Origin of the sequence: Nocardiopsis sp. ATB16-24, assembly GCF_030271535.1 — a bacterium.
Taxonomy (GTDB): Bacteria; Actinomycetota; Actinomycetes; order Streptosporangiales; family Streptosporangiaceae; genus Nocardiopsis.
The window spans coordinates 1-57,066 of the sequence record NZ_JASCXJ010000025.1; the positions used below are offsets into that span (position 1 = coordinate 1).

At 68.4% G+C, this 57,066-nt stretch carries 53 protein-coding genes and 3 tRNA genes (1 of these 56 only partly in view); 34 read left to right on the forward strand and 22 right to left on the reverse strand.

Features of this window, described 5'->3' with window-relative positions; translation table 11 throughout:
- A partial coding sequence (locus PFX91_RS21105; RefSeq protein WP_285734531.1) for a transposase occupies positions 1-347 on the forward strand: 347 nt, incomplete at its 5' end.
- A 77-nt stretch (positions 348-424) separates the two neighbouring features.
- Here PFX91_RS21105 and PFX91_RS21110 read toward each other — a convergent pair.
- A complete protein-coding gene (locus tag PFX91_RS21110) occupies positions 425-880 on the reverse strand; it encodes a GatB/YqeY domain-containing protein (protein WP_285734533.1) in 456 nt (151 codons plus the stop codon).
- 97 nt (positions 881-977) lie between these two features.
- Between PFX91_RS21110 and PFX91_RS21115 the strand changes: the two genes are divergently transcribed.
- Together PFX91_RS21115 and PFX91_RS21120 are read left to right on the forward strand one after the other, a co-directional pair.
- The gene (locus PFX91_RS21115; protein ID WP_285734535.1) at positions 978-1,898 is read left to right on the forward strand and encodes a metallophosphoesterase; all 921 of its coding nucleotides are present in this window, start codon (positions 978-980) and stop codon (positions 1,896-1,898) included.
- Between the two features lie 51 nt (positions 1,899-1,949).
- Positions 1,950-2,026, forward strand: a tRNA-Pro gene (locus PFX91_RS21120).
- 326 nt (positions 2,027-2,352) lie between these two features.
- Here PFX91_RS21120 and PFX91_RS21125 read toward each other — a convergent pair.
- Positions 2,353-2,784, reverse strand: coding sequence for a hypothetical protein (locus tag PFX91_RS21125; protein WP_285734537.1), 432 nt, complete (start codon positions 2,782-2,784; stop codon positions 2,353-2,355).
- Positions 2,781-3,023 carry a hypothetical protein gene (locus tag PFX91_RS21130; RefSeq protein ID WP_285734539.1) on the reverse strand — a complete coding sequence of 81 codons (243 nt, stop codon included), beginning with the start codon at positions 3,021-3,023 and terminating at the stop codon, positions 2,781-2,783. The genes PFX91_RS21125 and PFX91_RS21130 overlap by 4 nt, the downstream gene beginning before the upstream one ends.
- A 494-nt stretch (positions 3,024-3,517) precedes the next feature.
- Between PFX91_RS21130 and PFX91_RS21135 the strand changes: the two genes are divergently transcribed.
- The 7 genes from PFX91_RS21135 to PFX91_RS21165 all read left to right on the forward strand — a co-directional run bounded on the left by PFX91_RS21135 (position 3,518) and on the right by PFX91_RS21165 (position 12,476).
- Positions 3,518-4,933, forward strand: coding sequence for a helix-turn-helix domain-containing protein (locus PFX91_RS21135; RefSeq protein ID WP_285734540.1), 1,416 nt, complete (start codon positions 3,518-3,520; stop codon positions 4,931-4,933).
- Entirely contained in the window at positions 4,926-5,474 is a 549-nt protein-coding gene (locus PFX91_RS21140) for a flavoprotein (protein ID WP_285734542.1), read from the forward strand. Before PFX91_RS21135 ends, PFX91_RS21140 begins: the two co-directional genes overlap by 8 nt.
- Positions 5,475-5,506: 32 nt before the next feature.
- Complete coding sequence (locus PFX91_RS21145) at positions 5,507-5,962, forward strand: NUDIX hydrolase (RefSeq protein WP_285734544.1); 456 nt, start codon at positions 5,507-5,509, stop codon at positions 5,960-5,962.
- 49 nt (positions 5,963-6,011) lie between these two features.
- The gene (locus tag PFX91_RS21150; RefSeq protein WP_285734546.1) at positions 6,012-6,323 is read left to right on the forward strand and encodes a flavoprotein; all 312 of its coding nucleotides are present in this window, start codon (positions 6,012-6,014) and stop codon (positions 6,321-6,323) included.
- A 314-nt stretch (positions 6,324-6,637) separates the two neighbouring features.
- Complete coding sequence (locus PFX91_RS21155) at positions 6,638-7,897, forward strand: HEPN domain-containing protein (RefSeq protein WP_285734547.1); 1,260 nt, start codon at positions 6,638-6,640, stop codon at positions 7,895-7,897.
- Between the two features lie 1,576 nt (positions 7,898-9,473).
- On the forward strand, positions 9,474-10,829 hold the full coding sequence (locus PFX91_RS21160) for a DNA cytosine methyltransferase (RefSeq protein WP_285734549.1): 1,356 nt from the start codon (positions 9,474-9,476) through the stop codon (positions 10,827-10,829).
- A gap of 348 nt (positions 10,830-11,177) precedes the next feature.
- On the forward strand, positions 11,178-12,476 hold the full coding sequence (locus tag PFX91_RS21165; protein WP_285734551.1) for an ABC transporter substrate-binding protein: 1,299 nt from the start codon (positions 11,178-11,180) through the stop codon (positions 12,474-12,476).
- Positions 12,477-12,727: 251 nt separating this feature from the next.
- On the opposite strand, the gene PFX91_RS21170 is transcribed toward PFX91_RS21165, so the two are convergent.
- Positions 12,728-13,246 (reverse strand): lytic polysaccharide monooxygenase auxiliary activity family 9 protein, encoded by a 519-nt coding sequence (locus tag PFX91_RS21170; protein WP_285734553.1) that lies wholly within the window; start codon positions 13,244-13,246, stop codon positions 12,728-12,730.
- Positions 13,247-13,703: 457 nt separating this feature from the next.
- Here PFX91_RS21170 and PFX91_RS21175 point away from each other — a divergent pair, with 457 nt between their 5' ends.
- Together PFX91_RS21175 and PFX91_RS21180 are read left to right on the forward strand one after the other, a co-directional pair.
- Entirely contained in the window at positions 13,704-14,030 is a 327-nt protein-coding gene (locus tag PFX91_RS21175; RefSeq protein WP_285734555.1) for a hypothetical protein, read from the forward strand.
- Complete coding sequence (locus PFX91_RS21180) at positions 14,011-14,844, forward strand: oxygenase MpaB family protein (protein WP_285734557.1); 834 nt, start codon at positions 14,011-14,013, stop codon at positions 14,842-14,844. Before PFX91_RS21175 ends, PFX91_RS21180 begins: the two co-directional genes overlap by 20 nt.
- On the opposite strand, the gene PFX91_RS21185 is transcribed toward PFX91_RS21180, so the two are convergent.
- Together PFX91_RS21185 and PFX91_RS21190 are read right to left on the reverse strand one after the other, a co-directional pair.
- Positions 14,837-17,821: an AfsR/SARP family transcriptional regulator gene (locus PFX91_RS21185; protein WP_285734559.1), complete on the reverse strand. Its 2,985-nt coding sequence runs from the start codon at positions 17,819-17,821 to the stop codon at positions 14,837-14,839. The two genes, PFX91_RS21180 and PFX91_RS21185, sit on opposite strands and share 8 nt — an antisense overlap.
- 126 nt (positions 17,822-17,947) lie before the next feature.
- Positions 17,948-18,127 (reverse strand): hypothetical protein, encoded by a 180-nt coding sequence (locus tag PFX91_RS21190; protein ID WP_285734561.1) that lies wholly within the window; start codon positions 18,125-18,127, stop codon positions 17,948-17,950.
- 637 nt (positions 18,128-18,764) lie between these two features.
- Here PFX91_RS21190 and PFX91_RS21195 point away from each other — a divergent pair.
- The 3 genes from PFX91_RS21195 to PFX91_RS21205 all read left to right on the forward strand — a co-directional run bounded on the left by PFX91_RS21195 (position 18,765) and on the right by PFX91_RS21205 (position 20,808).
- Positions 18,765-19,268, forward strand: coding sequence for an NUDIX hydrolase (locus tag PFX91_RS21195; protein ID WP_285734633.1), 504 nt, complete (start codon positions 18,765-18,767; stop codon positions 19,266-19,268).
- A 226-nt stretch (positions 19,269-19,494) separates the two neighbouring features.
- Entirely contained in the window at positions 19,495-19,914 is a 420-nt protein-coding gene (locus PFX91_RS21200; RefSeq protein WP_285734563.1) for a hypothetical protein, read from the forward strand.
- 87 nt (positions 19,915-20,001) lie between these two features.
- Positions 20,002-20,808 carry a DUF2786 domain-containing protein gene (locus PFX91_RS21205; protein WP_285734635.1) on the forward strand — a complete coding sequence of 269 codons (807 nt, stop codon included), beginning with the start codon at positions 20,002-20,004 and terminating at the stop codon, positions 20,806-20,808.
- 221 nt (positions 20,809-21,029) lie between these two features.
- Here the strand turns inward: PFX91_RS21205 and dnaN are convergent, their stop codons facing one another.
- Complete coding sequence (dnaN, locus tag PFX91_RS21210; protein WP_285734565.1) at positions 21,030-22,184, reverse strand: DNA polymerase III subunit beta; 1,155 nt, start codon at positions 22,182-22,184, stop codon at positions 21,030-21,032.
- 193 nt (positions 22,185-22,377) lie between these two features.
- Between dnaN and PFX91_RS21215 the strand changes: the two genes are divergently transcribed.
- Positions 22,378-22,466, forward strand: a tRNA-Ser gene (locus tag PFX91_RS21215).
- A 307-nt stretch (positions 22,467-22,773) separates the two neighbouring features.
- Here PFX91_RS21215 and PFX91_RS21220 read toward each other — a convergent pair.
- The 3 genes from PFX91_RS21220 to PFX91_RS21230 form a co-directional block, all read right to left on the reverse strand.
- On the reverse strand, positions 22,774-24,015 hold the full coding sequence (locus PFX91_RS21220; RefSeq protein WP_285734567.1) for an alpha/beta fold hydrolase: 1,242 nt from the start codon (positions 24,013-24,015) through the stop codon (positions 22,774-22,776).
- A gap of 303 nt (positions 24,016-24,318) precedes the next feature.
- Positions 24,319-24,540: a hypothetical protein gene (locus tag PFX91_RS21225; RefSeq protein WP_285734568.1), complete on the reverse strand. Its 222-nt coding sequence runs from the start codon at positions 24,538-24,540 to the stop codon at positions 24,319-24,321.
- Positions 24,537-24,869 carry a hypothetical protein gene (locus PFX91_RS21230; protein ID WP_285734571.1) on the reverse strand — a complete coding sequence of 111 codons (333 nt, stop codon included), beginning with the start codon at positions 24,867-24,869 and terminating at the stop codon, positions 24,537-24,539. The genes PFX91_RS21225 and PFX91_RS21230 overlap by 4 nt, the downstream gene beginning before the upstream one ends.
- A gap of 163 nt (positions 24,870-25,032) precedes the next feature.
- Here PFX91_RS21230 and PFX91_RS21235 point away from each other — a divergent pair, with 163 nt between their 5' ends.
- On the forward strand, positions 25,033-25,260 hold the full coding sequence (locus tag PFX91_RS21235) for a GntR family transcriptional regulator (RefSeq protein WP_285734573.1): 228 nt from the start codon (positions 25,033-25,035) through the stop codon (positions 25,258-25,260).
- Between the two features lie 518 nt (positions 25,261-25,778).
- Here the strand turns inward: PFX91_RS21235 and PFX91_RS21240 are convergent.
- The 3 genes from PFX91_RS21240 to PFX91_RS21250 form a co-directional block, all read right to left on the reverse strand.
- Positions 25,779-26,711, reverse strand: a complete 933-nt coding sequence (locus PFX91_RS21240) for a universal stress protein (protein WP_285734575.1) — start codon at positions 26,709-26,711, stop codon at positions 25,779-25,781.
- Between the two features lie 20 nt (positions 26,712-26,731).
- Complete coding sequence (locus tag PFX91_RS21245) at positions 26,732-27,640, reverse strand: universal stress protein (RefSeq protein ID WP_285734577.1); 909 nt, start codon at positions 27,638-27,640, stop codon at positions 26,732-26,734.
- A gap of 83 nt (positions 27,641-27,723) precedes the next feature.
- Complete coding sequence (locus PFX91_RS21250; RefSeq protein WP_285734578.1) at positions 27,724-29,568, reverse strand: nucleotide-binding protein; 1,845 nt, start codon at positions 29,566-29,568, stop codon at positions 27,724-27,726.
- 175 nt (positions 29,569-29,743) lie between these two features.
- Here PFX91_RS21250 and PFX91_RS21255 point away from each other — a divergent pair, with 175 nt between their 5' ends.
- Positions 29,744-30,718 (forward strand): NAD(P)H-quinone oxidoreductase, encoded by a 975-nt coding sequence (locus PFX91_RS21255; protein ID WP_285734579.1) that lies wholly within the window; start codon positions 29,744-29,746, stop codon positions 30,716-30,718.
- A gap of 33 nt (positions 30,719-30,751) precedes the next feature.
- Positions 30,752-31,297: a bacterial proteasome activator family protein gene (locus PFX91_RS21260; protein ID WP_285734580.1), complete on the forward strand. Its 546-nt coding sequence runs from the start codon at positions 30,752-30,754 to the stop codon at positions 31,295-31,297.
- Positions 31,298-31,363: 66 nt separating this feature from the next.
- Here the strand turns inward: PFX91_RS21260 and serS are convergent, their stop codons facing one another.
- The 8 genes from serS to PFX91_RS21300 all read right to left on the reverse strand — a co-directional run bounded on the left by serS (position 31,364) and on the right by PFX91_RS21300 (position 38,994).
- The gene (serS, locus tag PFX91_RS21265) at positions 31,364-32,629 is read right to left on the reverse strand and encodes a serine--tRNA ligase (protein WP_285734581.1); all 1,266 of its coding nucleotides are present in this window, start codon (positions 32,627-32,629) and stop codon (positions 31,364-31,366) included.
- Between the two features lie 112 nt (positions 32,630-32,741).
- On the reverse strand, positions 32,742-33,689 hold the full coding sequence (gene pheA / locus PFX91_RS21270; RefSeq protein ID WP_285734582.1) for a prephenate dehydratase: 948 nt from the start codon (positions 33,687-33,689) through the stop codon (positions 32,742-32,744).
- Between the two features lie 45 nt (positions 33,690-33,734).
- Positions 33,735-34,442, reverse strand: a complete 708-nt coding sequence (locus PFX91_RS21275; RefSeq protein ID WP_285734583.1) for a DUF4446 family protein — start codon at positions 34,440-34,442, stop codon at positions 33,735-33,737.
- Between the two features lie 36 nt (positions 34,443-34,478).
- Complete coding sequence (locus tag PFX91_RS21280; protein ID WP_285734584.1) at positions 34,479-35,321, reverse strand: glycosyltransferase; 843 nt, start codon at positions 35,319-35,321, stop codon at positions 34,479-34,481.
- A gap of 12 nt (positions 35,322-35,333) precedes the next feature.
- Positions 35,334-35,690: an STAS domain-containing protein gene (locus PFX91_RS21285; RefSeq protein WP_285734586.1), complete on the reverse strand. Its 357-nt coding sequence runs from the start codon at positions 35,688-35,690 to the stop codon at positions 35,334-35,336.
- 120 nt (positions 35,691-35,810) lie between these two features.
- The gene (locus PFX91_RS21290; RefSeq protein ID WP_285734587.1) at positions 35,811-36,401 is read right to left on the reverse strand and encodes an ATP-binding protein; all 591 of its coding nucleotides are present in this window, start codon (positions 36,399-36,401) and stop codon (positions 35,811-35,813) included.
- A gap of 124 nt (positions 36,402-36,525) precedes the next feature.
- Entirely contained in the window at positions 36,526-38,523 is a 1,998-nt protein-coding gene (locus PFX91_RS21295) for a PAS domain S-box protein (protein WP_285734590.1), read from the reverse strand.
- 138 nt (positions 38,524-38,661) lie between these two features.
- Positions 38,662-38,994: a rhodanese-like domain-containing protein gene (locus tag PFX91_RS21300; protein ID WP_285734592.1), complete on the reverse strand. Its 333-nt coding sequence runs from the start codon at positions 38,992-38,994 to the stop codon at positions 38,662-38,664.
- A 77-nt stretch (positions 38,995-39,071) separates the two neighbouring features.
- Here PFX91_RS21300 and PFX91_RS21305 point away from each other — a divergent pair, with 77 nt between their 5' ends.
- From PFX91_RS21305 to PFX91_RS21350, 10 genes are all read left to right on the forward strand, one after another.
- Entirely contained in the window at positions 39,072-39,602 is a 531-nt protein-coding gene (locus tag PFX91_RS21305; protein ID WP_285734594.1) for an SSI family serine proteinase inhibitor, read from the forward strand.
- A gap of 409 nt (positions 39,603-40,011) precedes the next feature.
- A complete protein-coding gene (locus PFX91_RS21310) occupies positions 40,012-42,414 on the forward strand; it encodes a beta-xylosidase/alpha-l-arabinosidase (protein ID WP_285734596.1) in 2,403 nt (800 codons plus the stop codon).
- Positions 42,415-42,600: 186 nt separating this feature from the next.
- Positions 42,601-43,713: a Gfo/Idh/MocA family protein gene (locus PFX91_RS21315; protein WP_285734598.1), complete on the forward strand. Its 1,113-nt coding sequence runs from the start codon at positions 42,601-42,603 to the stop codon at positions 43,711-43,713.
- Positions 43,714-43,783: 70 nt separating this feature from the next.
- Complete coding sequence (locus PFX91_RS21320) at positions 43,784-44,785, forward strand: ABC transporter permease (protein ID WP_285734600.1); 1,002 nt, start codon at positions 43,784-43,786, stop codon at positions 44,783-44,785.
- Positions 44,786-44,787: 2 nt separating this feature from the next.
- On the forward strand, positions 44,788-46,005 hold the full coding sequence (locus tag PFX91_RS21325) for an ABC transporter permease (RefSeq protein WP_285734638.1): 1,218 nt from the start codon (positions 44,788-44,790) through the stop codon (positions 46,003-46,005).
- On the forward strand, positions 45,983-47,062 hold the full coding sequence (locus tag PFX91_RS21330) for an ABC transporter ATP-binding protein (protein ID WP_285734601.1): 1,080 nt from the start codon (positions 45,983-45,985) through the stop codon (positions 47,060-47,062). The genes PFX91_RS21325 and PFX91_RS21330 overlap by 23 nt, the downstream gene beginning before the upstream one ends.
- Positions 47,052-48,236: an ABC transporter ATP-binding protein gene (locus tag PFX91_RS21335; RefSeq protein WP_285734602.1), complete on the forward strand. Its 1,185-nt coding sequence runs from the start codon at positions 47,052-47,054 to the stop codon at positions 48,234-48,236. The genes PFX91_RS21330 and PFX91_RS21335 overlap by 11 nt, the downstream gene beginning before the upstream one ends.
- Before the next feature lie 65 nt (positions 48,237-48,301).
- Positions 48,302-50,188, forward strand: a complete 1,887-nt coding sequence (locus PFX91_RS21340; RefSeq protein WP_285734639.1) for an ABC transporter substrate-binding protein — start codon at positions 48,302-48,304, stop codon at positions 50,186-50,188.
- A gap of 147 nt (positions 50,189-50,335) precedes the next feature.
- Positions 50,336-51,337: a DUF6807 domain-containing protein gene (locus PFX91_RS21345; protein WP_285734604.1), complete on the forward strand. Its 1,002-nt coding sequence runs from the start codon at positions 50,336-50,338 to the stop codon at positions 51,335-51,337.
- A complete protein-coding gene (locus PFX91_RS21350) occupies positions 51,334-52,077 on the forward strand; it encodes a cupin domain-containing protein (RefSeq protein ID WP_285734606.1) in 744 nt (247 codons plus the stop codon). Before PFX91_RS21345 ends, PFX91_RS21350 begins: the two co-directional genes overlap by 4 nt.
- Positions 52,078-52,323: 246 nt before the next feature.
- On the opposite strand, the gene PFX91_RS21355 is transcribed toward PFX91_RS21350, so the two are convergent.
- Positions 52,324-52,406, reverse strand: a tRNA-Leu gene (locus PFX91_RS21355).
- A gap of 229 nt (positions 52,407-52,635) precedes the next feature.
- Here PFX91_RS21355 and PFX91_RS21360 point away from each other — a divergent pair.
- The 5 genes from PFX91_RS21360 to PFX91_RS21380 all read left to right on the forward strand — a co-directional run.
- Complete coding sequence (locus PFX91_RS21360; protein ID WP_502888350.1) at positions 52,636-53,403, forward strand: FHA domain-containing protein; 768 nt, start codon at positions 52,636-52,638, stop codon at positions 53,401-53,403.
- A 288-nt stretch (positions 53,404-53,691) separates the two neighbouring features.
- On the forward strand, positions 53,692-54,195 hold the full coding sequence (locus tag PFX91_RS21365) for an FHA domain-containing protein FhaB/FipA (RefSeq protein ID WP_285734608.1): 504 nt from the start codon (positions 53,692-53,694) through the stop codon (positions 54,193-54,195).
- Entirely contained in the window at positions 54,192-55,541 is a 1,350-nt protein-coding gene (locus PFX91_RS21370; protein WP_285734610.1) for a Stp1/IreP family PP2C-type Ser/Thr phosphatase, read from the forward strand. Before PFX91_RS21365 ends, PFX91_RS21370 begins: the two co-directional genes overlap by 4 nt.
- 6 nt (positions 55,542-55,547) lie before the next feature.
- Complete coding sequence (locus PFX91_RS21375) at positions 55,548-56,957, forward strand: FtsW/RodA/SpoVE family cell cycle protein (RefSeq protein WP_285734612.1); 1,410 nt, start codon at positions 55,548-55,550, stop codon at positions 56,955-56,957.
- Positions 56,954-57,066: the 5' end (the start) of a peptidoglycan D,D-transpeptidase FtsI family protein gene (locus PFX91_RS21380; protein ID WP_285734614.1), read on the forward strand. It continues 1,339 nt past the right edge of the window; the window shows 113 of its 1,452 coding nt (coding positions 1-113); the start codon lies at positions 56,954-56,956; its stop codon lies off the right edge, out of view. The genes PFX91_RS21375 and PFX91_RS21380 overlap by 4 nt, the downstream gene beginning before the upstream one ends.

The following is a 57,066-nucleotide window of genomic DNA, read 5'->3' on the forward strand; positions in this document are numbered from 1 at the left end:
TCGGGGTACTCGAGCAGCTCAAGGCCTTCTACCAGGGTGAGAAGGTGGTGTTGGTCTGGGACGGGTTGAGCGCGCACTGGAGCCGGGACATGCGCGCCTGGGTCGATGAGCAGGACTGGCTCACCCTAGAGCGGCTGCCTGCTTATGCCCCCGAGCTCAACCCCGTGGAGCTGCTGTGGTCAGCGATCAAGACACGGGAGTTGGCCAACGTGGCCGGGGAGCACCTGGCCGACGTCGCCGACGCCGCAGAACGAGGGATCAACCGGGTCTGTCAAGACGGCCGACTCCCCTGGTCCTTCCTGGCTCACACCGGGTTGGAGATCCATCCTTCAACCCCACACAACTAACGAAAAAATCAGTAGCCTTTGGACCCGGCCCGTCGCACCGGCGACGGGCCGGGTCCTCCCCGTGGGGCCACCGGGGGTCAGCCGGTGAGCTGACGCTTGACCTCGGCCGCCACACGGGACCCCTCGGCCCGACCGGCGACCCGGGGGTTGACGGTCTTCATGACCTGGCCCATGCCTTTGGGGCCCTCGGCTCCGGTCTCCTTGATCGCCTCGGCCACCAGCCCGGAGAGCTCCTCGTCGGTGAGCTGCTCGGGCAGGTAGTCGGAGATGATCTCGCTCTCGGCCCGCTCGGCCTCGGCCTGTTCGGGCCGTCCGCCCTGGTCGAACGCCTCGGCCGCCTCACGACGCTTCTTGGCCTCACGGGTGAGCAACCGGGTGATCTCCTGGTCGTCGAGGGTACGCCGGGTGGAACCGGCGGCCTCCTCGGTGGAGATCGCAGCCAGGACCATGCGCAGGGTGCCGGCGCGTACCTTGTCACGCGCCTTGATGGCGGTGGTCAGGTCGTTCTTGAGGCGGTCTTTGAGTTCGGACATGGACCGATCCTACGGCGGCCGAGGTCAGGGCCACCAACGGTTTACGCGCGGTCCCCCGGGGATCTGCGACGATCATCTGCGACGACGAAGGAGGACGATGGGCGCCGACAACAGAAGACTTCTGCGCCGGGCGGGGCGAGCCGCTGCGGTCACGGGGGCGGTCGGAGCGGCGGGACTGTTCTACGCCTCGGTCATCGAGCGCAACTGGTTCCGGCTGCGGCGCTACGAACTTCCGCTGCTGCCGCCCGGCAGCCCACGGCTGCGGATCCTGCACCTGTCCGACGCGCATCTGACGCCGGGCCGCAGGATGCTCATCGACTGGATCCGGGGGTTGGAGGCCTACGAGCCGGACCTGGTGATCAACACCGGCGACTCCCTGGGACACCCCGACGCGGTTGGGCCCTTCATCGAGGCGTTGGGGCCGCTGCTGGACCGGCCCGGCGCGTTCGTGTACGGGTCCAACGACCTGTTCTCCCCCCAACCGAAGAACCCGGCCCGCTACCTGTGGCGGACCAGCAAGGACGACTACAAGAAGCGTCGGGTGCCGGACCTGCCCTGGCGTGAGCTGGGCGCGGCCATGTCCGCGTCGGGATGGCTCGACCTGAACAACCGCAAGGGTTCCCTGAAGGCCGGCGGGCTGGACGTGGCCCTGGCCGGTGTGCACGACTCGCACATCAAGCTGGACCGGTACGACGAGGTGGCCGGCCCCGCGGACCCGTCGGCGGACGTGCGCCTGGGCGTGCTGCACTCGCCGGAACCGTCCAACCTGGACCGGTTCGCCGCCGACGGCTACCAGCTGCTGATGGCGGGGCACACGCACGGCGGCCAGCTGTGCCTGCCGTTCTACGGGACGCTGGTGACCAACTGCGGCATCGACCGCAGGCGCGCGTGGGGGCTGCACGAGTACGAGAACGCGTGGCTGCACGTGTCGGGCGGCCTGGGTACCTCGCCGTACGCGCCGGTGCGCTTCTGCTGCCGTCCGGAGGCGTCCCTGTTGGACCTCGTCGCGCCCTCCTGAAGGCGGGGCCCGAGCACTCCCCGGTGTCCGTTAGACTTGTTCTCGTTGCTTCGGGGTGTGGCGCAGCTTGGCAGCGCGCTTCGTTCGGGACGAAGAGGTCGTGGGTTCAAATCCCGCCACCCCGACCAGACAGAACGCCGGTCCTTCGGGACCGGCGTTTTTGCGTTGGGGGTCGAATAGGGGGCCAGCGTGTGGTCGAGTGACCACGAGCAGGTGGAGAGGGCTCCCTCACTTTCGCCCTCTCGGTGATGACCGGCCAGGGTCCCTTCTCCTGGAGGCCGGTGGTGCGCGTATCGCTGTGGCCGACACTCACCGTTCCGTTCAGACCCGGTGTTCCTCGGGCCATGGGCCGGCTTCCACCACAGGTCTCTTCCCGGCCTCTACGGAGTGGGAAGGGTCCCGCGTGCCCTGGTCCCCGTGGTCTCGAAAAGACGTCAGGGCACGCGGGAGTCTTTCAGTACGGCCGCCAGTCCTGGGCGCGCTGCACGGTGTACACAGCCAAGTTGTGCACCGTCGCCCCACACACCGCCCGACGTTCGGCCTCCACCAGCGCGGCGGCCACCAAGGTGACGTCGTGGCGGGCGGCTTCATCAGCGGCAGAAAGCACCGGGGGCACGACGCGGCGGACATGGTTGCAGACCGCCCCGCCGGCGTCATGGCACAAGCCGACCACGTAGGTCAGCCGCAGACGCCGCAGCGCCAGGGCCGGAGGCAGCACGCACCGATACCGCCGCACCACCGCGGTTCCGTTGGGTCCGGGGGTGGTGGCTTCGTAGGTGATGGACTCCCAGTCCTCACCAGCCACCCGCACCCGCACGCCGTGTTCCCGTGCCCAGGCGGTCAGAGTCTCCCGGTCGACTATCGGGTGGGAGGGGTCGGTGGTCATCGCCGCACCGCCCCGACCGCGATGGCCGTGCGTACCAGGTCACGCAGCTCGGCCATGTCATCGAAGGCGGGGGTGGAGCGGGCGATCTGCACCAGCAGGTCGATCCCCCGCCGGTCCTGTTCGGCCCGCTGCGCCCGGCGTCGTCGTTCCAGGTGCAGGTAGGGGCCGCGGTGGAGGTTGTAGGCGCAGCGGTCGGTGCCGTCCATCACGATGGGTGCCGGTGTGGGCCACAGCTCCACCCGCGCAGGTGGGGGCAGGTGGCACGGCCGAGGGCCGGTGCGGTGGTGCCTGCCGTGTGGTTTCGGTCGGATCAGCCTTACCCAAGCCCGGATCAGGGCGATAAGGTCGCTCACGTCAGCCTGCTTTCCTCAGGTTGGCCGCGCCCCCGGACGCCTTCGACCGCGTCGCGGGGGTCTGTCATGTCATGGATCAGCAGGCGAGTCCGCTGCCAGGTGCCGGAGCCATCGCAGCGGGGATTTTCCCGTGCCCTTGCAGAAGGAGCACACAACCTGGCGCACCACCGGTTCCTTGTCCGTCGAGACCCGGACGACGACCAGACGGCGAGGGCGCACAGACTCCCGTCCCCGACCCCGATATGACCTGCACGTAGTTCCGCTGCTGCTGTCCATGGGCCAAGAATCCCGGTTCAGTTTTTCGAAACCCATTCCTGATCGGGATGACGAAGGGGGATACTGTCGGCTACCCCCTCCACTCGCAGCGCCGAGGAGTCACGATGCCGGGACACGCGCCGGGCCGGATCACCATCCCTGCATGGGCATGGGAACGTGAGCGCACGGCGGAGTTCCTGAGAAGGCGCGATGTCCAAGAGCTCTTCCAGTTCGTGCAGCAGTACGCGGGCGCAAGCCAGATGGCTATCTCCGGAGCCACCGGCATCTCACAGGGACGCGTGAGCGAGGTGTTGAACGGCCGCAAGACCATCACCGCGTTCGAGGTGTACGAGCGGATCGCCGACGGATTCGGGATGCCGGACACCGCGAGAATGCTGTTCGGCCTTGCACCGAAGAACCCGGACACGTTCACTGGGACCACAAGCTCGGCATCCGCCATCCCCGAGAAGCGGCCCGCGCCGAGGAGGAACCCACGTCCCGGGGAGGGCTCGAACGTGCGTCGCCGCGAATTCGTCGGACTGGCAGGAACAGCCCTGGTCCAGGTCAGCACTGGCTCCCTGTTCGACATGGACGAGATCGCCGCAGCCCTGACCCGGTACACCGGGGGCGGCCAAGAGGCAGTCCACCAGGTAACGAGCCTGCGTGAACTTGCCCGGAGGACCCACACGGCCAAGGCCGGATATCAGGCATGCCAGTACACAACGGTGGCGAAGCGGCTTCCCGGGTTGCTGCGGGGTTTGGACGACGCCGTGAGCAGTGTGGAAGGAGACGAAGTCGCACAGGTTCACGCTCTGCGAGCGGAGGCGTACCACGTGGCGGCGAGTCTGCTGCTGAAGTGCGAGGAGCGCGGACTTTCTTATCTCGCGGCAGACCGGAGCATGCGGGCAGCGGAGGCTAGCGAACGGCCAGCAGTCGTAGGTGCCAGCGCTCGGGCCTTCACTCGGGCGTTGATGCGCGAGCGCCACTACAAGGCAGCAACGGAACTGGCGACGAGTACCGCCGAACGGGTGGACAGTGCCATGGACGAGCCCACTCCGGAATCTCTGTCGGTGTATGGATCTCTGTTGTTGAGCGGAGCGGTTTCGGCCGCCAAGAGCGAGGATCGGGGCCAGGCTCTCAGCCTCCTAGACGAGGCCGGGGATGCGGGCGAACGGCTCGGCGGAGATTTCAACTACCAGTGGACGGCTTTCGGCCCCACGAACGTGTTGCTACACCGGGTAAGCGCGGCGGTCGAGATGGGGGACGCGGGGAGCGCAATCGACTGTGCCCGTCAAGTGCGGTTGGAAAATATCGAGGTCATGGAACGACGGGTGACCCTGTTCATCGACGCGGCCCGCGCCTATCAGCAGTGGGGGAAGACCGAACAGGCATACCAGGCCCTCCGCAACGTCGAAGACATAGCGAGTGAGGAACTGAGCGCGAGGCCCGTGGTGCACCAGCTGATCAACGACATACGGAGCCGGGCAAGCGGACATCTCTACGGGAACGTCAGCGAACTCGCGGAAAGGGTCGGTGCCTGATCAGGTGGGAGAGCAGAAGACGCTCTACGTGGTGGTGTGCGCAGCGGGACCGGCCTCGGAGGTCGGCACGCTGGTGGGGTTGGCCCAGGAGCGTGGATGGTCCGTTCAGGTCATAGCCACACCAGCGGCGGTGAGCTTCATCGACGTCGAGGCGTTGGAAAAGCAGACCGGCCGACCGGTGCGGAGTCAGCACCGTGCACCAGGAGACCCTCGCTCTCCCAAGGCGGACGCCATCATCATTGCCTCGGCTACCTTCAACACCATCAACAAACTGGCCAACGGGATCGCCGATAACTACGCCTTGGACGTAGTGAACGAGGCGATCGGACTCGGAGTGCCGACCGTCATCCTTCCGTTCGTGAACTCGGCCTACGCCAGCAGAGCCCCGTTCCGAGAGAGTGTCAGGAAGCTCCGGGCCGAAGAGGTATCCGTGTTGATCGGAACAGAGGCGTTCGTCCCTCACGAAGCTGGAAGCGGAACGAGCGCGTTCGATACCTTCCCATGGCGGCTTGCTCTAGACCAGGCGGAGAACTCCCTCTAGAGCAGTAGAACTAGAACTCAGGTCTGCGACATATGAACCGCGACAGCGACGGACGCTCATCAACCCCGTTGCACTCCGTTTCCGTGGCGGGAGCCGTCATCCGCGAGGACGGACGGATGCTGGTGATCAAGCGCAGGGACAACGGAAACTGGGAGCCACCGGGCGGCGTGCTGGAGTTGGACGAGACCCCCGAAGAGGGGGTTGTCCGTGAGGTTTTGGAGGAGACCGGAATCCAAGTAGAGGTGGAGCGCCTCACCGGCGTCTATAAGAACATGACCCGCGGAATCGTCGCCCTAGTCTTTCGCTGTAAACCCTCCGTCGGCAAGGAGCATCCCACGAGCGAGGCCACCGCCGTCGAGTGGCTCACGACCGACGGGATCAAAGAGCACATGCGCGAGGTCTACGCTGTCCGCATGCTGGACGCCCTAGACCCGAGCAATCCCCATGTCCGCACCCACGATGGAAGGCAGCTGTCCTCAAGCAAGTAAGTACTGACTCGACTGCGATCTAAGACAGAGCTTCTCACAGAAAGGGCCGATGCCTGAGGCCATAATTGACCAGAAGACGCTCTATGCAGTGGTGTGCGCGGCCAAATCGGCATTGGAAGTCGGCAAGATGGTCGACTTGACCCAAGACCGAGGCTGGCCCGTTCAAGTCGTGGCCGCCCAAGCCACTGTCAGTTTCATCGACATCGAGGCCTTGGAGAAGCAGGTCAGGCGTCTGGTACGCAGTGAGCACCGCAAGCCAGACAAGCCCCGCTCTCCGAGGTCTGACGCCATTATTATCACTCCGGTCACGTTCAATGCAATCAACAAAATGCTTATGGGATCGCCGACAAATAGTTTTTAGACGCAGCGAACGAAGCTATTGACATCGGAGCACCGACCACATTTCTGCCGTTCTCAAACTCTGCCTACGCCAACCGTGGGCCATTTAAAGCAAGATCGACAAAATGCGAAGAGAAAGACTGATTTCTCAAATGAAGCAGATGAGTTCAGATCACACCAAGCCGGGGGCGGATCAAACACCTTAGATGAATTTTCACGGAAATGATATCTAATATAATACTCATCTAGAAAATGACACCGTATAGATAAATTCCAGCATCATATCTACTAATTACCCTTGAACAAAAATTTTTCCCAGCATAGATTGCAGGCACCGTGAATTACACATGGGTTAGCGAAGGTGAACTCCTATCCTTGCCTAAAGGAGCCAAGGATGACTTCCTTCAAATGCTCACTGAAGAAGTAGCTTCAAGAATTGGAAAAGGCGGTGCGGGAGCATCTTCTAACCATTCCTCTCCTTTTATCGAAATCCAGGGAAATGCAAACGGAAAACTAACCGACCTTCGGATCATAGTGGCAGCCCCCGCACACAAAGAGAACGAAGTATACATAGCATATGCCGCCGTGAAAGAAGCGCCGAACGAATCGACTTTAGATCAGTATGAAAGCGCCGTCGCAGCGGCACGAAGTAGAATCGAAAGAAACGCTCCATCGATTTCATGGTCTGCCATCATAGGACAAGTTCCAAGTTCTTTGGATAAAAAATCATTTCGCCTAACCGAAGGTGCAAGAATTGAAAATATGGTCCTATCAAGCGATGCAGGATTGATGATTGAGGCAGTACAATCAAGACCCCTTTCATTGACTCGATTCGCAATGGCAGAGACATATCCAATTAAAGTCAAAGGCAAGAGCGTTGGCTACACATGGGAAGGGGCTTCAATAAACGCGGCCAAAGACCTTAACCTCCTCACCTCACTTCTTTCAACGATATGGTGCCAGTTGGTAGATGTGCGAGAAGTCCCCGAAATGATAGCCCACGGCGAGCGCTCCACGCCCCGACATCCAGCCTGGTCAGGTAGTGCCCTATTCGACAGAGAAGAGTGGCCCTGGGAGGTGGACGAGAGGGGAATTAGAGAAGTGACCTTACCTGATTATGCGAGTGCAGCATGGAAGAAACTGAAAAAAGAGAAAAAATTGCCGCTCGCACTCGATTCATTCAAGGAGGGATTGCGTTGCGAATCCACGAGTCCAAGTTTGGCTCTGATTTGTTTTATTGCAAGCATCGAGTCCATATCTCAAAAAATATTCAAAACAAATAAATGCAAGACATGCGAGGGGCGCAGATTCATATCATCTAAATTCAAGAGAACGCTTGATCTTGTCGTCAAAGACGAAAGAACAAAGAATCTTCTCGGCAGTGCATATAATTTGAGGTCAAGGACAGTCCACGATGGTAAGCTTCATGGAATTGAGACGACGCCATTAAACCCAAGATCTAGCTTTTTTGAGTCAAACTCAGAGCTAGCATTTCAATGGCAGACCGTAAGTCAAATGAAACTCGCAGCACAAAAACTTCTGGTGCTTGCTCTGAATAGTGAACTGCCTCCCAGGAGGACTTTTTCTCCTGAATGAAAGGGCCGCCAAATTAGGCTGTGTGGAACCAAGGCTACGGCGCGAGCGCCGTAGCAGCGGCCTTCGGCCCCCGCTCGGGCTGCGTGCTGACGCCCAATCCCGAGCACGGCCGACGGCCGTACTACATAGCATCATGACGCAGTCCGCAGACAAATGGTTGCCGTTCGAAAGAAATCGGCTGATGACGTGCGCAGACTCCGAGGTACCTGGTAGCGGAATGCGACCGTCATGGGTGACCGTCACCAGCACTACCAGGCACCCCGGCCCGAAACCGTGGTTACTGCATAAGGTACATCCCCACCAGAGCTACGTGCCTCGGGTCAGGAGCTCCAGCCAGATGGTTTCCCTTACAAGCCGCCGCATCCGATGACCACCGACCCAGCCCGCACCCAGCGGCCCCAGCCACCTCTGGTCAGGTCGTTGACATGTGCCCGAAGGCGGCTGCCGTCCTTGACGAGATCATCGCACTCAGCGCAGAAACTGGGTCCGATTCCACTCCTTACGGGCCTGCCACCACCCGGAGTGCACCGCAGCGGCCCAGGGACCTGTCGTTCGACCTGCACGCACAAGTCGATGCCCTGACGGGCACCCCGGCAGTCCAGCCTTACCTTCACGTGTCTCGGGGACATAGTCCCTCCCCTTCCGAGCGCGGGCCGAAGCAACGCGGCTGCGGCTCGTAGACCACTGCTCAGTACTTCTGACACAGGATCAACTGCTCTGCCCAGGACCGTACGAAGCAGGTGTGACAATTTGTGCCTTGTTCACATAACAGGAACAGATCTGTGCCACACAGTGCGGGCAGCAGGGGGAAACCACAGGGAATCACGGGGAGACGGACCGCGTCAGCGCATGTAGGAAAGTCGCGAGGCCACTTGCCTGAGGCGTTCTCGGTTTCCCAAGCTGAAGCTTTGCGCGCCTCCGTCAGGAGTAGGAACCGCCAACCGTTTCGATGCACATTCAGTGCACATGGCTCCAAGCAAGCCCCGGAAGCGGTGGGAAGCATCTGGGGAGAACGCCGAGTTCAGGGGCGATTTCGGGGAGCCAGCCACCGGTCACCGCAGGCCCCCGGCACTGGAAAAGGTTGTGGATTCACATCTCGTCACCCTGACGAAACAGGACTCCGGTCCCACAGGACCGGTGTTCCTGCGTTGGGGACCGCATAGGGGGCCAGTGGGAACCTCCCGGACCACACAGGTTCCGCCATGAGATGTCAAAGACCCCCGTGGACGAACAGCCTGCGGGCATGCGCATGGCCGAAGACCTTCCCCATGAGCGGCCCTTGTGACTCGGACCCATCCCCGAGAGTGGGACTCTCGGCGAAACCATCCAGCGCGGCGGACACCCACATCGAACGCGCGTCGCGGTCCGCCTGCTTACGGCGACACGGGCTGGCCCCGGCCATCAAGCAACGACGTAGGACGAGACCCACCGGACCCAAGGCCCCCCCGAAGTCCCTCCCACATCCGGACGACGGATGTCGCGGCCTTGGACACCACAACCCCCTCACCTCCTCGATGACCAGCACTCTCCTCCACTCTCCTCGCTGGTCCCCCACCCACCGATACACTTCGACCTCATGGAGAGTCCAGGAGAACCAGCGCACCCCTTCCACGGAGTCCGTGCCCTGGACCTCTTCGCCGGCCCCGGTGGACTCGATGTGGCGGCGCACTTCCTGGGACTCAGGAGCCTGGGCATCGAGTGGGACCGGAACGCGTGCGAGACGCGCTACGCGGCCGGTCTGCCGACCATCCACGCCGACGTGAGCGTCATGCGGGAGAGCCGCTTCGACGAGATCCCCACCTCGGTCGACGTCCTCATGGGCGGCCCTCCCTGCCAGTCCTTCTCCATCGCGGGGAGCGGCGCGGGGAGGCGGACCCTGAACAAGGTGCGGGAGTTCATGCACCGCCTCGTGAAGGGGGACGACGAGGCCGAGATCGACCGCGACCTGCGTTCCTTCGACGAGGATCCGCGCACCGCCCTGGTGCTGGAACCACTGCGATGGCTCCTCAAGGCGATCGAGACCAGGGGGCGTGACCCGTACAAGGTGATCGTCCTGGAGCAGGTGCCTTCGGTCCTGCCGCTCTGGCAGGCCTACGCCGAGCTGCTGCGCAGTGGGGAGGGGCGGCTCCAGGGCGTCAAGTACGAAGCCGAGTGCTGGATGCTGAAGACCGAGCAGTTCGGGGTACCGCAGACACGCAGGCGTGCCGTGCTCGTCGCCCGACGCGTGGGCCTGGGAGCCGTCAGTCCTCCCGAGCCGACCCATCTCCCCTTCGCCCTGCATGGGCGGAGGAACGACGCCGCCCGGATCGGCGTGGCCGCCGACGAGCCCACCGACGAGCCCACCGCCGAATCCACCGACGAGCCCCCGACACCAGGCACCAAGCCCTCCTGGGTCTCCATGGCGGACGCCCTGGAGGCGGCGAGCGCCCCAGAGGACTCCCCCGTGGACGGATCCCGGTTCCGTACCGGCGACCGGATGCGGTTCTTCGTGGTCTCGAACTACGGCTCGGGAGGAGATCCGAAGAACCGCGGCCGTCGTCTGTCCTCGGAGCCCGCCTTCACGGTCACGGGGAAGATCTCCCGGAACAAGGTGTACCGGGACGACGCCGAGTACCGGCGTGGCGCGTCCGACCGCTTCACCATTCCCGAGGCCGGTGTGCTCCAGACCTTTCCGTACAACTTCCCCTGGTCGGGGAAGGACCAGGCCCAGCAGGTGGGCAACGCGGTGCCTCCCCGCCTGGGCATGCACGTGCTCGGAACGGCTCTGCGTGGAACGCCTCCGACGGAGGAGGAGTTGGCCGCCGCGACCACCTGGCCGACCGTGTCCCCCGCGACCGTCGAGGAGTTGCGCGCCCTCGGGTGCGGTGACGGAAGCCAGTGCCCTCCCCCTTCGCACAAGGTCGTGCGTCCTCCCCGAAGCACCGCTCCTTGACCTGAGGCGGGAGGGGTCGTGCTCCACACCTCCCTTCCGCCCGGTGCGATCGCGCCGATCACGGCCGGGAGACCGCTCCCCACGCCCGCGCGCCCTCGGTGACGGCGGTCGCACCCCTGCGGAAGAGGGCTCCCCGACCTCAGCGGCACCACCGCTTTCCCTCTCCACGCCGCATTCCGCCCGTCCTCGCGTTCTCCTTCCCGAAACTTTCGGTAGCACCACTCGCGATCATCCATGGTGAGAGCCACCCTTGACGGAACCCCTCCGGAGACCTAGCGTCTTCCTTCACGAAAGCTTCCGTTCTTTTTCGATAACTTTCGGTTCCCCCAGCGAAAGAACGATCGAGCAATGACAAGCACCTCCCAGGCGCGTGCGATCGGCGCTGCCTTCCTGACCCTGATCGTGCTCCTGGCCACGGCCTGTACGTCGGCCTCCTCCGATGACGAGGTCGACGGCCTCCGGGTGTGGGCCCTGGAGGACGGCGCGGTGAACACCGTCCTGGAAGAGAGCATCGAGTCCTACAACGCCTCTCACGAGGTCCCCGCCGAGCTCGTCACCTACGTCAACGACTCCTACAAGGAGACGCTCCAGTTCGCGCTCAGCTCGCCCAGCGGCCCCGACGTGTTCTTCAACTGGGGCGGTGGCAACCTCGCCGAGTACGCGCGGGAGGGGTGGGCCGTCAACCTGTCCGAGACCCTGGAGAGCCGCCCCGAGTTCCGTGACGCCTTCCTGACCACCGTGCTCGACGTCGCCAAGATCGACGAGTCCTACTACGGCGTGCCGATGCTCGGCGTCCAACCCGTCGTCCTCTACTACAACAAGGCGGTCTTCGCGGAGGCCGGCCTCGAACCGCCCCGTACCTATGACGAACTGTTGGAGGCCGTCGACGTCTTTCAGGAGCGGGGGATCACGCCCGTCACCCTCCCCGGCGCCCAGGGGTGGACCCAGTTGATGTGGCTGTCCTACCTCGTGGAACGGCTGGCGGGCCCCGAGGCGTTCCAGGCCGTGGTCGACGGCGAGGACGGAGCCTGGCGTTCCCCGGCGATGCTCCAGGCCATGCGGATGTGCCAGGACCTGGTCGAACGCGGCGCCTTCGGCGACGACTTCGCCTCCCTGGACTACGACAACGGCAGCGCCTCGGCCATGCTCGCCCACCGCGAGTCCGCCATGTTCCTCATGGGCAGTTGGGACGTCTCCCGACACAAGCAGGACAACCCCGAGTTCCTGGCCGGTGGCGACCTCGGGTACGTCTCTTTCCCCGTCGTGGAGGGAGGGGAGGGGGAGCCCGGCGCGGTCGTCGGCAACCCCAGCAACTACTTCTCCGTGAACGCGAGCAGCCCCCGCGCCGACGCCGCGATCGACTTCCTGGTGGAGACCGTCACCTCCGACGAGTACGTGGACGGGCTCATCGCCGCCGGGCAGGTACCCCCGATCCGGGGTATCGAGGACCGGCTCCAGGAGAGCGAGCACGCCGATTTCGCCGTCTTCACCCACGAGATGGTCTCTGAGGCACCGAGCTTCACCCAGTCGTGGGACCAGGCCATACCCTCCACCGCCGCCCAGGTCCTGCTGACCAACCTGCAATTGCTCTTCCTCGGCGAGATCTCCCCCGAAGACTTCGCCCGGGACATGGAGAGCTTCCTGTGACCGTCTTCCTGGGACCGTCCTTCCGGTGACGGGGCCGCCGCTGACGCGCGCACCGGGGAGGAACCGTCCTGCGAAGGCCCGTCCGGGGAGGGTCGTCCGGCCAGGGACCCCCGGTGGCCCTCCGCGGATCCGCGGGTCGTGGAGCGGTCGGCCCGTGGGAGGTCCTGACGCCGCCGCGAGCGGCTTCGAGCGGAAAAGGCCGTGTCCCCGGCCGGGGAACGAGGAACCGGGCCGGGGACACGGGGCACCCGTCAGCGGATGTTGACGTCCACACAGGCGTAGAAGGCGTTGGCGGTGTCGGCGACGTTCCACCGGGCCAGGATCTTGTGGTGGCCCCTGTAGCCGGACAGGTCGACCGTGTGCTGGAAGGTCGACGGCGGCTGTGCGCCGTGGTCCTCGAAGTTGGCGATGCGGTGGCCGCCGATGAAGTACTCCCAGTTGGCGGTCGAGTGCCTGGCGGTGATGGTCCAGGTGAAGGTCAGCGAGGTGCCGACGTCGGTCACCCGCCAGCCGTAGCCGTCGTCGTCGAGTTCGGAGAACCGGCCGTTGCCCCCGGAGCAGCTCATCAGACCCTTGGGACCCTCGACGCTCTGCGGCTCCCACCGGATACCGCCGCACTCGACGATGCCCGCCGCGCACTGTGCCTGGCGGCTCATGGGGGCGGAGATGTAGCCGTGCGCGTTGGCCACGCCGGCGGGCATGAGGGTGAAGGTGAGCGCGGTGGCGGCGGCCACTGCCGCCAGGGAGCGGATTCTGCTGCGGATGTTCATGGGAGGGGGCCCTTCTTTCGGGTCACGGATCCCGGGTGGGGATGCGTAGCGGGGTGACCCGGACCGTTTCCGGCCCAGGCGGGCGGAGGACGTTCGCCGGGGGTCGGATATCTCCTCTGCGAACGTCGGACGGCATTGTCCTGGGAATTCCGGTGCTCCCGGATTTCCTTCCGCCGGTTGTCAAAAACGTAAAGACCCGGTCACTACACGTCAAGGCCCCTGTTCCGTGAGGAGAGGCGCTGTCGGGCCGTTCAGACCGAAACCCGCAAAACCGCTTCACGCACTGGTACTGCCGTGGTCTCACCCGCCATTCCCACCTTCAACTGGAAAGACTCCTTTCAGTTAGGTGCCGTGGTCTGCCCGGCCCGGTGTCGAGAACGGCACGGAAAAAGCCGCATCTATCCCCCGAGATAGATTTCCCTTACCTGAGTTCGGCCGGACGCCCAACGAAAAATCCATGGTCCCCGCCGAGGCGTCCTCCCTGCTCGCGACATGGCAGAACCGGACCGGTCTGGCCACCTCCCTGGACCCCGGCCCCCGACCCTTCCACGACCGCCCCTGGCCGGTACTGGACGCGGACCGGTTCGCCCGGGCCCTGCTGGAACGGATCGAGGACCCTGGCCTGGTCGGACGCGCGCCGGTGGGGACCGTCGACCAGTTCGTCGACAACACCGACGCCCTGACCCGACCGGAGGTGTTCGGTGCCCTGGTCCCGCAGGCGTGCCCTCCCAGATCACCACGGAAGGTGACATACGATCCCCGGCATGGGCCGATCCTCCGATGACTCACCCCTGCGCCGCATCAGTGCGGAGGCCTGCCTCCTGGGCGGCGCGGGTTACGCCGTCCTGCTCCAGATCGCCCACCCGAGCGTCGCTCAGGGTGTGTACGAGCACAGCGACTTCGCCTCCCGACCGTTCGACCGCCTGCTGGGCACCCTCTACTTCGTGTACGGAACCGTCTACGGCACCCCCGAGGAACGGGAGCGGCTGCACGCCATCGTGCGCGCGCTGCACCGCAAGGTGAACGGCCCGGGCTACCGGGCGCTCGACGACGACCTGCTGCTGTGGGTGGCCGCGACCCTGTTCCAGGCGAACTCGCGCGTGCACGCGATGGTGTTCGGCGAACTCGACAAGGAGGAGTACGCCCGGTACCTGAGCGAGGCGTCCGTGCTCGCCACCGCCCTGGGCCTGCCCGAGGAGAAGTGGCCCGCCACCCCCGAGGAGTTCGCCGACTACTGGGAGTCCAGTGTGGAGGGGCTGCGGGTGGGCGAGGAGGCGCGCGACATCACCGGCCGACTGTTCCGTCCCGCGAGCCCGGCGCTGCGACCGCTCATGCGGTTGCAGTCGCTCCTGACCGGAGGGCTGCTGCCACCGGACCTTCGCGAGCGGCTCGCCATTCCCTGGTCACAGAGCCGCCAGCGCCGGTTCGATCGGGTCGTGGGGGTGACCCGTGCGGTCTACCCGTGGCTTCCCCGCCCGGTACGGACGCTGCCCACCACCCTGTGTCTGTGGTCCATGCGGCGCGGGGCGCTGGGGCCGCGGTGGCTGGCCCCGCCCCGACGGCCCCGGTCGCGCGATCGCGGCGGCGTCGTCAGGTGAGGGGAGGGGGCAGGTTCACCAGGGCCTTCCCGGCCCGCTCCGCCTCGGCCAGCCCCAGTGCGGTGAAGGTCTCCTCCGCCTCCCGTAGAAGCTCGCGCGCCCGGCCCACCGCCATCGTCGGGGCGGGGAGTGTGCCCAGGGCGAGCGCGGCGCAGGCGGCCGTGTGACGCTCACCGCGCTCGACCGCGAGGGCGCGGGCCCTCTCCAGTTCGACCGCCGCCTCCGGGTGCCGACCCGCGGCCGCGTAGGTGATCCCCAGTTCGGTGCGGATCTCGGCGTCGCCGCTGCGTCGCCCGTGCTTCTCGGCCAGGTCCAACGCCTTGGTGTGCGCCTCGACCGCCTCCTCCCAGCGTCCCGCCGCCCGGTAGGTCACGCCCAAGGCGTTGTGGACGTAGATCTCGTTGCCCACCAGGTGCAGTCTCAGGGACCACTCCAGGGACTCGTTCAGGTCACGGAAGGCGCTCTGTAGTTCGCCCATACCCGTCCGTGCCTCTCCCATGACGCGTTTGGCCTGGGCCTTGGTGACCTCGTGGTTCTCACCGGTGGCCTTCGCCATGGCCTGCTCGGCACAGTGCAGCGCCTCCGTGTGCTCCCCGAGCGTCTGTTTCAACACCGCCAGGTTGCCCCACTGCAAGGCCTGCAACGGGGTGTCCTCCAGCCGGGACGCGAAGTCCAGCACCCCTTGGATGGCCTCCGCGGCCTCTCTCAGGCGCCCCACGCGTTCGTAGACCATGCCCAGGTTGGACAGCGCCCGGATGATGCCCCTGTCGTCGCCGACCGACGTCAACAGTTCTCGGGCCTCCGTGAGGAGTTCCAGCGACTCGTCGAAGCGTCCCGCGAGGTAGTGGGCGACGCCCAGTCCGATGAGGGTCACCGCGCGTCCCCGCCGGTTTCCCTGCTTCTCGCTGATCTGTAGTACGCGATGGTGGGAGCTGATCAACAACCCCAGTCGGCCGTGGAGGGCGTAGAAGCGCCACACCGCGTCGGCCATGCGCCAGGCGTACTCGCCGTTGTCGTGCGAGGCGAAGTACTCGATCGTCTCGGCCAGGTTCTCCTGGTGCAGGGTGAACCAGCGTTCGGCGTCCTCTCGGCCGGACAGCTCCGTCCGATAGCCGGGGCGGGTCTGGACGGTGTGGTGGGCGCGTGGTCCCAGAAGGTCCGCGGCGTGCTGCGCGGTCGCCATGTACTGTTCCGCCAGGCGGAGTCTGGCCGCGTCGACCTCCTCGGCGGGCAGCATCGTGGCGGCGCGATCCCGGGAGAAGGCGCCGATGAGGTCGTGCATGCGGTACACGTCCCCCTGGGGTTCCTCGAGCAGACAGACCCCCACCAGTTCCTGGAGGATGTCGTCGGCCTCGTCCACGGACATGTCCAGGAGCGCCGCCGCCCCGCCGAGGTCGATGGTGCTTCCGAACATCAGCCCCAGAAGGAGGAAGGCCCGGCCCTGCTTCCGGTTGAGGCTCTGGAAGGACAGGTCGATGGCGGACTCGACGCTCTGTCCCTCCACCCGGAGCTCACGGAACTTGCGGTTCTGCTCCCCCAGGCGGCGGGCGACGTGCTCGAAGGTCCACCGGGGACGGCTGAGCATGCGCCCCGCGACCACGCGCAGGGCCAGAGGGAGCCCGCCACAGATCCGCACGATGTCGCGCGCGTGCGCGAGTTCGCGTCGTATCCGTTCCTCTCCCAGGATCCGTCCGAGCAGTTCCAGCGAGGACCGCTCGTCGAACACCCCGAGGGAGAAGAAGCGGGCCCCGCTGAGGCCGGAGAGCTCGTTGCGGGTCGTGATGAGCGTCATCGACCCCGGTGAGGAGGGGAGCAGAGGGCTGACCTGGGCATAACTCGACGCGTTGTCGAGCACGACCAGGACCCTGCGGCCCATGAGGGTGGCCCGCCACAGCGCCGACCGCTCGTCCAGGGACTCGGGCACGGCCTCGGGATCGACCCCGACCGCGCGCAGCAGGGCGCCGAGCGCGGACATGGCGTCGAGCGGTTCCTTGTCCGTGGTGTAGCCGTACAGGTCGATGAACAGTTGCCCGTCGGGGTAGCGTTCGACGGCCTCGTAGCCGAAGCGGACCGCGGTGGTCGTCTTGCCCTCACCGCCGCTGCCCGTGATGACGCAGATCTGGGCGCGGTCCTCACCGGCGCGGGCGACCTCGTCCAACCGTCGCAGGGAGTCCCGTCGTCCGGTGAAGTCGGGCAGGTCCCGGGGCAGGTCGTTGCGCACCACGAAGCGTGTGCCCGGCTCCTCCGGGGTCTGCCCCCTGGACTCCACCTCGGGAGGGTCCTCTTGCAGGATCCGGGCGTGCAGGGCCGTCAACTCCGCCCCGGGGTCCACCCCCAGCTCGTCCGCGAGCCTGGCGCGGAACTCCTCGTACACGGAGAGCGCCCTGGCGCGTTCGTTGTCACGCCACAGGGCCGTGATGAGCAGGTGGTGCAGGCGCTCGCGGAACGGTTCCTGACCGACCAGGGGGGTCAGACGCGAGACCACGTCGGTGTTCCTGCCCAGTTCCAGGGCGCGTGCGGCCCAGGAGATGACGCAGGACCAGCCCTCCTCCTTCAGGGGGGCGACGAGGGAGTGGTCCAGGTACTCCGAGCCGATGCCGGAGAACGGAACGCCGCGCCAGCATCCCAGGGCGAGGTCGAGCAGCTCGACCGCGCGTTCGTCCTCGGCCGTGGCGGCGGCGTCCCGCAGCCTTCGGAAACGGTGCAGGTCCACGGACTCGGGGTCGACGTCGAGGGTGTACCCGCCGGAGGTCGTGACGATGGTGCCGGGAAGGGCGCGGCGCAGATGGGAGATCTGCACCTGGATGACGGACCGCGCGGTGCGGGGCGGGTCGTCGTTCCAGAGGTAGCCGATGAGTTGGTCGATGGTGACCTCTCGACCCAGGTGCACCAGCAGCGCTCCCAGCACACAGCGCTGGCGCGGTCCGCCGACCGGAACCGATCGGCCACCGGACCAGACGGTAATGGGGCCAAGCACACCGAATTCCACAAGCAGCAACCCTAGCAAGGGTCATTGACAAGAAAAGGGAATAGGAACACGCCAACGGCTCCGAGCACCCTTCCTCGGGTGCTCGGAGTGGCCGTTGAACCGCCCCGAACGGGGTTACTTCTCCTGGGTCGGCTTTTCCTCCGCGGGGGTGCTCTGACCGGGCTTTTCCTCCGCGGGGGCCGGCTTCGTCGGGTCGGGTTCCTGGTAGGGCTGCATCTTGTCCGCGCGCACCTCACGGGAGACGTCGGCGACGATGGCCTCGAACCGATCGTCCACGGTCAGCATCTTCGGCACTCGAACTCCTCGTCTGGCAGCACTCGCGTAGAGTCGCAACGTCGCCCTACGCCGTCTTCGAAGCGTCAACGGAACCGCCCTTCGGCGGACCGGCCACCCGTGGCGAGTTCCGCCTCGAAGCACACCACGGGTGGCATGTGTCCAACGAACGTCGCACTGGCCGGACCACGAGCCGTCCTCTCGCGGAACCGGTCGCGTCGAACGTGTTCCACACTAGAGAGATCCTCTTCCACCACGCTTTCAGTCTTCTTTCAGCACTGAAATCCACGTGGCGGCCGTGACCGTGAGGGCTGGACCATCATTAACCCGAAAAAACCCGATGGCCAGTGATTGGCCGATTGCGGACAGTCAGAAAACGCACGTGTCGTTGAGAACGCTCTTGCGCGAGTGGCCCCGAGGCGACTCCCGCCCCTTCTTTCTCTCGGGTCCCGTTCTGAGCAGCGTGAACGACGCACGTCCCACGACGACGCTCCGCCGCTTCCGGTCCTCGGTGAGGGGCCGGCGGCGCCGTGGAGACCGGGGCACCGACCTCGGGGAAGGGCTGCGGAAGTGTGGGGGCGGATCATAGGTTGCTAGGAGAGGGGCCGGACGAACGGCACACCGGCCGGTCACGAAAGGTGCGGAGTTGGAGGACATGATGCTGGACGGGGACGGAAACGGTTGGGTGAGCCTGCCCGACGGATCCCGCAGATGGGGTCTTTACGGTGCGGCCGGTCTGCTGTTGTACGCCACCGACGTGGCCGGGGTCGGCCACGTGCTGCTCCAGTACCGGGCCGGATGGACTCACATGGGCGGCACCTGGGGGGTCCCCGGGGGCGCCCGCAACCGTGACGAGACCGCCTTGGAGGCCGCCGTGCGCGAGTTCCGTGAGGAGGTCGCCGGCGACCTGGACGGGTACACCGTGCTGGGCGTACACGAGCAGGACCTGGACGTGTGGCGTTACGACACGTTCATGGCGCGGTTGCCGGAGTTGGCGCCGTTCCGGCCGGGCAACTCCGAGAGCCAGGAGGTGCGCTGGGTACCGGTGGACGCGGCCGAGTCGCTCCCGCTCCTGCCGGCGTTCCGTACCTCCTGGCCGTATCTGTACACGAACCTGACCTCCGCGACCGCGGGCGGGTCGGGGACCTCCCCGACCCCGTGATCCCGTGGTCGGGGAGGTCCCCGACCCTTCGGTTCCTCGCCTTGGCTTCCGACCGTCCCCGGAAAGCGGAACCGGAAGGGCCTTCCCGAACGTTGGCGGGATACCACGTGCGAGTAAGGGGAATGTCAGGGACGAGCCCTGATGCGTTCGGAGCCCCGAACCCGCATGCTGGAGGAGACGGCCCGGCGAAGAGCGGTCGTCACGCTATTCGACTGGAGCAGTGGACATGACGCTGGAGCGCGGTAACGCATTCACTCCCGTCGCCTCGGCGACGATGATCTGGCCCTGGACCACCTCGGTGCTGGGCGGGGCCGCCGGCGGGGCCCTCTTCTTCCTCCTCAACCTGGGCTCGGGGCTCGGCGCCATCGCCTCCGGCCTGACCGCCGCGGTGATCTTCTTCTCGCTCATCGGCGGTGTGGGCGGCGTGATGAGCAGCAAGGCGGACCGTCGGGGCAAGCGCTACGCGGCCACCTACCCGTTCCGTTACGCCGCCGTACCCGCGGGAATCGGCGGTGCGGGCTACGCCCTCGTCAGCATCTTCACGGGCTCGATCCTCGGTGGGCTGTTCGGCGGACTGTTCGTCGCGGCGGCGATCTGGATCACTGTGGGCCTCATCGCGATGGTGGTGGGCAACAAGAACGCTTAGGCTCGGTGTTTTCCGCCTTCGGCGGAAGGTACGACACCCACCTAGGGAGACGACCGCGCACCGATGACTGAAGCTGCTCGTCAGAAGATGGTCGAGCGGGTCCGTGGGCTCCTTCGCATGGCGGAGGATCCCGCGGTCACTGACGCCGAGAGCCAGGCGTTCACCGCCAAGGCCGCCGAGCTGATGACCCGCCACGCGATCGCGGAGGCCGAGGCCCGCGCCGAGAGGGGCGAGGAACCGGACGCGATCAGCCGCATGGACTATCCGGTCTCTGGGGTGGGCGGTCATGGCAAGGCCCGGGTCCGGGCACTGGCCGACATCGCCGCCGCCTACGGCTGCCAGTCCGCCGTACGGGGCAACACCTCGGAGAACACCGAGCGCCTCATGATCCTGGTGGGTACGGTGAGCGCCCTCGACGCGCTGCGGATGCTGCTGCCGTCGATCTCCATGCAGATGGAGGCGTCGGCGAAGTTCATGAGTTCGGCACACGTGTCCGACATCCGGGAACTGCGCAACTACACGCGCTCGGAGCTGGAGACCGAGCGCAAACGCTACTACCGCTCGTTCGTACGCGCCTACGGGCAGGCGGTGGCCGAGCGTATCCGCGAGTTCCGCGTCCGGTTGCAGGAGATGTCCTCCCACGACGCCTCGGGAAGGCAGAGCGGCGAGGGCGGGGAGTCCCACCGTGGCGCCGAACTGGTGTTGCGGGACGACGTGCACCGGGTGAACGAGGAGTTCCAGCGGCAGTTCCCCCAGTTGCGCAAACACCGTCCCGAGCGCACGCACAGCCCGGCGGGCTACCGTGCGGGCTACCGACGGGGGCGGCAGGCCGAACTGGGGCTGGACACGCCCGTGGGCGGTGGCGGCACGTCCGCCCTGACCGAGAGCGACTGACCCTTCTCCCCTGCGGGGAAGAAGTTATCCACAGGCTGTGTACAGGCTCTGGGATTGCGTCGTTTTCGCATGTCAGGACTGAAATACGAGAGCAGAACCGGGATGATTCGGATGCTCTGCCGTCATGACTACTGGGGGTTATCCACAGGAAGACCCACTTCCTGTGGATAACCCTGTGGATAACGCCCCGCCCGGGCAGAGAAAGGGATCAAACCCCCAGTTCAGGGCATCCGCAAAGGCTGGACCAGGTAGCGGAAGGACGGTTTCTCACCCTCCTTGGCCGGTACCTCGGTGAACACGGCGGGTTTGGTGGGCTCGGTGAAGTTGAGGTGGGCGCCGTCGCTCTCCACCGCGGTCAGCCCGTCCATGAGGTAGTCGGGCCGGAAGGCCAGACGCATGGGCTCGCCCTCGTAGGCGACCTCGATCGCCTCCACGGCCTGGGCGTCGTCACCGGAACCCGCCTCCAGCACCACCTCATCGCCGGAGAACGCCAGACGCAGCGGGGTGTTGCGGTCGGCCACCAACGCCACGCGCTTGACCGCCTCCATCAGCGGCGCCACGGCCACCTCGGCTCGCGCGGCGAACTCCTTGGGAAACCACGAGGCGTACTTGACGAACTCGCTGTCGATGAGCCTGGTGGTGGTGCGGCGCTCGCCGTTCTCGAAGCCGATCATGCCCTCGGCCGGGGAGAGACCGACGCCCTCACCGCCGCTGACGGTGGACAGGGCGATGTCCACGTTGGACCGGGTGACCAGGCCGCGCACGGTGTCGCCGAGCGTACGCGCGGGGACCAGCGCGGCCACGTCCACCCCCTGGTCGTCGGGGTTCCACCACAGCTCGCGCACCGCGATGCGGTAGCGGTCGGTGGCGACCACGTTCAGGGTGTCGCCCCTGAAGTCGAGATAGGCGCCGGTGAGCATGGGCAGGGTGTCGTCACGGCTGGCCGCCGGAGTCACCTGACGCACGGCCGTGGCGAAGGCGTCGGCGGAGATCGAACCGATGCGGCCCGGCATGCCGGGCAGGGAGGGATAGTCCTCCAAGGGCATGGTGATGAGGGTGAAACGCGCCGCGCCACCGGAGATCCGCACTCGGGGCCCGTCGGTGTCGATGTGGACGGAACCGGGGGGCAGGTTGCGCACGATCTCGGCCAGCAGGCGACCGGGCACCAGCGCGGCGCCGGACTCCTCCGAGAGCACGTGGACCGAGGCGCGGGTGGAGACCTCGTAGTCGAAGCCGGACAGGTGCAGGGTGGAGCCGTCCTCGGAGAGTTCCAGGCGGATGCCCGCGAGCACCGGGACAGCGGGCCTGGTGGGCAGGGCCCTGGCCGTCCAGGCGACCGCCTCGGCGAACGCGTCGCGGTCCACTCGAAGTTTCACGATGGGGCCTCCTCGCAGCTGTCGTCCTCGGAGAACGTACCCACCGACGCCGACAGTCGATCTCGGCTTCCGACGAGGAACGGGGTTTCGGACGGTGTTCGTGCGGCCGATGGTCGGCGGCCGGTGCCTTCGTCGGGCCGCGCCCGCCGGTGCCGGTGCGTTACCATGACTGGCGGAGAGTTCCTCTCCCCCAGGAGGGTTCGCATAGCGGCCGAGTGCAGTGCTCTTGAAAAGCACCAAGTCCTTGACGGGGCTTCGTGGGTTCAAATCCCACACCCTCCGCGGAATCAGGGAGTCTCCCCAGGTGGGAGGCTTCCACGGAGCACGGCGAAGGCCGGTGGTCCCGATCCAGTGCACATGCGGTGCACATGGAACGCGAGGACCGCCGGCCTTCGGTGTTCCCCAGGTCCGATCCGGGGCCTGCCGAACGTGCCGCTTGGCGGGCATCAGAGCGCCAGAGATCAGCTCACCCCGACGACGTTGCTTCCAGCACAGAAACAACCCCTTGAAACTGTTCCAGGAGCTACGTCATCGCACAGAGACACGGGATCGGGCGCTTCCACCGCCCTCCCAGAGTTCCCCGCACCCCTCACAGCTGAGGACGTACCGGCCCTCGGCGGAACGGCGTGCGTTCGAGCCCCAGACGGGTGCGGATGATGGTGGCCAGGTGGCGGGAGGTGCCGTGCTTGGGCAACGCCGCCAACTCCTCCCCCGCGCCGACCAGCTCCTCGTGCTTGCCCTCCCGTAGCCGTTGCATCACGGTGCGCGCCGCGACGGGATGGACGTCCAGAACGCTGTGGCCGGTCTTGGGCAGGGTGGCCATCACGCCACGCGGGGCGGTGGAGGCGATGCGCTCCGCCGTCGACGGGGCGGTGCGCAGATCGCGCTCCCCTCGCAGCACCACGAGCGGCCAGTCGAAGGAGGGCAGTGCGCCGAGCATGTCGAAGTGTTCACCGGAGAACGGCGGGAACCGCTTCGCCACCTCGGTGAACCGTGCGGGGCGGTCGAAGGGTCCGCCGTCCCGCTCGGACGCGTAGCGCAGCTCTCGGAAGGCGATGGCGCCGGCGAGGTCGAACTCCATGATGTAGGGCACGGGGGTGTCGGTCTCGCTGTCGCCCAGGGAGGCGAGCCAACGCCAGGTACGGTCGGCCCGTCCCGCGAGCTGCTGTGCGGCCAGGCGGCGTAGCAGGCGGGGGCCGCCGTACTCGTAGGTGATACGAGCCACCTCGTCCACCTGGTCCTGTGTGGCGCGTCCCGATCGGACCAGGGCGCGCAGCCCCTTGGCGATGTCCGCGGTCTCCTCGGTCCCCTCCCACAGGACGGAACGGACGTGCTCGCGCACCTCGACGTGGTCGTCGGCGCCGAGCACGGGAGAGTCCAGGACCATTCCGGCCACGCGGGAGGGATAGGTGGCGCCGAAGGCCTGCGCCACGTAGGACCCGTACGAGCTTCCGTAGATGATGGCCTCGTCGATCCCGGCGTCGTCGAGCACGGCGGCGAGGTCGTCGACGACCAGGGGGACCGACATGGCGTCGAAGGTCAGGTCCTCCCCGTCGGTGTCCGTGCGCGACAGCCCCACGCCGCGATGTTCCATCATGACCACGTCCAGTCCCGCGCGCTGGGCACGCGCGCGGAAGCCGATGTAGGGCATGACCGAGGCCAGACCCGGACCTCCGGGGATAACCACCACGGGTGTGTCCCCGCGTGGGCCCGAGCGTACGTACACCAGGTCGAAGGCGTTGGTGCCTCCGTCCGCCTGACGACGTAGCGTCGTCACGCCCGGCATCTCCAGCAGCCGCTTCCGTGTCCGTTCGTCCGAGCGGGCCGCCATCAGACGTTCCGGCCCGGAGCCGTCTTCACCGTGTGTCCCATGTGAGGGGAAGCTAGCACGGAGCGGTACCGCCGCCGGGGCGGAAAACGCCGCTACCGCGTGTTTCCCGGTTCGAAAGAGGCCGGCGGCGACGCCAGGCAGGGCACAGGAAGGACATTTGTGCAGGCCACAAGCCGATCAGTCGTTTTGTCGACATGTGGTTAGGGGCCTTCGCGACGGCGGGACCGCGTGGGCTCCAATCCCGCACCCTCCGCAGATGGGGCCACTCGGAGCGTGGTGATCCGGGTGGCCCCTTCCTTCCCGCTACACGCGGCGAACCGGCCCTTCGCATCGCCACGGCTCGGGCGGTGGTCCGCCCGCACGCAGGTGGGAGTCCAGCAGCGAGAACAGGCGGTCGGCCTCGCGCAGCGTCCCGTAGCCCTCACCGGCGTGGCGGGGACGGCTGCGGAGCAACTCGGACAGGGAGTCGTACAGCTCCGTCGGCTTCTCCCCCTCAAGGAGGTGCCGGATCAGCGGAGTGCTCATGAGGCCGTCCCCCACAGAAGATCCGCGTACGGCCGGTAGGAGGGAAATCGGCTTTGACGTGCCTCGTGGGCCAGGTAGTAGCCGCGCACCAGGGCTTCGGAGGGATCGAACACGGTCGGCGGCTCGGAGCGAGGGTCGGGAGCCGGCCGCGGGGCCGGTACGGGGATACCGGCGACGGTCGCGGGGTGGGCGGCGTAACGGCGGACCCGGGAGGCGCGGCGCCTACGCGCCTCGGCGTGCACTTCGCGGGTGAGGACACGCGGTGCGGCGTGCAGCCCCCGCGCCGGGCGGAGACAACGGAGGAGGAGGGCCACAGAGGCCATTACCATGTGCACTTGTCTGCCTGCTTTCACCAGGTGGACCGGGCCCGGAGGTGTTCGCCGCACCACCGGGCCGCTTCATGTTCAGTTTCAGATAATAGACCAGTTCAGCTATAGCACGCTAGGCATACCTGCATTGCTAGGTGTTCTCGGTGTTCCTAGCGTCTCTGACATGAAGTGGCGTGAAGGCGTGCCCAGGTGGGTGCAGATCGCGGACGAGCTGGAAAGACGCATCAAGGAGGGTGAGTACCCTCCGGGGAGCCGCGTCCCCTCGGTGCTCAAGCTCATGGACGAGTTCCAGGTGGCCTCCGCCACGGCACAGAAAGCACTGGCGGGGCTGCGCAACCGAGGACTGACGCGCACGGAACCAGGCATCGGCTCCACCGTCCGGGAGAACTAGGTGTGCTGTTCGGTGAGGTTGGTGACACGAAGCGCGCCATCGTGGCCCCCAAAAAAAGTGGATCTTGCTCCCAGCGTCACTTTTGGCGGTTCGCAGTGACGCTGGGAGCAAGATCCACTGGTTCATTCCGCCACCCTGGCACGCTCACCCGGCCCCTCCCACTCCCGAGCACCCGGCCTTTCCCCGTGATCTTGCTCCGGGCGTCACCGCCGAGCACTCCCAGTGACGCTGGGAGCAAGATCACGGGGAAAGGGGCAGACCAAGGAGGCTTATCGGCCTGCTGCCTGACAGAGAAGCGTCAGCGCCGACCCCGGTCCCGTCCCTGCCCCTCGGCCCCCGACCCCCGGCCCCTGACCCCCGGACCCGACCGCCGACTCTCAGCCTCCGACCCCGGTCCCGGCTCCCGTCCCTGCCCCTCGGCCCTCGGCCCTCGGCCCCCCGACCCCACAGGACACCACCCCTTCCGTCCGGGGTGCGCCGGAGCCGCTCTACAGCTGGTCGTGCTACAGCTGGTCGTGCTACAGCTGGTCGTGGTCGGCGTTGTGCGGCATGACCGCCACCGGGATCTGGGAGCGGTGCAGCACGCCCTGACCCACCGAACCCAGGAGCAGGCCGCGCACGGTCCCCCGACCACGGGAGCCCACCACGATGACGTCGGCCCCCTCGGAGGCCCTGAGCAACGCGTTCACCGGGCTGTCCTGGGTGCGCACCACGCTGACCTCGATGTCCAACCCCTCACGCCGTTCGTCGGCGACCTCGGCCAACAGCTCGGCCACGAGTTCCTCGGACCTACGGTCGAACAGGTCCTCCTGCGGCTGGTAGCCCATCGCGGTCATCGCGACCGGGTCGTAGGGGTAGGGCACCTCCCAGCTGTTGACCACGACCAGTTCGGCGTCGCTCTCGCTCGCCAGGTCCACCGCCACGCGCAGCGCGCGACGCGCGTTGTCGGAGTCGTCCACGCCGACCACGATCTTTTTCAGGGAGGTCGTCGCGGGCTTGCCCTCCTTCGAGGGCACCACGACCACGGGGCAGGGCGCCTGGGCCGCGACGCGGACGCTGACCGAGCCCACGAACACCGACGCGAACGTCCCCAGTCCCCGGGTGCCCACCACGAGTACGTCGCGAGGACGGCAGTGTCGTAGCAGCGCCAGCGGGGCCTCCTCCAACGCGGTCTCCGTCTCCACGGTCACCGCGGGTTGCAGTTCACGGACGCGCGTGGCCGCGCGGGTCAGGACGTCGGTGGCCTGCTCGGAGATCTCGTCGGTGGGGCCGAAATGGGCGGGGCCCGCGCTGGCCGACACCATCAGCGGCATCCCCAACGCGTACACGACCAGGATCGGTATCTCCCGGCGGGCGGCCTCGGCCGCCGCCCAGTCCAGGGCCGCCCTGGAGTGCGCGGAGCCGTCGACTCCCACGACGACCCTGGGTGAACGTTCCTTCTTGCGTGCCATGGTGTTCCCTCTCAACGCTGTCACTCGTCATCGGAGTGCGGGGGCAGGACGGCGACGGGCACCGGGGCCCCACGCAGCACCCCCTGACTCACCGAGCCCATCACCAGCCCCCGGACCCCTCCGCGACCGCGTGATCCCACGACGAGCATGTCCGCCTCGTTCGCGGCCTCCAAAAGGGCGTCCACCGGGTCGGCCTGTGTCCGCACCGCGCTGATCTCCAGGAGTTCGGTGCGGTCGTCGACCACGTCCGCGAGCAGCCCGGCGATCACCTCTTCGGACTGGCGGTCGAACGTCTCCTCGTGCAGGGCCCGCGCGTCGTCGTTCGGACCCTTCGACCCCGTGGACGGCGCCACCTGCCAACTGTTGACCACCACGACCTCCGCACCGACCACCAGGGCCTGTCGCAGGGCGAAGCGCAGAGCGCGCCGGGACGACCGGGAACCGTCCACCCCCACCACGACACGCCCTCGGGGCGGTGGCGGTCTCTCCAGATCGGGGACGACGACCACGGGGCAGGGCGCGTGGGAGGAGGCGCGTACGCCGACCGAGCCCAGCATGATCGCCCGGACACCGCTCAGGCCACGCGATCCCACCACGAGGAGGTCGTCACCGTGGGCTTCGTTGAGCAGGACGGCGGGTGCGTCCTCGGGGGCCAGAACGGTCGTGGCCTCCACCTCGGGTCTGGCCCGGCGCACGTACTCGGCGCTCTCGGTGAGCAGCCCGTGTCCGGCCTCGCGCAGCTCGTCGACCGCGACGCGCCCCGAGGCCCCGTAGGCGCCGATGACCACCGGCATGCCCAGCCCGTGCACGATCCGCAGCGGGATTCCGCGTCGGCCGGCCTCCTCGGCCGCCCAGACCAGGGCGGCCCTGGAGGTCGACGTGCCGTCCACGCCGACCACGACCGCGGGTGGGCGTTCTGGTGCGTTCATCCCGACCCCCTCCCTTACTCCTCCCCTGTCCGGAACACGTCTTCGGAAAACCAGGAAAGGGGGTGCGCGCGGTGTGTTCGGCCTCACCTGTGCCGGGCGAACGCCTCCCCCACGCTCGCGGCCAGGTGGAGGTAGGCGTCCCTCGTGGCCGGTGCGAGCTGTTCCAGGTCCACCTCCGCTCCCTCTTCCAGGTGTCCGTCCCAGGGGATCCTCACCACGTCCCGGCACCGTCCGGCGAAGTGTTCCTCCAGGCGGTTCAGGTCCACGCTGCTCTTGCTGTTGGAGCGCACCATCGACAGCACCACCACGGCGCTGCGGACGAGCGGGCCGTGGCCGTGCGCCTCCAACCAGTCCAGCGTGGCGCTGGCGCTGCGCGCCCCGTCCACCGAGGCCGAGCTGACCAGCACCACCTGGTCGGCCAGGCCCAGCACTCCGCGCATCGCCGAGTGGAGCAGTCCGGTGCCGCAGTCGGTGAGGCAGATGGAGTAGAAGTGCTCCACGATCCGGGCGACCTCCCGGTAGTCGGTGTCGCTGAAGGCCTCCGAGACCGCCGGATCGCGATCGGAGGCCAGGATCTCCAGACGACTGGGCGCTTGTGAGGTGAACCCCCGGATGTCGGCGTAGCGCGACACCAGGTGCCGTTCGTTGAGCAGGTCGCGGATGGTCGCGGCGGTCTCCAACCGCACCTTGTCCGAGAGCGTGCCCCGGTCGGGGTTGGCGTCCACCGCGAGCACCCGGTCACCGCGCAGGGAGGCCAGGGTGGCTCCTAGGGCGACCGTGGTGGTGGTCTTGCCGACCCCGCCCTTGAGGCTGAGTACGGCCACCCGGTGGTGTCCGCTCGCCACCGGTGTGCAGGCGCGGGCCACCAGTTCACGCCGGCGCAGCACCTTGGGGGACTCGCCGGGGTTGATCAGGCCGAGGGAGGCGGTGTGCACGGCCCGGCGCCATCCGCCGCTGGGCCCCTGGCGCCGATTGCGTACGAGGGTGGCGGCGTTGAGGGAGTCGGCGGTCTCTCGTTCCTGGTCGACGCCCCCTCGCGCCGGTTCCCGGTCGGTGCTCCGCCGGATCGCCGGGACCGAAGGCGTCTCCGGCCCGGGCCGGACCGTCGCCACCTCCGTGCTCGGTGGGACCTCCGGAGTCGGCGGTACGGGCGGTGCGAGGTCGGCGCGGGGACCGGTGAGCGTGCGCGGCGGCTCGGGGTGGCTTCTGACGGGAACGGCGGGGGTGAGGTCGCTCCGTCCCTCCTCGGGGAGACCCTCGTCCCGGTCCGTCTCCAATGGCGGCAGTTGTTCGGGCTCGGGCACGTCGGAGTCGTGGCGCGGCCGGCGGGGCGCCAGGGGGTCGATCTCCCCGCCCGGCCGTGTGGGACGTTGCAGGCGCTGCCGTTGCGGGCGTTCCGGACGCCTGCGCGCGGCCCCCGGCAGCAGGCGGACCGTGCTCCCCCGTAGGTCGTCCTCGACGTCGTCGGTGTCCGGGTCGGCGTGCCCTTCAGGGGGCCTGGTCTCCCCGGCCGTCTCGGGCGCCTGGGCCCCTCCGCCCGGCCGCGAAGCCCCCGAGGGCGTGGGGGGTTCGGACAGCCAGGGCCCGGGGTCCTCCCCTTCTCGTTCTCCGTCGTCGCCCTCGTCCACCGGCTGCTCCTTGCCGTCGTCCACGGGCGGCACGGCCCGGCTCTCGTCCTCGGGCGCGGGGAACGGTGTGTCCTCGGCCAGGCGGGCGTAGGGCGGCGGAGGCGGGGCGGCTCCCTCGAAGCCGCCGAACCACTGCTCCCGTGGGGAGAGCGCGGTCGGTCGAGGGTCGGCGGTCGCCCCGCCGGACTCCTCGGGCTCGTCGGTCGGGGCTCCCCAGAGCGACTCCGCCCGCTCCTCGGCATCCGGCCGGGAGTCCGCTTCGGAGTCTCGATCCGACCCGTACTGTTCCTGCTGTGCCACCGGAGTTCTCCTGCTTCGAGGGGGTGTGCTGTGGAGGGAAGGGGTACCGCAGCGGGGAGAGACGCAAACCGCTCCCTGCGATCAGTCCTACCCTCCCACCGGAGGTGCCTCCCCGGCCAGGAGAGCGGAGCGGTCCGTTGTTGCACGGAAAGCCTCCCCGGGTACTGTCCGACCCATGCACGCGATTCGTATCACCGAGCCAGGAGGCCCTGAGGTCCTGGCCTGGTCCGAAGTCCCCGACCCCGTCCCCGGTGAGGGCGAGGTCCTGATCGACGTGGCCGCCGGCGCGGTCAACCGGGCCGACATCGCCCAGCGCGGCGGTCACTATCCGCCGCCTCCCGGAGCCTCCGAGTACCCGGGTCTGGAGTGCTCGGGGACCGTCTCCGCGCTCGGTCCCGGTACCGAGGACGCGGGGTGGTCCGTCGGCGATCCCGTGTGCGCCCTCCTCTCCGGGGGCGGTTACGCCGAGAAGGTGGCCGTACCGGTGGGCCAGCTGTTGCCGATCCCCCGGGGCGTGGGCCTGGTGGAGGCCGCCGCGCTGCCCGAGGTCGCCTGCACCGTGTGGTCCAACCTGGTGATGGTCGGCGGCCTGCGTTCGGGGGAGACCGTTCTGCTCCACGGCGGAGGCAGCGGCATCGGTACCTTCGCGATCCAGTTCGCGCGGGCACTGGGCGCCCGGGTGGCCGTCACGGCGGGCAGTCGGGAGAAGTTGGAGCGCTGTCGTGAACTCGGTGCCGAGATCACCATCGACTACCGGACGGAGGACTTCGCCGAGCGGGTGCGCGAGGCGGGCGGCGCCGATCTGATCCTCGACATCATGGGCGGTTCCTACCTCGACGCGAACCTGCGTTCCCTTTCCACGAACGGACGTTTGGTGATCATCGGGCTGATGGGCGGTCGCCGGGCGGAGGCCGACCTGGGGCGTATGCTCGCCAAGCGGCTCTCCGTGCACGCGACGACCCTTCGCTCCCGGCCCCTGGACGAAAAAGCGGCCATCGTCTCGGGAGTACTGGAGCAGGTATGGCCGTTGGTAGAAGAAGGAGTCGTTCGTCCCGTCGTCGACCGCTCGATCCCGATGCGGAACGCGGCGGAGGCGCACCGTGTCATGGAAGCGAGCGCGCACACCGGAAAGATCCTTCTGACCCTGTGACGGCGTGCCGGAGACATCTACATAAGGGAACTGATGAGCAGCGCAGAGAACCCGAACGAGCAACCCCAGATCCTGGTCATGGGAACCGACCAGCACGGGGAGACCGGCGAGGACGGTCCTGAGGAGCAGCGCTCCCTCGCGGACATGGTGGAGCAGCCCGCCAAGGTGATGCGGATCGGAAGCATGATCCGTCAGCTCCTGGAGGAGGTGAAGGCCGCTCCGCTGGACGAGGCGAGCCGCAGCCGCCTCAAGGAGATCCACACCTCCTCCATCAAGGAGTTGGAGGACGGTCTGGCCCCCGAGCTGATCGAGGAGCTGGAGAGGCTGACCCTGCCCTTCGCGGACGGCAGTGCCCCCAGCGACGCCGAGCTGCGCATCGCCCAGGCTCAGCTCGTGGGTTGGCTGGAGGGCCTGTTCCACGGAATCCAGACGACGCTCTTCGCCCAGCAGATGGCCGCTCGCGCCCAGCTGGAGAACATGCGCAAGGCCCTGCCCACCGGTATGGCCGGACTTCAGGCCCAGCACCAGCGCCAGGGCTCCTCCGGTGAGGACCGCCCCGGCTCGGGACCGTACCTGTAACACACGAACGAAGGAGCCCGCTCCCCTCTGGGTGCGGGCTCCTTCGGTGTCCGGGCGGTCGACGACCTACTTCCCGACCGGTTCCAGGACCTCCCGGCCCAGGTAGGGCCGCAGCGCCTCGGGGACCACCACGGAACCGTCCTCGCGCTGGTGGTTCTCCAGGATCGCGACGATCCAGCGGGTGGTGGCCAGCGTGCCGTTGAGCGTGGCGGCGAAACGGGGCTTGCCGTCCTCGTCCCGGAAGCGCACGTTGAGGCGTCGCGCCTGGAACTCGGTGCAGTTGGAGGTGGATGTCAGTTCCCGGTAGGTCTCCTGGGTGGGCAGCCACGCCTCGCAGTCGTACTTGCGGGCGGCGCTGGTGCCCAGGTCGCCCGCGGCGATGTCCACCACGCGGTAGGGCAGTTCCAGCTTGTCCAGCATCTCCCGCTCCCAGGCGAGCAGTCGCTTGTGCTCCTCGTGCGCCTGGTCGGGGTGGGTGTAGACGAACATCTCCACCTTGTTGAACTGGTGCACCCGGATGATCCCGCGGGTGTCCTTGCCGTAGGAGCCCGCCTCGCGGCGGAAGCACGGCGACCAGCCGATGTAGCGGTGGGGCAGGGCGTCGGCGGGAAGGATCTCCCCCGCGTGGTACCCGGCCAACGGCACCTCGGAGGTGCCCACCAGGTACAGGTCGTCGGCGGGAAGGTGGTAGACCTCGGCGGAGTGCTCGCCGAGGAAGCCGGTGCCCTCCATCGTCTCGGGCTTGACCAGCACCGGAGGGATCATCGGTGTGAAACCGGCCTGGACCGCCTGGTTCATCGCCATGTTGAGCAGGGCGAGCTCCAGTTGGGCGCCCACGCCCGTCAGGAAGTAGAACCGGGCGCCGGAGACCTTGGCTCCGCGCTCGGTGTCGATGGCGCCGAGCATCTCGCCCAGCTCCAGGTGGTCGCGGGGGGTGAAGTCGAACGTGCGGGGGGTGCCGACGGTCTCCATGACCCGGAAGTCGTCCACGCCCCCCTCGGGCGCGCCCTCCTCCACGAGGTTGGGGACGCCGTGCAGGGCCGCGTCCAGTTCCTCGGCCAGGCGGCCCGCCTCGGCGTCGGCCTCCTTGACCTCGGTGGCCAGCGCCTTGGCCCGGCCCAGGAGCTCTTCACGTTCCTCGGGGGAGGCCTTGGAGACGGACCTGCCCACGCTCTTCTGCTCGGCGCGCAGGTTCTCGAACCGGGTCAGCGCGGAGCGGTGACTGGCGTCGAGCTCGAGCAGGCGGTCCGCGGTGGAGGGGTCCTCCCCACGGGCACGCTGCGAGGCACGGAGTCGTTCGGGGTCTTCTCGAAGAGCGCGAAGGTCGATCACGTCTTGCAGGGTACCGCCCGGGACCTGGGGCACCGACAACTTTTCCACAACCACGCCTCCCGGTGGCGTGGCCGTGCCACGGAAGGGACCGCGAGGTCGCCCGCCGGGGGCTTCAGTCGACCTGGCCGGCCCTGATGCGCGCCAGCCAGCGCTCGGCCTCGGCGAAGTCGGCGTCGGTGGCCGACCGGGGGCGCAGCGGCGGGTCGGACTCGGGGGCCCGCCTGTTGCGCGGGTAGCTGCCCAGGAAGCGCACGTCCCGGCACACCCTGCGGATTCCCATGAGCGCCTCGCCCACCCGGGCGTCGGAGACGTGCCCCTCGGCGTCGATGCAGAAGCAGTAGCTGCCGAGTCCGTCACCGGTGGGTCGCGACTCCAGTCGGGTGAGGTTGACCCCGCGCACGGCGAACTGGTTGAGGAGCTCGATCAGGGCCCCGGGGTGGTCGTCCTGGATGAAGGCGACCACGGAGGTCAGATCCGCTCCGGTGGGCTCGGGCGGTACACCGGGCCGGGACAGGTAGATGAACCTGGTGGCGGCCTCGGAACGGTCGCCGATCCCCGAGGCCAGGGGGCGCAGACCGTACCTCTCGCCGGCGATCACCGCGCAGATGGCGGCGTCGTAGGGCGCTCCCGGCTCGGAGACCGCCCTGGCGGCGGCGGCCGTGGAGGAGACGGTGTGCGCGTCGGCGTTGGGCAGGTTCTGTGCCAGCCAGCCTCGACACTGGGCGAGGGCGTGGGGATGGGTGGCCACCCGCTTGACGTCCTCCAGGCGCGTCCCGTCCTGCGCGAACAGCGTGAACTCCACGGGCACGGCGGTCTCCCCGGTGATGAGCAGGGGAGGCCCGTTGACCAGCTCGGCGATGGTGGCGGTGACGCCTCCCTCCACCGAGTTCTCCAGCGGAACGACGCCACCGTCCACCGCGCCGGACCGGACCGCGTCGAAGACCGACGCGATCCCCTCGCACGGGACGCGGGCCTCTTCGGGTGCCTCCGGTCGCAGGGCGCGCAGGGCCGCTTCGGTGAAGGTGCCCTCAGGGCCGAGGTAGGCGTAGCGGTTGGGCATATCGCCAGGCTATACGGACCCACGTGTCGAACGTGGTCACTCCGCTCATCCCGCGGGGCGACCGGTCGAGGCGTCCGTCCCCACGTCATCGACCTCGGGGGTCTCCTCGTCCGGTTCGTCCTGCTCGTCCTTCCCCTCACCCTGGACCACGGAGACGAAGTCCTCCGAGTCCCCGTCCTCGGGGGCGCTCTCGCTGGGGGAGGGGGCCTCGGCGTCCCGCGCCGTCTCCGTCGCCTTCTCCGTGTCGACCTCGTCGGCGGTCTCGCCGGCGGTCTCGCCGGCGGCGGTCTCCGTCGCCTCATCCGTGGAGGAGGGTCGTTCGGGACGGTTCGGGGCGTCCTCGTTCGCCGAGGCGGCTCCGATGCCCTCGCCCAGACGCGCCGAGCGGACGGCCTTGTACTCCTCGGGACTGAGCATGAGCTCGGACTCGCCACCCACCACCGGCTTGGCGTAGGTCCGTGTCTCGGTGCGTCCGTTGATGGAGGTCAGGACCACGCCGTCGCCCTTGCAGTTGAGCAGTGCCAGGGAGAAGGAACGGGCCCCCGACATACCGTCCAGGGCGTCGTAGTGCAGCAGCGCCACGTCACGGACGGAGAGCGGGTCCACGCCGGAGGCGTCGGCCTCCTGCATCCGCCGCGTCGCCTTCCGGGACTCGCTGTGGCCCGTCCGGGTCCTGGACAGCGCGTACCCGCCGAGTGCGAGCGCGCCCAGACCCGAGAGCATTCCGGTCAAAGCCAGGATCGTAGTGAACACAGAGCGAGCGTATAGCGACTCTGTGGATTCACAGAGCTACTTCGGGTGATTCCTCCAACTCATGTGCCCGACTTTGCGTGCCAGTTGCCGTCCCGCCGTGCCCGCACGCTCCCGTGTCCGCTCCCACCGGCGCCGCGCCGTGGGCCGTAGTTCGCGTACGGCCAGCGCCCTCGCCACGTCCCTGAACTGGCGGGCCCGGTGCAGCTGGGCCCGCAGGTCGGTTCCGGTGGCCCGGTGCTCCAGGGGGACCTCCACCTCCAGCACCCGGAAACCCGCGCGCAGCACGTCGATGGTCAGACCCGTCTCCACGCCGAAACCCGTGGCCAAGGGCCTGGCCGCCTCGAAGGCGTCGCGGGTGAGGCAGCGCTGCCCGTTCAGCGGCTGTTCGGGCTCCCAACCGGTGGCCTTGCGGACGCCTCCGCGGGCCAGACGCACCACGAACCCGTGTCCACCGAGGCGCAGGCGGGTGGCGGGGAAGAGCGCGATGGTCATGTCGGTCTTGCCGTCGGTGACCGGGGCGATGAGCGGGGCCGCGTCCGCGGCCGTGGCCTCCAGGTCGGCGTCCAGGAACAGCAGGTGTCTGGGGGGACGGCCCGATCCGCGGTCGTTCTCCTCGATGAGTCCGACCCCTTCGGCGCCCGTCTCCATCGCCGCGCCCTTGCCGCGGTTACGTCCGTGCCTGAACACGCGGGCCCCGGCGTCGAGGGCGACGTCGGCCGTGCGATCGGTGGAGCCGTCATCGACCACCACGACCAGGTCCACTCCGGGCAGGGTGCGGGCGGCCCTCACCGTCGCGGCGATCCGCGACTCCTCGTTCTTGGCCGCGATCACCACGGCGACCCCGGTCTCCTCCACCTCGCCTTCGCCCTCCCGAAGCACGCGTGTGCGCGGTCAGCGTCCGCCGCCGGTCCCCACGGCCACCGGCAACGCGTCGAGATCGGTGTGGATGACGAACACCTCGTCCAGACCGGTCACCTCCAGGACCTTGGTGACCGCGGGCTTGGGTGCCACGAGTTCCAGTTCGCCGCCCTTGCCGCGGGCACGCTTCATCGCGGAGAGCAGCACGCTGATGCCGGTCGAGTCACAGAACTCCACCCCTGACATGTCGACGAACAGGCGCCGCGCTCCACCCTCCAGGGCTCCGACGAGTTCGCCGCGCAACTGGGGTGCCGTGTACAGGTCGATCTCTCCGCCGACGGTTACCACCGCGACGTCTTCCCGAGACCGGCTTGATATCTTCAACTCCACAGTCGTGACTGTAGCGGCCGGGCCGACCCTCGGCCAGCGCGGTGACGGTGTTTCGCCGCATCGGCGACGATCCCACGGACGACGCCGCGCGACGCCCGCCAGGAGCGACTCGCGGGGGGCTCAGCCCAGGGCGCTCCACGCCCGGGAGTCCCCGCGCAGGGGCAGACGCAGCGCGACGACGTCCGCCGACTCCGGACAGGCGTCCAGTCCGAACCTCTCGGTCAGGTCCTCGGGCTCTTTGGTGGAGATCTCCAGGACCGCCCACACCTTGGTGGTCGTGGCGTCCATCTCCGTGCCCCACCGTCCGGACAGGGACTGGACGATGCCCAGCCCGCGGCCTCCCAGTCCCGACGCGGAGGGACGGGCCACGCGGGGCATGGTGCTGGACCCGCCGTCACGTACCGCGATCTCCACCCAACCGCCGGAACGCGCGCCGCGGTCCACCTCCGCCCGCCAGGACACCCCGACGCTGTTCTCGGGGTTGCCGGGGGTGGGCAGGGGTCTGGCGTGGCGCAGGGCGTTGCTGACCAGCTCGCTGAGGATGAGGGCCGCGTCGTCGACGCGGTCCTCACCGATCTCCATGGCGCGCAGGTCATGACACAACCGCTGCCTGGCCTCGCTCACGCTGGCGGGGACGTAGGGGAGTGCGACGCTCCGTTCGACCTTGTGCGGACGGTCCCTGGCATCGGGTGGAGTGTGATCTCCTGACACGTTGAATCCCTGCGCGTTCGTACTTTCTCGGGCCAGTCCGGAACCCGCCCGGTGTGTGGCAGCGAATTCCACCAGGGGTGGAAATGCCCCGATCGCCCTGGCAGGAAACCCAACGCGAGACGAATCACCGTGAACGACTCGCCCGAGAACGCGGGGATCCCTGTCGTGATGGGGCTTGTGATGCCGATGTGTTCTTTGGTGAATCCTGGAAAGCCGATCGCCCCAAGGAGGACTCGACCCGTGTAGGGGTCCGTTGGGGGGAGGACGGATCGTCCCGAGGGTGGAGCGGCACCGTGAAGCGCATGCGCGCGCCGCGTTCGAGCCGGTGCGCGGTGACGTCCCCGCCCTGGTCACGGGCCAGTTGACGCACGATGTACAAGCCGAGGCCGAGCCCGCCGAAACCGGAGTCGTCACCGCGTATCCCGGCCTGGACGAAGCGGTCGAAGATCCTCTCCTCGTCGCCGGCTCGCAGTCCCACGCCCTCGTCGTCGACCATGACCGCGACGACGTCGCCCTCCCGTCGGGCGCTGACACGCACGCGACCGCCCTCGGGGGAGAACTTCAGGGCGTTCTCCAGCAGCTGGTCCATGATCATGCCCGTGGCCAGCGGGTCGCCCGCGGTGGGAGGAAGCGACGGCAGGTCCTCCAGCGCGACGTCGTGCCGGTCCGACAGGGGCCGGAAGGCGTTGATCGCCTGTCTCAGGACCTCGGCCAGGTCGAAACGGTCCCTGCTGACCCGCAGATCACCGCGTGCCACGTCAGAGCCCAGTTGCAGTCGTTCCACCAACGTGGCCAGGACCGAGGAGCGCTCGGCGATGGTCCCCACCGCCTTGTACTGCGCCTCGGGGGTGAGCCGGGACCACTTGCGCAACAGCGTGGTGGCGTAACCGTGGATGACGGTGATGGGTGTGCGCAGCTCGTGGCCGCTCGTGGCCAGGAAGGCCTCGCGTTCGTCCTCCATGGCCTTCTGCGCGGTGATGTCGCGAAAGTCCACGACCCACTCGTGGGTGCGGGGGATCCACGCCATGAGGATCTCCAGCCAACGGCCGTCCTTGAGCTGGTGTTTGACCGGTTGCCCGTGGCAGGCGGGCAGGGGGAAGGGAGGGTGACGGCCCTCCACCACCTCGGTCCGGTATCCGGTGAGCTCCACCGCCGAGCGGTTCCACTTGCGCACCCGTCCGCCGAAGTCGAGTACGGCGATCCCGTCGGCGCTGGAGTCGGCCACCGCCTGTTCGTGGACACGCTGACGGTTGAGCTCCTCGTAGGCCAGCGCGTTGCCGATGGCCACTCCGGCGTGCGCCGCCAGGAGTTCGAGCAGCTCCAGTTCGACGTGCCCGACCTTGCGCCGGCTGTAGAGGGCGTGGAGGGCTCCGTAGGGACGCCCGTGCACGTGGGACACGCCCAGGGCGATGGTGTGCAGTCCCGGCAGGTCCGCCCAGACCAGGTCCTGGAGACCGCGGGTGTCCTCGTTGGCCAGCAGTACGGACTTGCCACTGCGCAGCAGCTCACCGAACAGGCTGTCGTCCAAGGAGGCGCTGAACCCCCGGAGTTCCTCGGAGAGTTCGGAGATGCTCACCAGCTCCACGCGGTCCTCGTTGAGCAGGACGAAGCCTCCGGCGTCCGCGCCGGTGAGTTCGGTGATACCGCGGGAGATGCGGTCCAGGACGGTCTTGAGGCTGAGGTCGGCGTTGATGTCGACGACCACGTCGGTGAGTCGGCGTACCAGGCGGGCCCGCTCCATGGCCGAGGAGTGGGCCTGCACGTCGCTGTCGGAGGGGTAGAGGTTGAGCACCCACCCCGCGACCCCGCCGCCCTCGTCCGGCACGCGGTTGGTGTTGATCCGCACGTCGATGACGGCGCCGTCCTTACGTACACGGCGTGTGTGGATGGTCAGCGGGGTCCCTGTGCGCACGTGTTCGAGCACCGCGCCGTGCTCGGCCTTCAGCTCGGCGGGAACGATCGGCAGTTCGCCTCCGAGCACCTCCTCCGCGCGCCAGCCGAACAGTTTCTCGGCGGCGGGGTTCCACAGGGCGACCCGGAGTTCACTGTCGACACAGACCACCGCATCCGCTGAGGAGGCCAGCACGGCTTCGGCGCTGAGGGGCGCGCGCTCGGAACTCACGACGTCATAGTGCCACTAGCCGGCGCCCCGAGGGCAGGGCTTTGCGCAATCGGCGTCGATTCGCCGACATCGGGTGAGGTTCCGTGACCCTCTCCGGGGCGGCCGGCTCCCGAACACGGGTGGACGGGACGAGAAGCCCTAGATCACCCGTGGCTCCACACCGGCCTCTCCCGCCATCCGCCGTCCCGCGTGCTGCCAGGCCTGCATGCCACCGGCGACGTTGACCGAGTCCCACCCCGCCTGGTTCAGCGCGGCGGCGGCCTGGGCGGAGCGTCCGCCCGCGCGGCAGATGACGTAGACGCGCCGGTCCTTGGGCACCTCGACCGCACGCTGCCCCAGCTCGCCGAGGGGGATGTGCGTGGCGTCGGGCGCGTGGCCCGCGTTCCACTCGTCGTCCTCGCGGACATCGAGCAGGTAGGCGCCCTCGGGCACCTCGGTGACGCCGACCTCCGGAACGCTGTTGCCGAACATGTGACCCCCTGTGTCTGTGTACTTCGGAAAATGTGAGGAAACGGGAACCCCAGCGGAACCCGCCACGTCTGAACCGTATGGCTGAGTACACCTTCGCGGCATCCCTGCCGACCCGCCTCGCCGCTCTCGCAGCCCTTGGCCTGCTCGTCACGGCCTGCGGCAACGAGCCCACCGGGGTGGACACCCCGACATCCGAGTCCGAACAGTCCGACGGCAACGAAGATTCCCCCGACTCCTCCACCGGGGAGGCCTCCGAGGAGGAGGGCGGCGAAGCCGACGTGCGGTTGACGATCGAGCGTTCGCTGAGCGACGACGAGAGTCTCGCTCCTGAGGAGGGTTACGAGGAGGGGGTGTGGACCCTGACGTGCGGCCCCGAGGGCGGTGACCACCCCGACGCCGAGGCCGCGTGCGCCCAGATCGAGGAGACCGGCACCGAACCCTTCGTCCTCGACACCTCCGACATGATGTGCACCATGCAGGTGGGCGGACCCGAGGTCGTCCACGTGACCGGTCACGTGGACGGAACCGAGGTCGACACCGAGTTCAACAAGCTCAACGGCTGCGAGATCAGCCGCTTCGAGAGCGTGGAGAAGGTCCTCGCCCCCTGATCGGGGACGTCGATCGCGTGCGAGGGGGAGTCCCGGGCCTGAGGTCCGGGACTCCCCCTTTTCGGCGCTTCCGGACACCGAGGTCGTCGGTGCCCCGTCTCTTCTCCGACCGGTCAACACAGCTGATCAGGGGTATGTCGAAACTTTCGAGCGGCAAACGCTTCCCGAAGAACACTTCGACGAAACCACGTATTTTCTCACCAGCGAAAACCCCTTGCCTTTCCTGGGCACACCGGCGTCGTGTGACTTATCTCTCGCCAAGGGGTTGACCAGGTCACCGCGAATACGTACATTCTCGATCAGTAAGTTTCGCTGTTAATGTCGAAAGTTTCGAATGTCGAGTGTACGCGACCCTCCACCCCTGGTTCCTCCCCGCACCCTCACCGAGCACAAGAAAGGCCCCTTTCACATGACCGGACCCTCTGACCACGTCGCCGGGCGGGAGAGCCCCGACGACGGTTGGCGCGATCCCTCACTTCCAGCCGCGGAGCGGGTCGAGCGACTGCTGGGGTTGATGACCCTGGAGGAGAAGGTCGCCCAGTTGCACGGTGTGTGGGTGAGCGCGAGCTCCTCCGGAGAGTCCGTCGCACCGCACCAGCACGACCTCACCCAGGACCCGCCCGCGTGGGAGAAGGTGATCGAGCACGGCCTCGGTCAGCTGACCCGCTCCTTCGGCACGGTCCCCGTGGAACCCGCCGCGGGACGGGCCTCCCTGGCCCGCAGCCAGCGCGAGATCATGGACGCCAACCGCTTCGGTATCCCGGCCGTGGCCCACGAGGAGTGCCTGGCCGGGTTCGCCGCCTGGTCGGCGACCATCTACCCCATCCCCCTCGCCTGGGGCGCCGGCTTCGACCCCGACCTCGTCGAGCGCATGGCCGCCCAGATCGGCGAGAGCATGCGCTCGGTCGGCGTCCACCAAGGTCTGGCCCCCGTCCTGGACGTGGCGCGCGACCCCAGGTGGGGCCGCACCGAGGAGACCATCGGCGAGGACCCCCACCTGGTGGCGACAGTGGGCACCGCCTACGTACGCGGCCTCCAGTCCTCGGGGATCGTGGCCACCCTCAAGCACTTCGTGGGCTACTCGGCCTCACGCGGCGGTCGCAACCTGGCCCCGGTCTCCGTCGGTCCCCGCGAGACCGCCGACGTACTGCTTCCGCCCTTCGAGATGGCCCTGCGCGAGGGTCGCGCCAAATCGGTCATGCACGCCTACAACGACAACGACGGCCTGCCGGCCGCCGCCGACACCGGGCTGCTCACCCACCTGTTGCGCGACCGGTGGGGCTTCGAGGGCACCGTGGTCGCCGACTACTTCGGCATCACCTTCCTCCAGACCCTGCACCACCTCGCCGACTCCCCCGAACGGGCCGGGGCCCTGGCCCTGAACGCGGGCGTGGACGTGGAGCTGCCCACGGTGCACTGCTACGGCGAACGTCTCACCGGCATGGTCCGCTCCGGCCAGGTGCCCGAGGAACTGGTCGACAGGGCCGCGCGACGCGTCCTGCTCCAAAAGTGCGAACTGGGACTGCTCGACTCCGGATGGACCCCCGAGCCGGAGGACCCCGACTCCCCGGTGGACCTGGACCCCGCCGAGCACCGAGCGCTGGCCCGCACCCTCGCCGAGCGCTCCGTGGTGTTGCTGTCCAACCCCCGCGACGTGCTCCCCCTGTCGGGCGTCGCGGACCTCGCCCTGGTGGGGCCGCTCGCCGACACCTTCGAGGCCGTGCTCGGCTGCTACTCCTTCCCCGCGCACGTGGGCAGGCGTCATCCCGAATCCCCCGTCGGCGTCGAGATCCCCACGTTGCTGGAGGCCCTGCGCGCCGAACTGCCCCGTACCCGCGTGGCGCACGCGGAGGGGTGCTCGGTGGACGGCGCCTCCACCGAGGGGTTCGACGAGGCGGTACGGGCCGCCACCGGCGCCGAGGTGTGCGTGGCCGTGGTCGGGGACCGCTCCGACCTGTTCGGCCGAGGGACCTCCGGAGAGGGCTGTGACGTGGAGGACCTGCGCCTTCCCGGTGTGCAGCAGGAACTCCTGGAGGCCCTCGTCGACACGGGCACCCCCGTCGTCGCGGTGGTGGTGTCCGGACGCCCCTACGCGCTCGGCGAGGTGGGCGACCGCCTCGCCGCCGTCGTCCAGGCCTTCCTGCCCGGTGAGGAGGGCATGCCCGCCGTGGCCGGGGTGCTCTCCGGCCGGGTCAACCCCAGTGGGCGTCTTCCGGTGTCCATGCCGCGCGGGTCGGGCGCCCAGCCCACCACCTACCTCGGCCCCGACCTGGCCCATCGCAGCGACGTGAGCTCGGTCGACCCCACCCCGCTCCACCCCTTCGGCCACGGACTGTCCTACACCCGGTTCGTCTGGGAGGACCCGCGCGTGGACGGGCGTGCCCTCCTTCCGGAGGAGGTGTCCGTGATCGGCACCGACGGCGAGATCACCGTCGGCTGCACCGTCCGCAACGTCGGCGACCGTGCGGGCACCGAGGTCGTCCAGCTCTACCTGCACGATCCCGTCGCCCGGATCGCCCTGCCCCGCAGGCGTCTCATCGGTTACGCACGGGTGAGCCTGGAGGCGGGCGAGGCCCGGGCACTGGACTTCACCGTGCACGCGGACCTGTCCTCCTACACCGGGCCGGACGGTGAGCGCGTGGTCGATCCCGGCCGTCTGGAACTGCTGCTGTCCGCCTCCAGCCAGGACGTCAGACACACGGTCCCCGTGCGGCTCGACGGCCCCGCACGCGTGGTGGACCACACCCGCCGCCTGACGTGCGAGGTCCACCTCGATCCCGTCGACGACAAGGAGGTGCTCACACGCGGATGAGCAGGACCCTCCGGGGCGCTCCGCCGTCTCCCACCCTCCCCTGACGGGGCCTCCGGGCGTCTGCCCGTCAGACGCCCGGGGCGTCCCACGGGCGTCAGGCAAGCGCTTACCAACAGAATCCGGCCCCGCGTCCCCAGGCTCCTCGCCACCCACCCCCCACCCCCCGCTGACAGAGGAGAACGACACATGAGCCCCCCTCCGACGGTCTCCGGCCCCACCGGCCCGGTCCGCGTCGCCCTCGTGGGCACCGGGAACATCGCCCGTTTCCACGCCTCGGCACTGGCCTCCCTCCCCGAGCAGGCCGAGATCGTCGCCGCGGTCGACGTCGACACCGAGGTCCTCACCGCCTTCCGCTCCCGGTTCGCCATCCCCGCGGGATACACCGACCTGTCCGCGATGCTGGAGGACCAACGCCCCGAACTGGTGCACGTGTGCACGCCACCGGGCCTGCACCTGCCCCAGGTCCAGACCTGTCTGGGGGCCGGCGCCTCCGTACTGGTGGAGAAACCCCCGGCGCTGAGCCTGGCCGAGGCCGAGAAGATGGCGGCGGCCGAGGGCGGCGAGGGCGGGCCGTGGCTGGCCACCGTGTTCCAACACCGCTTCGGCTCGGGGGCCCGCCGGGTGCGCGCGCTGGCCGACGCCGGCGTCCTCGGACGCCCGCTGGTGGCGGCCTGCCACACCACGTGGTTCAGACCGCAGGAGTACTTCGACGTGCCCTGGCGCGGCAGGTGGGAGACCGAGGGCGGCGGCCCGACCATGGGGCACGGGATCCACCAGATGGACCTGTTGCTGTCCCTGTTGGGCGAGTGGACGGAGGTGTCGGCGACCGCCCGCCGCCAGGCACGCGACGTCGAGACCGAGGACGTCTCCCTGGCCCGCGTGGACTTCGCCGGCGGGGCGGTGGCCAGTGTGGTCAACAGCCTGGTCTCGCCCCAGGAGGAGAGCCGCATCCGGATCGACTACGAACGGGCCACCGTCGAACTGGTCCACCTGTACGGCTACGGCGACTCCGACTGGCGGATCACCCCCGCGCCCGGGTTCGAGGAGGAGATCACCACCGCCTGGGAGAGCGGCGAACGGGGGACCGACAGCGGACACCACGCCCAGATCACCCAGGTGCTGACCGCCTTACGCCAGGGCACCGCCCCGCCGGTGACCTCCGCCGAGTCGCTGCGGACGATGCGCCTGGTCGCGGGCGTCTACGCCTCCTCCTTCGGCGGACGTCCCGTCACCCCCGCCGACCTGGGACCGGAGTCGCCGTTCCACGCCCGCATGGACGGTGGAGGCGTCCGATGGTGACACCGCGCCCGCGGGCGCCTCTCCACCCGAGCGGGGGCCGTCGGAAGACGGCCCCCACGAGGGGGACGCCATGCGCCGCTACGTGATCCGCCGCCTGCTGTACATGGTCCCGACCCTGTTCGCCATCTCGCTCGTGGCGTTCCTGGTGATCCAACTGCCCCCCGGCAACTTCCTGACCGCCTACATCGCCCAGCTGTCCGCCCAGGGGCAAGGGGTGGACAACGCGCAGATCCGTGCGCTGGAGGAGCGGTACGGGCTCAACGACCCCTTCTTCGTCCAGTACTGGCGCTGGATCTCCGGGATCCTCCTGCACGGCGACTTCGGCCAGTCCTTCCAGTACCACCGCCCGGTGGCCGACCTGATGTGGGACCGGATCGGCCTCACCCTGGTCCTGGCCGTGTCCACACTGCTGCTGAGCTGGGCGATCGCCTTCCCCCTCGGGGTGTACTCGGCGGTGCGCCAGTACTCCCTCGGCGACTACGCCGTGACCTTCGTCGGATTCGTCGGACTGGCCACCCCGAACTTCATGCTCGCCCTGATCTTCGCCTGGGTGTCCTTCCGCTACTTCGGTCAGAGCGTGGGCGGCATCGTCTCGCGCGAGTACGTCGACGCCGCCTGGAACCTCGGCAAGGTCCTGGACGTGGTCTCCAACCTGTGGATCCCGGTCCTGATCATCGGCACGGCGGGCACGGCTGCGCTCATCCGGGTGCTGCGGGCCAACCTCCTGGACGAACTGCGCAAGCCCTACGTCACCACCGCCCGCGCCAAGGGCCTGCCCGAGTGGCGAGTCATCCTCAAGTACCCCGTACGCATGGCGCTCAGCCCCTTCATCAGCACCATCGGTTGGATCCTGCCCACCCTCGTGGGCGGCGAGGTGCTGGTCTCCATCGTGCTGAGCCTGGAGACGACCGGGCCGCTCCTGGTCGAGTCCCTGCGCAACCAGGACATGTACCTGGCCGGAAGCGTCATCCTCGTCCTCGGCGCGCTGACGGTCATCGGCACCCTGCTCTCCGACCTGCTCCTGGCCTGGTGGGACCCGCGTATCCGCTACCAACACATGGAGAGGGTGTGACCATGGGACCGTCGCCCGAACACCCCCCGCTCCCCGCGAGAGGATCCGACGCCGCCCCCGAGGCCCCCGGCACGACGACCACCGAGGAGAGCCGGACGGACCTTCCCGGTGACGTGCCCCAGCGGGTGCTGGTCTGGCGGCGTTTCCGCCGCAACAGGCCGGCCGTCGCCGGTGCGCTCGTCCTGTGCGTGCTCGTCCTGGTGTCGATCTTCTCCGAGTTCCTCGCGCCCGGCACACCGGGCGCCTACAACGCCGACCGCACCTACGCCCCACCCCAGCGGCTCCACTTCGTGGACACCTCCGACGGCTTCGACCTGGGCATGTACGTGTACGACTACGAGGTGGAACGCGACCCCGAGACGCTCGCCAACACCTACACCGTCGACGAGTCCGCCAAGATCCCGGTCGGCCTGTTCGTGCGCGGCCGACCCTACGAGATGTGGGGCCTGTTCCCCGGCGACCTCCACCTGATCGGCGCCAAGGACCCCGACCAGGACGTGTACCTGTTGGGCGCCGACCGCAACGGGCGCGACATGGCCTCCCGGATCGTCTACGGCACCCGGGTGTCGATGTCCATCGGTCTGGCCGGGGTGGCCCTGTCCTTCGTCCTCGGACTCGTGCTCGGCGGACTCTCGGGCTACCTAGGCGGACGTGTGGACAACGGCATCCAACGCGTCATCGAGTTCCTGATGTCCATCCCCACGATCCCGCTGTGGATGGGACTCTCCGCGGCCGTTCCCCGTGACTGGGGCGCGATCCAGACCTACCTGGCCATCACCGTGATCCTCTCGCTCATCGGCTGGACCGACCTGGCGCGTGTGGTGCGCGGCCGTTTCCTCTCCCTGCGCCAGGAGGACTTCGTGACGGCCGCGCGGCTGGACGGGTGCGGCACCGGCCGGGTCATCGGCCGCCACATGCTGCCGTCCTTCACCAGCCACATCATCGCCTCCCTGACCCTGGCGGTGCCGTTCATGATCCTGGCCGAGACCTCTTTGTCCTTCCTCGGCCTGGGACTCCAGGCACCGGTCGTGAGCTGGGGCGTGCTCCTCCAGGAGGCGCAGAACATCCACTCGATCGCCAACGCGCCCTGGCTCCTGTTGCCAGGGGCCGCGGTGACGGTGGCGGTCCTGGTGCTCAACTTCGTCGGCGACGGTGTCCGCGACGCCGCCGACCCCTACAGCCAGGGAGGTGGTCGCCTTGGCGACCGGAACCCGCGGTGACGTGGTCCTGGACATCAGGGGCCTGCGCACGCACTTCTTCACCGACGACTCCGTGATCCGGGCCGTGGACGGCGCCGACCTGGCGGTCCGCAGGGGCGGCACGCTGTGCGTGGTGGGCGAGAGCGGCTGCGGCAAGAGCGCCATGGCCCGCTCGGTGCTGCAACTGGTCGAACCGCCCGGCAGGGTGGTGGGCGGTCGGATCCTGCTGTATCCGTCCGAGGGCGCCGACGACCCCGTGGACCTGGCGTCCCTGCACCCCACCGGCAGGCGCATCCGCGCGGTCCGCGGCCGTGAGGTGGCCATGGTCTTCCAAGAGCCCATGTCCTCACTGTCCCTGGTGCACACCGTCGGCGACCAGATCGGCGAGTCCCTGCGCGTGCACCACGGCATGTCGCGCCGAGACGCCCGTGGGCGCGCCGTCGAACTCCTCGACCGCGTGCGCGTCCCCGGCTCCGCACGCGTCGTGGACTCCTATCCCTTCCAGCTCTCCGGAGGGATGCGCCAACGGGTGATGATCGCGATGGCGCTGGCCTGCGGGCCCCGCGTCCTGGTCGCCGACGAACCCACCACCGCGCTGGACGTCACCACACAGGCGCAGATCCTCGACCTGTTCGACGACCTGCGCCGCGACACCGGCATGGGCGTGCTCTTCATCACCCACGACATGGGCGTGGTCGCCGAGATCGCCGACGAGGTCGCCGTCATGTACCTGGGCACGGTGGTCGAACAGGGACCCGTGGACGAGATCTTCCACGATCCCCGCCACCCCTACACCCGGGCCCTGTTGGAGGCCGTGCCCAGGATCGGCGTGCCCCGGTCACGCCGCCTGCCCACCATCAGGGGCGCGGTCCCCGCTCCCGGCACCCGGCCCACCGGTTGTGTGTTCCGCACCCGGTGCCCCGAGGCCGTGGAGGGGTTGTGCGACACCACCGTTCCCCCCGTCACGGTGCCGGGCCCCGGCCGCCGCGTGCGCTGCCTCCTCCAGGAGGGCCCCGCGGACGGCACCACCGGGGAAGAGACCACCCCGACCGGTGAGGAGAGCGTCCATGTCGACTGAGACCCCGGCCGGCGCACCGGCCCCCGTATCGCCCCAGGCCCAAGACCCTCCCACCGACGAAAGAGCCGCGGAGCGAAGGACCGAACCCGTTCTGAGCGTCCGCGGACTGGAGGTGGCCTACCCCCTCCGCGGACGGCGCCTCGCCGGCCGCCACCGCCACGTGCGGGCCGTGGCCGGGGTGGACCTGGACGTGCACCAGGGCGAGACCCTCGGCCTGGTCGGGGAGTCCGGATGCGGCAAGACCACCCTGGGGTCGAGCATCATGCGGGCCCGACCGGAGGCCTCCGGGAGCATCCGCTACCGCGCCGCCGACGGCCGTGTCCTGGACGCCCTGGCGCTCTCCTCCGCCGACGCCGCCGTCTACCGGCGCGAGGTGCGGATGGTCTTCCAGGACCCGCAGTCCTCCCTCAACCCGCGGATGACCCTGCGCGACATCGTGGGCGAGCCCCTGCGCATGCTGCTGGGCCTGCGCGGGCGGGAGCTGGAGGCACGTGTCCGCGAGACCATGGAGCGGGTCGGGCTGCACCCCGACCACCTGCGCCGCTACCCGCACGCCTTCTCCGGCGGCCAGCGCCAACGGGTGAGCATCGCCCGCGCGCTGGTCCCCGGACCACGTCTGGTCGTGGCCGACGAGGCGGTCAGCGCCCTGGACACCTCCGTGCGCTCCCAGATCCTCAACCTGCTCCAGGACCTCCAGGACGAACTGGGCCTGACCTACCTGTTCGTCTCCCACGACCTGTCGGTGGTCGAGCACGTGTGCGACCGGGTCGCGGTCATGTACCTGGGGCGGATCGTGGAGGTGGCGCCCACCGGCGAACTGTTCGCCGGGCCGCTGCACCCCTACACCGAGGCGCTGATCTCCGCGGTGCCCATCCCCGACCCCCGACTGCGCGGCACCCGCGAACGCGTACGGCTCACCGGCGAGGTGCCCGACCCCTCGCAGCCGCCGTCGGGCTGCCCCTTCCATCCCCGGTGCCGGTACGCCACCGACCTGTGCGCCACCGAGGAGCCCGCACCGCGTGAGGCCGCTCCGGGCCGCACGGTGGCCTGTCACCACGCCGAGAGTCTCGACCTGACCGGGATCCTCGGCCCCGTCGCGTCCGACGCCTCCGGCGTCGACCTCCCGACCCGCACCAGGCGGGAACCCCCCACGAGGCAGGAGAAGGACACATGAGACAGAGAACGGCAGGCGATGGAAGACGGTGGTCGGCGACCGCCGCGGGCGCGGCGGCGGTCATGATGGCCACCGGATGCTCCTTCTTCTCGTTCGATCCCGACGTCGAGAGCGAAGGGCGGGCGGAGGGCACCGGCGAGGCGCCGATGCTCGCCGCGCTCGTGGAGTCGGGTGATCTTCCCCCCGTGGAGGAACGGCTGCCCGACGAACCCCTGGTGGTCGAGCCCCACGAGCGGGTCGGTGTGTACGGCGGGGAGTGGAACAGCGCCATCCTCGGCGTGGGCGACTGGCCCTGGCTGGGCAGGACCGTGGGCTATGAGAACCTGACCCGCTGGAGCACGGACTGGCAGGAGGTGATCCCCAACCTCGCCGAGTCCTGGGAGTACAACGAGGACGCCACCGAGCTGACCTTCACCCTGCGCGCGGGACTGCGCTGGTCCGACGGGGAGCCGTTCACCTCCGACGACGTCGAGTTCGCCTACAACGACATCTTCAACAACCACGACCTCACCCCGGTGGCGGCGGCCGGCCCCGGCACGGTCGAGAAGGTCGACGAACAGACCTTCACCATCGTCTTCGACGAGCCCAACGCCTTGTGGGCGGGCTACGACCTCCTCCAGTACCAGGTGGTGACCAAGCCCAAGCACTACCTGGAACGTTTCCACATCGACCACAACCCCGACGCCGACGAGCTGGCCGAGGAGGAGGGGTTCACCGACTGGGTGGAGATGTTCGAGGCCAAGGCGGGCGTGATCGACAGCTCCCGGTACTGGCAGAACCCGGACATCCCCACCATGTACCCGTGGAAGGTCGTGGAGCCGCTGGCCGACTCCGGGCGGATGGTGCTGGAGCGCAACCCCTACTACTGGAAGGTCGACACCGAGGGCAACCAGCTGCCCTACATCGACCGGGTCGTCTTCGACATCCTCCCCGACGAGGAGGTCATGCTGGTCCGCGCGCTCAACGGCGAGATCGACATGCACTCGCGTCACTTCAACACGTTGGCCAACCGGCCCACCCTGGCCGAGGGCCGCGAGTCGGGGGACTTCGACTTCTTCGAACTCCAGCCCGCGGAGATGAACACGGCGATGATCTCCCTCAACCTCACCCACGAGGACGAGGAACTGCGCGAGACCTTCAACGACCGCGACTTCCGGGCGGCGCTCTCCCACGCCATCAACCGTCAGGACATCATCGACGTCGTCTACCGGGGCCAGGGCGAACCCTGGCAGGGCGCCCCCCGCAAGGACAGCCCCTTCTACAACGAGGAACTGGCCACCCAGTACACCGAGTACGACATCGACCTGGCCAACGAGATCCTCGACGAGGCGGGCTACGACGAGCGTGACTCCGACGGCCTGCGCACGAGCCCGCGCGGCGAGACGGTGCGCTTCACCCTGTCGGTGCCCACGGACTTTCGCCCCGACATCGTGGACTCGATGGAGATGGTCGTCGGCTTCTGGGAGGACCTGGACATCGACGTGGACCTCAACACCGAGGACCGCTCGCTGTGGCAGACCCGCCGGGAGAACAACGAGCACGACGCCAACGTGTGGTCGGGCGACAACGGGATGATGGACGCGATGTACGACCCCCGCTGGTACGCGCCCACGCAGAGCGGCGAGTCCAACTTCGGCATCCCGTGGGCCCAGTGGTACGTCTCCGAGGGCGACGACCCCCGCTCCCAGGAACCGCCGGCCGAGGTCGTCGAGCACCTGGAGATGTACGACGCCATCAAACAGGAGCCCGACCCCGCCGCCAGGGAGGAGCTGATGCACGACTTCCTGGCCCTCACCCAGGAACAGTTCTACGCCATGGGCATCAGCCTCAGCCCTCCCGGCTACGGAATCGTCGCGAACGACTTCCACAACGTGCCCGAGACCATGTACTCCTCCGGTAACTACAACGACCCCGGCCCGACCAACCCCGAGCAGTACTTCATCGAGGAGTGACACCGGCGGAAGGGGCGCGCCGGTCGGCGGAGAGGTCGGCCGGCGCGCCCGGACCGCGGACACGGGCCTCCCCGCCCCCCGAGACGAGGACAGGACAGCGCGCTTTGGGGCCACATCCCGATGTGCGACCACAGAAGGGTCAAGGACATGCCAGAGAACACCACCGCGGCCACGTCCGACGGCGGCGAACCCGCCGCGAACGGACTGGGCCTGGTCCACGAGCGGGGACGCTCGCTGCGGCTGACCCACGACGGCGGCGACCTCTTCCGTTACGTGTACCGCCCCTGGGACGCACAGCTGGAGGCGCCACGTCCCTACCTCCATCCGATCCGCACCCTGGGCGGGGACGTCGTCAGTCTCTACAGGCCACACGACCACGTGTGGCACAAGGGGATCGCGTGGTCCCTGCCCAACGTGGGACCGGCCAACTTCTGGGGCGGCCCCACCTACCTCCGGGACGCGGGGTACCGGCAACTCGCCAACGACGGCTCCATCGAACACCGTTCCTTCGACCGGATCGAGACCTCACCGGAACGGGTCTTGATCGACGAACGGCTGGAGTGGGTGACCGAACAGGGCGAGACCTGGTTCTCCGAGCGGCGGGGGCTGCGGGTGACCGCGGCCCCCGACCGGGGGGCGTGGACCCTGGTGTTCACCACCTCCTTCACCAACCTGACGGACGAGGCCATGCCCTTCGGCAGTCCCACGACCGAGGGTCGGCCCAACGCCGGGTACGGCGGGCTGTTTTGGCGCGGTCCCCGCTCCTTCAGTGGAGGACGCGTCCACGCCGAGGGAAGGGAGGGAGGGGACGACCTCATGGGGACCCGTTCCCCCTGGATGGGCTTCGTGGGGCGTCACGACGGCAAGGACGGGGCCTCCACGCTCGTGTTCGTGGACGCCCCGGACAACCCCGGCCATCCCGTGAAGTGGTTCGTGCGCAGCGGCATCTTCGCCTGTGTGTGCCCGGCGCCGTTCTTCGACGAGGTGGTGACCGTCGGGGCGGGGGACACCCTGGCCTACCGGTACGCGGTCGTCGTGGCCGACGGTGATCGGGGCGCGGAGGGCTCCAAGGCCCTGGCCGACATGGGCCTGGCGGAGCTGGAGGCGACCACGGGTCCCCTCGACGCAACGTCCGGGGAGGAGCGGTGAACGCCCCGCGCGTCCCCGGCTTCCCGGGCGGCACGGCCGTCTCCCACCTACGTGTCTACGACTGGCCCGCGGCGGACGGGCTCGCGGGCGGCTCCCCCCACCTGCACACCGCCTCGGCCGAGGGGTACGTGGTCCTGCGTGGCGAAGGCCATCTGGAGACGCTCGGCGGCGCCGGGTATCGACGGACCCCGTTGCGTCCGGGCAGTCTGCTGTGGTTCACCCCCGGCACCGTGCACCGGCTGGTCAACGACAGCGGCGACCTGGAGATCCTGGTCGTCATGCAGAACGCCGGACTCCCCGAGGCCGGGGACGCCGTCCTCACCTATCCGGGCCCGGTGCTCGCCGATGGCGACGCCTATCGCCGGGCCACGGTCCTGCCTCCCGCGGTCACCTCCGCCGAGCGGGCGGCGCGGGAGCGCCGCGACCTCGCCGTGGAGGGCTACCTGGAGCTGCGCGCCAGGGTGGAACGTGAGGGGCCGGGAGCGTTGGAGGGTCTGTACCGGGCCGCGACCGCGCTGGTCCGGGAGAAGGCCGCCGGGTGGCACCACCACGTCGAACGCGGGGCGATGCATCAGGCGCAGGCCACCCTGGGGCATCTGGAAGCGCTGGCGGGGGGCGACGGCGAACATCTCGCGCGGGCGGCCGTCTACACCGCCGACACCCCTGCCGGGCCGCTCCGCAACGGTATGTGCGGGCATCTGCGGGTGTGGGATCTGGACGGTTCCCGGGAAGTGGGCTGACCGGAACGGGTCGGCGGGAGGTCCGGAACCGGAAGGCTCGACCGGGGCCCGGTTCCGGCCTTCCATGACGGTTCCGGAGTAGCCCGTGGTGACGATCGGGCGTCGCTTCGTGCTTCGCTCCGGTCGTCACTGCCTCACGCGCCCCACTGGGTACCCTGGTTCACGGAGACAGGCCGACGCCTCTCGACAAAAGAACTACGGGCCGCAGCGAGGAAGCACAGCTTCCGAGCCACGGCCCGCACCATGTGGGCGAGGAGGGATTTGAACCCTCACATCCTTTCGGACACACGGACCTGAACCGTGCGCGTCTACCGTTCCGCCACCCGCCCGAGTGACATGTATGCAATTGTGTTGCCAGGTGATCCGGGCTCTTCACCCCGTTCTCCCTGGCGACATGGATAAGGCTAGCACGGTCTGGAGGTGGGCCGCACACGCGTTCCGGCCCTCCCGGAGACCCACTCCGCGAGGCCCTTCCCGGGGTGCGGCTGAAACCAGGGGCCCTCCGGCCCGGTTACGATCGTCTACACATACGAAGTGGAGTACAAAGGGAGGTACCTCGTGGGAGTGCTCCAACGCTTCGAGCGCAGGCTTGAGGGCATGATCGAAGGCACCTTCGCGATGGCTTTCAAGTCCGAGCTCCAACCGGTCGAGGTGGCCAGCGCCGTCCAGCGCGAGATGGACGAGCGGGCGGCGATCGTCGCCCAGGGCCGTACCCTGGTTCCCAACGACTTCATCGTCGAACTCGCCACCAGCGACAAGGAGCGGCTGGAGGTCTACGCCGACAGCCTGGGGCAGGAGCTTTCCAAGCTGGCACGTGACTACGCCACGGAGCAGGGCTACTCCTTCGTGGGCCCGGTACGCGTTCACTTCCGGTCCGACGAGAGCCTCAAGACGGGAAGGTTCCGGATCCGCTCCGGTGTCGTGCGAGGCACCATGGTCAGCAAGGACGGTGAGGTCCGCAAGCCCGTCGGCGACCCTGTTCCCACCGGGGGGCAGAGTCAGTCCGGTCGGCCTCGCCTGCTCATCTCCCCGGGTGGGGCCACCGCGGAGGGCAGCATCGCCAGTCACGGCATGCAGCAGTCCTTCGAACTGACGACGCCGGTGACCCTCCTGGGTCGCGGCACCGACTGCGACCTCCGCCTGGTCGACAACGGCGTCTCCCGCCACCACGTGGAGATCCGACTGGACGGCGACGAGGCGATCCTCGTGGACAAGGGGTCGACCAACGGGACCTTCGTCAACGGACAACAGGTCAAACAGGCACGCCTGGTGGACGGCAGCAGGATCAGCCTCGGCCGGACCACGATGACGTTCCGCCGCGATTAGAAGGCCCGGCGGAAGCGACCGATCAGACCCGACGGGAACCGCAACCAACAGCGTTCCGTCGGCGTCTGACAGGTCGCAGATCCAGGCGGGTCGAATACGGACCTGCTGTCGGATATCCGGCCGGGAGGGTAGTCTCCGCGAAGACCTGACCGATCGGGCACAATGGCCGCGGCTCAGCACCGCGACCAGCGACCTGGGAACTCACCGCGACGAAGGTGGGGAAGACACGGTGGCGGCGCACGACCAGCCACCCCGGCCGAAGCACGACAGGGGCTGAAGAGCAGTTCGATGTCCAACTTGACCCTCATATTGATCAAGATCGCATATCTTGCGGTGCTTTGGCTTTTCGTGCTCACGGCGATCGGTGTGATCCGCACAGACCTCTTCGGCCCGCCCAAGAAGAAACCGAGGCGCAAACCCCGCCCCGCCCCGCGACCCTCCTCCCGCCGGGACGCGTCCCTTCCGTCGCACTCCCCACGGCCGTCCCGTGGCCGCCGCAACGAGCCGACCGCCCTGGTCGTGACCCAGGGCTCGCTCAAGGGGACCAGTATCGCCCTGAGCACCCAGCCCATCCTGATCGGACGCGCTCCGGACTCGACCCTCGTCATCAACGACGACTACGCGTCCGGCCGCCACGCACGCGTCTACTCCGAAAACGGCCGCTGGTTCGTGGAAGACCTCAACTCGACGAACGGCACCTACCTCGGCCAGCAGAAGCTGAACCGCCCCCAGCCCATCACGGTGGGTCAGCCCATCCGTATCGGCAAAACCGTCCTGGAACTGCGCAAATGACCATCGCTCTCCGATACGCGGCGTACTCCGACGTAGGATGCCTCCGCGAAGGCAACGAAGACTCCGGCTACGCCGGCCAACACCTCCTCGCGGTCGCCGACGGCATGGGCGGTTACGCGGGCGGTGAGGTGGCCAGCTCCATCGCGATCTCCACGATCCGGCGTCTCGACTCCGAGGCGCCGGGACCGGACGAGATGGCGGAGGCCCTCCAGCGCGCGGTCGAGCAGGCCAACGCCTCCCTCTCGCGCAGGATCATGGAGGAGCCCCAACTGGAGAACATGGGCACCACCCTGACGGCCATGCTCTGGTCCGGTCCCCGGGTGGCGCTCATCCACATCGGTGACTCCCGCGCCTATCTCCTGCGCGGTTCCCGCTTCGAGCAGATCACCCACGACCACACCCTGGTGCAGACCCTGGTGGACGAGGGCAAGATCACCGAGGAGGAGGTCGCCACCCACCCGCAGCGTTCCCTCATCCTGCGTGCCCTGGACGGCAAGAGCCCGGTGGACCCCGACATCTCCATCAGCGAGGCCAAGGCCGGCGACCGCTACCTGCTCTGCTCCGACGGGCTCTCCGGAGTGGTCAGCAAGAAGACCATCCACGAGACCCTCGTCGCCGAGCCCGACCCGGGCACCGCGGCCAAGAAGCTCATAGACCTGGCCATCCGCGGCGGAGGACCGGACAACATCACCGCGGTCATCGCCGACGTCATCGAGACCGAGACCGACCGCGAGGGCCCCACCCGCTCCGCACAGCTGGTCGGCGCCGCCGACCAGCGCCGCGAGATCCTCGACCAGGGCGGCGACACCCCGGCCCGGCGGGCACAGGAACTGCGTGGGGCCGGCGACACCGCCGAGATGGACCCCGTGCGGGACGAGGACCTGGAGAAGGACTCCCACGGCACGTCGGACGAGGCCTACCAGGAGTCCTACGGCGACGACTACGACGACTACGAGGCCCCTCCGACGGCCCGACGGGACCGCCCCGAACCGGAGACGGAGTACCGCACCAGGCGTTGGTGGCCGATGGTGCTGGTGTTCGTCGTCCTGGTCGCGGTCATCGCGGGCGCCACCTACTACTTCGGCCGCCAGTACGTGGACGACCAGTACTACGTGGGCCCCTCCCCCTCCGGGGAGACGGTCAGCATCTACCAGGGCATCAACACCGACATCGCCGGGTTCAGCCTGTCGGAGGAGTTCGAGGACACCCGGATCCCGTTGGACTCCCTCCCCGAGTCCGACCGCGACGCCGTGGAGAACACCCTCCCCGCGGAGAACCTGGACGACGCGCGCGAGCGCGTCGACATGCTCCGTGAGAGCTCGGCGACCGAGGAAGGGGCGGGGTGAGCCGGTGTGAGTAGTACTTCCGCGTCCGAGGCGCCGACCGCGCTGCCGCCGGTCAAGAGGCGCAACGCCGAACTGGTCCTCATCATATTCGCCATCGGCATCACCATGGCGGGTATCGCGCTCGCGGGCATCAACCTCAACGGGCGTGTCCCCTCCGCGATGTGGACGGTGGGCCTGACCTTCGGCGCCCTGTCCGCCGCCGCGCACGTGGCGATGCGGTTCGTGGCACCCTACGCCGACCCGCTGATCCTTCCCTGCACGCTGTTCCTCAACGGCATCGGTGTGGCGATGATCTGGCGGATCAGCGCGGCCGAGGTCGAGGACATCGAGCGCGCCGGCGCCGGGATGCAGCTGGTCTGGACGGCCGTCGGCCTGATCTTCTGCTTCCTCATCATCATCTTCCTCAAGGACCCCCGGGTCCTCCAGCGCTACACCTACATCAGCGGCCTGGTCGCGATCGTGCTGCTGATGCTCCCGGCCATCCCCGGCCTGGGCAGGGAGGTCTACGGCGCCCGACTGTGGATCGGCATCGGCCCCTTCACCCTCCAGCCCTCGGAGTTCGCCAAGATCGCGCTGGTCATCTTCCTGGCCTCCTATCTGATGAGCAAACGCCAGGTCCTACAGATCGTCGGCAAGCCGATCAAGATCGGCCGCTTCACGCTCATCGAACTGCCCCGGGCCCGCGACATGGCCCCGATCCTCGTCGGTTGGCTCCTGGCCATCGGCATGCTCGTACTGCTGACCGACCTGGGCACCTCGCTACTGCTCTTCGGCACCTTCCTGGCCATGCTGTACGTGGCCACCCAGCGCTCCTCGTGGGTCACCATCGGTCTGGTCCTGTTCATGGTGGGCGCGTACGTGGCCTACCTCATCTTCTGGCACGTCCAGGCCCGCGTGAACATCTGGATCAACACCTTCGACCAGGACGTCTACTACCAGGTCGGCGGTAGTGAACAGCTGGTGAAGGGCCTGATCGGCATGGCCTACGGCGGGCTCTTCGGCACCGGCCTGGGGGCCGGGGAGTTGCACAGCACCTTCGCCTCCGACAGCGACTTCATCCTCGCCACGATCGGCGAGGAACTGGGGCTGACCGGACTGCTCACCATCCTCATGGTCCTCGGACTCCTCGTGGAACGGGGCATGCGCATGGCGTTGGCCTCCACCGGCGTGTTCAACAAGTTGCTGGCCAGCGGCGTCGCCTTCGTCCTCGCCTACCAGGTCTTCATCGTCCTGGGCGGGCTGACCCGGGTCATCCCGCTGACCGGTTCCACCACGCCCTTCATGTCGGCCGGCGGCTCCGCCCTGATGGCGAACTGGATCATGGTGGGCATCCTGCTCCGCATCAGCGACAACGCACGCCGTCCCGCACCACAGGCCATCCAGGACGAGGGCGCCACCCAGGTGATCCGACGATGAACACACCGATCCGCAGACTCAGCGTCTTCTCCCTGCTCCTCCTCCTGGTCCTGATGCTCAACGTCACCTGGCTCCAGGGTTTCCAGGCCGAGACGATCCGCGAGGACCC

What these genes read in the sequence shown, in the direction of transcription:
- PFX91_RS21245 (WP_285734577.1), bottom strand. Translation starts at nt 27,640, where the DNA reads ATGAACGCACCAGAACGCCCACCCGCGGTCGTGGTCGGCGTGGACGGC.
- PFX91_RS21260 (WP_285734580.1), top strand. Translation starts at nt 30,752, where the DNA reads ATGAGCAGCGCAGAGAACCCGAACGAGCAACCCCAGATCCTGGTCATG.
- PFX91_RS21310 (WP_285734596.1), top strand. Translation starts at nt 40,012, where the DNA reads ATGACCGGACCCTCTGACCACGTCGCCGGGCGGGAGAGCCCCGACGAC.
- PFX91_RS21125 (WP_285734537.1), bottom strand. Translation starts at nt 2,784, where the DNA reads ATGACCACCGACCCCTCCCACCCGATAGTCGACCGGGAGACTCTGACC.
- PFX91_RS21240 (WP_285734575.1), bottom strand. Translation starts at nt 26,711, where the DNA reads ATGGCACGCAAGAAGGAACGTTCACCCAGGGTCGTCGTGGGAGTCGAC.
- PFX91_RS21115 (WP_285734535.1), top strand. Translation starts at nt 978, where the DNA reads ATGGGCGCCGACAACAGAAGACTTCTGCGCCGGGCGGGGCGAGCCGCT.
- PFX91_RS21200 (WP_285734563.1), top strand. Translation starts at nt 19,495, where the DNA reads ATGACGCTGGAGCGCGGTAACGCATTCACTCCCGTCGCCTCGGCGACG.
- PFX91_RS21255 (WP_285734579.1), top strand. Translation starts at nt 29,744, where the DNA reads ATGCACGCGATTCGTATCACCGAGCCAGGAGGCCCTGAGGTCCTGGCC.
- PFX91_RS21135 (WP_285734540.1), top strand. Translation starts at nt 3,518, where the DNA reads ATGCCGGGACACGCGCCGGGCCGGATCACCATCCCTGCATGGGCATGG.
- PFX91_RS21225 (WP_285734568.1), bottom strand. Translation starts at nt 24,540, where the DNA reads ATGAGCACTCCGCTGATCCGGCACCTCCTTGAGGGGGAGAAGCCGACG.
- PFX91_RS21370 (WP_285734610.1), top strand. Translation starts at nt 54,192, where the DNA reads ATGACCATCGCTCTCCGATACGCGGCGTACTCCGACGTAGGATGCCTC.
- PFX91_RS21345 (WP_285734604.1), top strand. Translation starts at nt 50,336, where the DNA reads ATGCCAGAGAACACCACCGCGGCCACGTCCGACGGCGGCGAACCCGCC.
- PFX91_RS21340 (WP_285734639.1), top strand. Translation starts at nt 48,302, where the DNA reads ATGGCCACCGGATGCTCCTTCTTCTCGTTCGATCCCGACGTCGAGAGC.
- PFX91_RS21180 (WP_285734557.1), top strand. Translation starts at nt 14,011, where the DNA reads ATGGGCCGATCCTCCGATGACTCACCCCTGCGCCGCATCAGTGCGGAG.
- PFX91_RS21365 (WP_285734608.1), top strand. Translation starts at nt 53,692, where the DNA reads ATGTCCAACTTGACCCTCATATTGATCAAGATCGCATATCTTGCGGTG.
- PFX91_RS21150 (WP_285734546.1), top strand. Translation starts at nt 6,012, where the DNA reads ATGCCTGAGGCCATAATTGACCAGAAGACGCTCTATGCAGTGGTGTGC.
- PFX91_RS21305 (WP_285734594.1), top strand. Translation starts at nt 39,072, where the DNA reads ATGGCTGAGTACACCTTCGCGGCATCCCTGCCGACCCGCCTCGCCGCT.
- PFX91_RS21220 (WP_285734567.1), bottom strand. Translation starts at nt 24,015, where the DNA reads ATGGCGGCCCGCTCGGACGAACGGACACGGAAGCGGCTGCTGGAGATG.
- PFX91_RS21145 (WP_285734544.1), top strand. Translation starts at nt 5,507, where the DNA reads ATGAACCGCGACAGCGACGGACGCTCATCAACCCCGTTGCACTCCGTT.
- PFX91_RS21160 (WP_285734549.1), top strand. Translation starts at nt 9,474, where the DNA reads ATGGAGAGTCCAGGAGAACCAGCGCACCCCTTCCACGGAGTCCGTGCC.
- PFX91_RS21320 (WP_285734600.1), top strand. Translation starts at nt 43,784, where the DNA reads ATGCGCCGCTACGTGATCCGCCGCCTGCTGTACATGGTCCCGACCCTG.
- PFX91_RS21325 (WP_285734638.1), top strand. Translation starts at nt 44,788, where the DNA reads ATGGGACCGTCGCCCGAACACCCCCCGCTCCCCGCGAGAGGATCCGAC.
- PFX91_RS21110 (WP_285734533.1), bottom strand. Translation starts at nt 880, where the DNA reads ATGTCCGAACTCAAAGACCGCCTCAAGAACGACCTGACCACCGCCATC.
- PFX91_RS21195 (WP_285734633.1), top strand. Translation starts at nt 18,765, where the DNA reads ATGCTGGACGGGGACGGAAACGGTTGGGTGAGCCTGCCCGACGGATCC.
- PFX91_RS21205 (WP_285734635.1), top strand. Translation starts at nt 20,002, where the DNA reads ATGGTCGAGCGGGTCCGTGGGCTCCTTCGCATGGCGGAGGATCCCGCG.
- PFX91_RS21175 (WP_285734555.1), top strand. Translation starts at nt 13,704, where the DNA reads ATGGTCCCCGCCGAGGCGTCCTCCCTGCTCGCGACATGGCAGAACCGG.
- PFX91_RS21165 (WP_285734551.1), top strand. Translation starts at nt 11,178, where the DNA reads ATGACAAGCACCTCCCAGGCGCGTGCGATCGGCGCTGCCTTCCTGACC.
- PFX91_RS21335 (WP_285734602.1), top strand. Translation starts at nt 47,052, where the DNA reads ATGTCGACTGAGACCCCGGCCGGCGCACCGGCCCCCGTATCGCCCCAG.
- PFX91_RS21315 (WP_285734598.1), top strand. Translation starts at nt 42,601, where the DNA reads ATGAGCCCCCCTCCGACGGTCTCCGGCCCCACCGGCCCGGTCCGCGTC.
- PFX91_RS21170 (WP_285734553.1), bottom strand. Translation starts at nt 13,246, where the DNA reads ATGAACATCCGCAGCAGAATCCGCTCCCTGGCGGCAGTGGCCGCCGCC.
- PFX91_RS21235 (WP_285734573.1), top strand. Translation starts at nt 25,033, where the DNA reads ATGAAGTGGCGTGAAGGCGTGCCCAGGTGGGTGCAGATCGCGGACGAG.
- PFX91_RS21230 (WP_285734571.1), bottom strand. Translation starts at nt 24,869, where the DNA reads ATGGTAATGGCCTCTGTGGCCCTCCTCCTCCGTTGTCTCCGCCCGGCG.
- pheA (WP_285734582.1), bottom strand. Translation starts at nt 33,689, where the DNA reads ATGCCCAACCGCTACGCCTACCTCGGCCCTGAGGGCACCTTCACCGAA.
- PFX91_RS21300 (WP_285734592.1), bottom strand. Translation starts at nt 38,994, where the DNA reads ATGTTCGGCAACAGCGTTCCGGAGGTCGGCGTCACCGAGGTGCCCGAG.